The following is a 47,873-nucleotide window of genomic DNA, read 5'->3' as shown; positions in this document are numbered from 1 at the left end:
ATCATCTAAAAAGGAGGACATATCATCGAAGTGTTGAATTAGAGACATAAAAAAATCCGATACTATTTCTAATATCGGATTGTGAAGCTATGAAAAGATCAGTCAAGTGATCATAAAAATATGCTTAACTGATCTGCATTACGCCCCTACTGGCGGGCTTTTTACGTTTTAAACGTTATTCTTGCTAGTTACTAATTTATAAATTTGAGAGCGTAAAGAAAGTTAGAGCAATTAGCTTATACCATTGCGCTTAATTAAATGAGTTATTCTGAGGCAACAAGCCTCGATGATAACAAGGCAAAAGTTTCGTTATTTAGGTGTTCTCGGCAATTGCTCCTGCATTGCTCTACCTCCTACATCCATGCAGTCGTAGATCACAAATTTTAACGAAGGTAGCAACGGTTTAACCCATCAAAATGATTAAGTATGAGTGCGAACAAGTATTAAATAGAATAGAAAAGAGAAGTTGCAGGCCTTAAAGGACCTGCATAAATGATTTATTTAAACTGCATAGACCGCAAGGGGATGAGTGGTGTTGATTGACACATGAACTTCATCATCTGGGCGGACAATCACTTCGTGGCTTACGCGACTCGTCACAACCGTATCACATGCAAGTTTCACTGCACACAAACGGCTGCCACCTTCATAGCGCACCCATGTCACCTTGCCATTGGTTGAACTGGCATTTTGAATAAGATGAACATCATCAGGGCGCAAAAGTACATCAACATCGGCTGAGTCATGATCTATTTTAATAATAGGTGCATTCCCTAGGTCAGTTGTTGCGATATCACCTAACGACTTTCCAGAAATAAAACTTGCCTCACCAAGGAAACGAGCAACAAAACGATTACTAGGTAAACTAAAACAACGTTCTGGTGTGTCGAGTTGTTGAATAACCCCTTCTTTCAATACACCAACTCTATCACCAATAGATAATGCTTCTTCTTGATCATGCGTAACCCAAATAGCCGGAACACCCGCTTTTTTCAATGCATTGCGAATATCCCATCGCAACGTATCTTTTAATGCCGCGTCAAGGTTTGATAAGGGTTCATCCAATAAAACAAAATCAGGTTCATGCGCAAGTGTACGTGCCAGTGCAACACGTTGCTTTTGACCACCTGATAACGTGGCCGGTTTCTTGTTGCGAAACTTTTCAAGACCCAATAATGCAATCCAATGATCTCCTTTAGCTGAATCTGTCAGTCTAAAACAAATATTTTCTTGCACTGTTAAATGCGGAAATAATGCAAAGTCTTGAAAAACCATACCCACTTTGCGCTTTTCAGGCGGAACTTTTTGTTTTGGCGTTGCACGCCACGAACCTAAGTTAATTTCACCCTCGCTGATAGGAATAAGCCCTGCGAGTGCTTGTAATATTGTACTTTTACCACAGCCAGTTGGTCCAACTAGCATGAGGATCTCACTTTCGCCTAGTGACAAGTTAAGATCACTTACCACTCGATTGCTACCATAATCGATAGACAGCTTACTAACTGATAGCATTAAACTGATCCTTAATGTTCTAATTGACTGCGTTTTTCACCGGACAGCATTATAGCTAAACCACACGCTGATATCACGACAAGAAGCAAACCTGGAATCGCTGCGCGACCAAAATAGCCCGCTTCATAAACACGCCATAAATACGTAGATAAGGTTTCAAACCCTGTTGGGCCAAGTAACAACGTCGCCTCAAGCTCACGCATCGATTCTAAGAAAACAAGCGCAGCCCCGGCAATAATACCACGTAAGGTTAAAGGCAACGTAATGCGTAAAAATGCTTCACGAGGACTTGCTCCTAACACCCTGGCAGACTTAACCAAGCTTGAATCTAAGTGCTCAGTACTGGTGCGGACAGAACCAACTGCAAGCGGTAAAAAACGTAATACATACGCAATGACTAATAAAGCAAGAGTTTGATACAACATTGGTAATTGCAATCCACCATACACCAGCGCAGTTCCCATTACGATACCCGGTATACCAAAACCAAAATAAGTCACGCGCTCCATAATACGTCCCGCTTTACCGGTCAGAGCGGCATGCGCTACGGGCACAGCAACTATTACAGCAACAATGGCAGCTAGGCCCGAGGCGTACGCTGAGTTCCATGCAATACTGAAGTCAAAATTAGCAAAGCCATCACGCGCTAACCACACGCAAAAAATACCGAGCGGTAAGCAAATCGCCAAAATCAAAATGGGTGCAAAAGTTAATAGCATCATGCACTTTTGACCATTCGTTGGAAATAACATTAATGGCCGACCATGACGCTCTGAGGCCGTTTTTATTTGCGACTCCATAAACAATAAAAAGCCGACAATTACCATTAGTTGCAGTGATAACATTGCCGCGCGACTTAAACCAAACGCGTTATATTCGACATAAATCACACGGGTAAACGTATCAAGTCGCATCATAGCTGGCGTGCCAAAGTCCGACAACGTATACAGAGCCACCAGTAAAGAGCCGGCAGCAATCCCATTAACTACTCGCGGTAATATGACTCTAAACACACTCATTGTCATCGACATACCCAAGGTGCGTGCAGCGTTAACCATGCTTGCATCAAGACTGAGCAATGATGAACGTGTAGTCAGCATTACAAATGGAAAGGTATACAGCGTCATCACAATCGCTGCACCTGTTAATCCATACATAGGTGGGGTTTCAAACCCTAATAGCTGGTTTATCTCACCACCTGGACCAAACGCTGCGTAGAGCGTAAATGCACCGATGTAGCTTGGTATTGCAAGCGGCGCTGCAAACAACACCAGCCAAAACTTCTTAAAAGGAAGCTGCACATAGGCACTAATAAATGCCAGAGGAACCCCAATTAAAATTGAGCCTATTACGGTTAACACCATGAGGGATAAGGTATTACCAAGAATTTTTAAATTATGACTATCAAAAATAGCTGTTGCATCACTGGCTAAGGTGATCAGAATATAAACAGGCGCTAACGCCAAAAGCGCTGCAAGCAGCGCCATAGGATATGAAGCAGGTATGCGCATTATAGAACACCGCTACTTCGCATAAGGTCAAGTGTTGGCCTTAAATCTGCCAATTGTGTTAAATCAACTTTCGGTGGTGATATTGCTGATAAAGCAGGTAAGCCAGAAGGCTGTTCAATCCCTTGAATAAGCGGAATTTCATAGGCCTCGCGAGCAAGGTAGCTTTGTACTTCTGCACTTAATAAATAGCGCATAAAGTTCATTGCATTCGGGTTATCGGTTAATGAAAGTACACCCGAGGCATTAACTAAGCAACCCGCGTCTTGATTTGTGAAGGCAAGATCGAGATTTGCATCAGGTTTGCCCGACTTTAATCTAAGTGTGTAATAGTGATTTGCAAAACCAATATCAACCTCACCACGCTCAACAGCCATCACTACACCTAATTCACCGGCATACGTTTTAGAACGTTTCTGCACTTTTTTAAGCCACTTAGCGGTTTTATCATCGCCTTCAAGAATGCGCATTGCAGTAACAAATGACTGGAATGATGCATAGGCGGGTGCCCAGCCAATTGATAAATCGCTATCGGCTATCGCCATAATGCTATCTGGAATTTGCTCTTTGGTTAGGCGCTTCGTGTTATAGGGTAAGGTACGGATACGCCCTGTCACGGGTGCCCAACCTGGGTAGCGAAATTGCGGCTGTAATTGCGATTCTAAATCGCCTGGTAACGGTTTGGCGAGTCCCGCATCAGTAATTAAACCAATTGCACCTGAGTCCACAGCCCAAAATAAATCAGCCCGTTTCACGCCTGCTTTTGCTTCAGCAACAATCATATTTCCAAGCGCTGCTGTCGGCCCGCGACGAATCGATAGGTTAAGTTTTGGATTTTTCTTTTCGATTGATTTCAATACGTTTTCGTATAAACCACCTTCACCACGGCCTAGGTATAAAGTCAGATCGCCCTCTAGGGCTGGTAGGTCATTCACTGAAATTGGGCTTACTGGGCTTGCGGCAAAAGCACGAGAAAGAGGTAATGGCATGCTGCCCACTACCCCTAACGCAGCCAGCCCTTGAATAAAGGTTCTGCGTTTCACTAAAATACATCCTTACGTGACTTTTCAGCTTCTTCTAATAGCACTTTAGCGCGATCAAGTTTTTCTTGCATATCAATAACCACATTTCTGACTTGGTCAACGTCTTTTTTGTCTGAAATGGCTTTTGGAAGTGTGACGTTAAAATCTTTTTCAAGTACTTCCACAAGTTTTGCGTCTTTTTCAATAAGAGTACCTTCTACGCCTTCAAATAAGTGAAGGTAAGTATCATGTACAATTTGAGTCGCTTCGTCGCTTAAACGCTCAGCATATTTTGCAACAACGCGGTCTAATTTATGTTTAATTTCATCAATAGTGGCGCTTTGCGTCATGTTTTCAGAGGCCGTTGCTTTTACCGCTTTCAACAAGCCTTTTTGTTGAAAATCAGCGGCTAATTTAACAGCCCCTAGCCCCTGCCATAGAGCCGCATCTAGTGCCTGCTGGTGTTGACGTACTTCACTTGCAGGTTTTTTATCATCGATGGCCATTTTAATACCATAAATGCTTTGCCAAATAGATGCATAAACTGGAACGTAATTAGTTTCGATGGCACTGTGAAACTTCACTGATTCCCAATACTCAATTAAATCATCGCTTTTAACAGCCTTAGCGCCATTTTTTTCATACTCTGTCACTAAAGCATCCACTTTTGCTATCATCCACTCAACATCATCAGAATAATCTTTTAAGTTTGCTTTAAGGTGATTAACGTGCTCGCCAATTGGGCCATTTGCCAATACTGGTTGCGTAATAAATGCTGATGCTAATACAAGGCTAAGGCCAAAAGTCTTCATTGTGTTTAACGCTAATTTCATAGGGAGAGCATCCAAATTTCTAATTGTAAATGATATCGATTATCATATCCGTATCGATTCACTAAATCAATATGTAGCAGCACTAAGATTACAGAATTAAACATTTTTATTGAGGCTATCGTAAACTTTATTCAGCGTTGAGATAAAGTTTTCATATTCATGTTCATCTATGTCTTTTAGCATCTCTGCTTGCCAATCTAATGCCACCGGACTAATTTTTTCGACCATATCGCTTCCATCACGTGTTAATGACAGTAAGGTTGCTCTTTTATCGAGTGGATCAGATTGGGCGCTTATAATGTCTCTTTCTAATAAGCGTTTAACCGCTCTTGATACCGTTGACTTATCCATGTGTGCCAAATCACATAACGATTTTGCACTTAGCTGACCGTATTGGGCTAGATTGGCAATAATGCGCCATTGTGGCACGGTTAAGTCAAATTGGCTTTGATATAGTTCACTAAATTGTTCACTCATTTGCGTTGCAATATTGTTGAGTGTGTAGGGCAGAAAACTGTTTAAATCAAATGTCGCTTTCATCTCTTTTGTCATGGCTTTTTTACTGTCAAAAAATATTTACAGAGTTAAATTCTATCCTATTTGAATTTACTCTCACATGAGAGTATCTTACCTAAAACCTTTCAGGAGTCTAGTGATGAATAACAACGAATTACAATATATGACAGGCTTTGGTAATGAATTTGAAACCGAAGCACTGCCGGGTGCATTACCAATTGGTCAGTTCAGCCCACAAAAAGTAAACTACGATTTATACGCTGAGCAATTTAGCACAACGGCTTTTACAGCACCGCGCGCAGATAATCGCAGAACATGGTTTTATCGCATTCGTCCTTCGGTTGTTCAAGGCGACTATACAGCAATTGATAATGGTTTAATTCGCACTGCACCAATCACCGAAGTACCAACACCACCGACGATGCTACGTTGGGATCCGATTGATTTCCCAACAGAACCGACTGACTTTATCGACGGTCTAGTCACAATGGCGGCAAATGGTAGCGCAAATGCACAAACAGGTATTGGTATTCATATTTATGTCGCTAACAAGTCTATGGATAACCGTTACTTTTACAATGCAGATGGCGAGATGTTGTTTGTTCCTCAACAAGGCGAACTACTGCTTAGAACTGAGTGCGGCAAGTTAACAGTGCGTGCCGGTGAAATTGCCGTTATTCCACGAGGCATTAAGTTTGCAGTTGATTTATTAACGGAGACTGCACGGGGTTATATTTGTGAAAACTATGGCCATGCGTACATATTGCCTGAGCGTGGTCCAGTTGGTGCAAACGGTTACGCTAATGACCGTGACTTCCACTACCCTGTTGCTGCATTTGAAGATATCGAAGGTCACTTTGAATTAGTTGCGAAATTTAACGGTAACATGTTCCGTTGTGATATTGGTCATTCACCACTCGATGTGGTCGCATGGACGGGTAATAGTGCGCCCTATAAATATGATTTAGCGCGTTTCAATGTCATGAACACCGTAAGCTATGATCACCCAGATCCATCAATCTTTACTGTCCTTACGTCACCTTCAGGTACTGAGGGTGTCGCAAATATAGATTTTGCTATTTTCCCTCCACGATGGATGGTAGCAGAAAACACTTTTCGCCCACCCTATTATCATCGCAATATTATGAGTGAATTTATGGGCTTAATTGAAGGTGTTTACGATGCCAAAGAGCACGGTTTTGTACCGGGCGGCTCAAGTCTACATAATTGTATGTCACCACATGGGCCTGAAGCTGATGTATTTGAAAAAGCGTCGAATGCAGATTTACAGCCACAACGCTATGAAAATACACTCGCATTTATGTTTGAATCACGTTACGTTATTTCACCAACAAAATATGCCCTTGAAGGTAAAGAGCGCCAAGCAAACTACACAGATTGTTGGCGAACTATTAAAAAACACTTTACAGGTAAACAGGACGTATAATGAAACTTTATAGCTATTTTCGTTCATCTGCGGCGTACCGCGTTCGTATCGCCCTTAATTTAAAAAACATTGATCATGAACTTGTAACCGTAAATCTATTAAAATCGGAACAGCAAAGCGATGCCTATTTGGCAAAAAACCCACAAGGCCTTTTGCCAGCGTTAGAAACTGAGCACGGGGTTTTAGCGCAATCATTAGCTATTTTAGAATGGCTTGAAGAAACCCATACAGAAGTCCCTTTACTGACGGGTGATGCATGGCAAAAAGCACAGATCCGTAACCTTTGTTATGCCGTAGCCTGTGATATTCATCCAATTGATAACTTACGCGTTTTAAAATACTTAGCCAATGATCTTGGTGTCGATGATGAGGCTAAGAACACCTGGTATAAGCATTGGGTTGAGGTCGGATTCGACAGCATAGAAAAAATGTTAGATGAGGGTAATCGTTTTTGTGTAGGGAATGAGCCAACCCTAGCTGATGTCTGTTTAGTGCCTCAAGTATTTAATGCACTGCGTTTTAACGTTGATATGAAAAAATATCCAAAAATCGCCGCTGTGTATGAACACTGTAATACACTTGATGCATTTATTGATGCAGCCCCGCAGAATCAACCCGATTCAATATAAATTAAAAGGCCCGATTTAATCGGGCCTTTTGCTGCAAGGATTAGTTAACGGATGATTTATCTTTATTAGGTGAAAGTATCGTATAGTTTGTTGAACTGCTGGTTGTATTAAACAAGCTAGGTGCTCCACTCGACTTCATCGTCTCTGGCATCCAATAATTTTCAGGAATTGTTTCATAGATATTAATCCGTGGAGCAATCACTAAAGAAGGCGCACCTTGGCTATTGTACCAACCATTTTCATCTAACAAATAATAGTCTTTTTCTTTTACGTATAATCGTTCACCGGCAACACCGGGTTGAGATTTTAATATCTCCCATTCACGTTTACGACAAGGTTTAGACATATCATCACTGCATGAAAAATTACCAAAATAGTTAATCGTGACGTCTCTAGATTCTTGCATCCAACCTACATTTACGCCATCTAAGGTATAATCTTGCTCGGTGCCATTGACTAGATTTAAACGGCGACTATCCGTTTTTGTTAACTGAAAGCCAAACACATTAAAGCCATTATCGCTGTTACCTTCATAATAAAACTCAAGCTTGCCATCTTTCCAGTTTGCTTTTGTCCACTGATTTATCATAGTCTGCCAGAAATTGCCGGGCTCATTTGTTACATCAACGGCGGCTGCACTCGTTTCGTCAACCTTAAAGCCATACATAACTTCAGTTGCGATAACAGCGCCCTCTGCGGAGTATGCAACATTCAGTAATTGTAAATCACCATTTAACTGGTCAATAATTCGGCTTTCTTGATATCGCTGATCAGGGAAAGTAACTTTAAGCACACCTTCTTCGATTTGCCACTGAAGTGCTGTCTCTGCATCTTGTAATTTACCCGTATTATCAGCAGAAAAAACGTATGGGTCTAAAACAAATCCGACAACCCCATCATCACTATCACTTTGATAATGTTGTATTGCCCAAGTGCCTCCCATATCTTCAGCTTTAAACGCAAGGTCAGAGCCTGAATATGGCTTTCTCATTGAGACATCTGATTCATTTGAAACGTTAAATTCAGGTGTTTCAATCACATTTTCGCCCAAGTAAATAGGTGTCATTTGAGCCGTTTGTGACATTGTTAAGCGATAACTATCAATGCTCTCACCTTCGACAATCCTTTTAAGCGTCGCTGTTTGAGGTGAGTAGGTGACTTCAACTTGATAAATCCCTGCATTGAAAAGATCATCAACTTGTTGCTGAGAAAGCCCTGCAACGCCGACATCAACAGAAAGGAACCCGATAATGCCCTGACCACTAGTAAAATCAAGTGTGATCACACCTTCAGTAAGTGCCCAATTGTAATTAACAGCGCCACTACTATGAACATATTTGCCCATACCGTTTTCTTCAAATGTGTATTGCTGGCCACCACGTGAAAGGAACCCTTTTGCTGTAGGGTATGTTCTTACATAGTAAGCAGGTAGAGATGATTCATCGACAGGTGGGGTTAGTTCTGGATCTGCTATTATTTTTGCAACTTCATTTTCGATTGCGCCTGGGTTTGATTGCTCAACAGCGGCGACAAACTCGTTATAAGCGTCTGGGTTTTCAATAAGATCAATTAAATTTTCCGTTCCTTCTGGAAGGGTCACTTCATTTTCGGTCGCATATTTCACGACGGCTGCAGCTTCAATCAACACATCTGGATCAACCCCTTTTTCTACCAATGAAAAGCTTTCAAGGTCAGCCGGTGGTATCCCCTCATTTGCCGCTGTAATAAGCGCAACTAACGCCGTAGAAACAGCGCTTAAACTTACCGTATTAGCGCCTTCATCACCATGGGCAAAATTAGCCTTAATTTTGGGTGCTGCTTGTACTTGGGCATTGGCAGTTAAATCGGAAACAAATGCACTGTATTCAAGACTCGAATTAGTCGCAGATATAGCATTAATACGACTAAACAGATTCGTTTCATCATCGTCAACAGTAAACGTAAACGTAAAATCACCGTTAGCATCACTCATTTGTGTGTAATTAGTACCGAGTAAAGTTGCATTAACGGTCGCATTACTAAACTTATCACCCGTAATTGAACCCGCTAAGGTATACGTGTTATCGATACTCGCTATAGTGAAACTTTGTTCTAATTCAGTACTATCGCCTGAATCATCTGTAACTGTTACTTTGAATTTAAGCTCGGTATCTTCGGCAACACTTGGTAAAGTAAATGACACTTGTTGTTCAGTCGCACTGCTCAACGTAACTGTGGGCCCTGCTGTTTGCTTCCAGTTATAACTGCTAATACTGCCATCGTCATCAGTCGCATTTACTGAGAGTGTCGCCATCGACTTTTCTTGTGCAGAGCCAAAGTCTGCAGAGACCTTAGGGGCAACATTATTCAACAAACTCACCGTAATTGATTTTGATGTAGCTTGGCCTGCTGAGTCTGTAGCCGTAAGCGTAAACATAGCTTCTGTGTCGTTATCAAGTGCTGGCGCAATAAAGCTGATAGAGTTTGTGTCTGCTCCCGTTAGCGTAATATTCGGGCCTGAATCTTGTACCCAGTTGTAGCTAATACTCGCGTTATCATCGGTAACCGTTGCTGATAATTCTGTGCTTTCACCCTCTTTTACACTCGCAGTGCTATCAAGTTGAATGACGGGGGGAGTGTCGACGACTTCAGGTTCATTTTCATCATTGTCCGAACCACAGCCAGCTAATAATAAAGTAATTGTACTGCTTAGAAGTGCAAGTTTGAGTTTATTCGTTTTCATCACGAGTCCCTTTATTTAAATAAAATGAATTTAAATGAATGAAAACTGAATGATAGTATGGTTTAGTGAATTTGCCAGTTAACTATTAGCAAAAAACTAATAATAAACTGGCTAAATGTGGGCGGATTTAGGCTTATCTAAGCAGTTGTGGCTATTTTAAAGCCGAGTGGATCAATGTAACATGTTCTATTAAATCAAGACCTAAATCGGTTAGGTAGCCTCCATCGCTGCTATCAGTAATTCCTTTATCGTATAAGCGCTTCGCTGCATCAATCAGTGAAGAATCTGCATCAGAATGAATCTTAATACCTTGCATTTTTGAATTTCGCGGGAATTTAGCGAGGAGTGTTAATTCGTCAATCATATTTTTATCAAATTGCATATGTTCACCTTTTTATTATTTCCATCATTGTGTTTTTATAGCATATAGACTTAAGCTTAGTGAAGATATTAAAAACTGCTACTGCGGGGTGAAATTTGCTTACACGTATCTCAATCTTTTTATTATTTTTTTTAGTGTTTTCTCATATAGCAACAGCGAAAGACACTCCGTTAGTGGTGCTAGATGGTGACAGTGCATTAACCAACGCAAAGGTATGCTGGTATGAAAATAAACGCTATACCGAGGGTGCGATTATTGCTGTAGCGAACAGCATGCTTATATGCGCTACAAAAACAGACCATCTGTCTAATAGTGATCTCATGTGGTATCGATTGAATGAAAACGGCGATATTATTTACCCTAAGCAGGCGAAAACAATTCGTGTCAATTAGCATCTAGTGACGAGATAGGTTACTATTGCGCGGTAATAAGTAACCTAAGATTTAGTATGGATAATCAACCTAATAATCCTTTGCATGGCGTAAAACTTGCCGATATCGTCACTAAGCTACAAGAAAAATTTGGCTGGGAAGGCCTCGCTGCGCATGTCGATATTCGCTGCTTTCAAAATGATCCCAGTGTAAAATCAAGTTTAAAATTTTTACGTAAAACGCCTTGGGCACGTGAAAAAGTAGAGCAACTTTATGTCGATACGTTTTTCAATACCCAAGAGGACGATATGGCAACTTTCCAGTGGAAAAGCATTAAAAAATAATTATTCTTCTGCCATTATCACCGAAAGCGATTTCGGTGATATTTCTACAACGATTTCCTCAGCTGTTTTCACCTCGCCATCAATTACATAGCTTAATTCATTTTCTGCCGTAACACAGACACGCTTAGCATTTGTGTGATGGCTGTTAATTGCAAAACTTGTCTGAGTAATGCTTGAAAAAACCAACTCAGCAATACTCAAGGTACTGGCTTTCGAGTCTGCACTTGGGGTAAGCCAATTAACATCTAGTAACCCATCTTTATGATCAGGCTGCCCTGCTGATTGCGCTAGCAGGGTGGTGAACGGTGCTGCGTTGGCGATAATCAGGCTTGTGGTATGAATTGACTGCGGTTCATTGTTATCAAGTTTTACGGTGTAATCTTGAGCTTCATGCTCGCCGAGCGCGTGCCAAAAACCTTGTAAATAGGCCAATTGCCCCGATTCATTTTTTGCATCACGATGCGCTTTTTCTATCATCTTTTGCTCAAAACCTATCCCTACAAGCAATAGCATACGTTCGCCATTACACAGTGCAGTATCAATACGACTCGCCTGCCCTTCAATAATGAGCTCACAGGCTTGTTCGACAGGAATTATTTTTGACCGAATGCCCATTAAAACATGCGCTAACGCATTTGCTGTACCTAATGGAATGATCCCTAATTTACAGGGGGTATCAACCAACACACTTGCAACCTCTGTCACAGTGCCATCTCCCCCACATGCAATGATTACATCGGGCTGTGATTTAATGGCCTCTTTTGCTAAATCAATGCCACTAATTTCGGCCGTTGTCGTGTGTACTGTTAAATCGTAGTACTGTGATAATCGGGCGGTAATTTGTTTATTTTTAGATTCCCATAATTTCGTGCCCGATACAGGGTTAGCAATAAGTACAGCTTTATTTTTAATTAATAAATCACCGGCTTTATGACGTCTTATTAAATGACGTAATTGACGTTTATTAAGATTTGCAGTCTCACGTGTTTCTTTAATTTGCTCAAGTATCGTGTGCACATCTGCATCTTTGTTTTGACTCAATAAATAAGCAGCCATAACAAATACGGAACGACCGCGTCCTAATGCACAATGCACTACAACACGTCTGTCTTCTTTAATCTGATGATGTATCCAATTAATGGCTTGATTTAATTGTGCGCGGGTTGGCACGCTGTGATCAAGTACTGGAATATTTAGATAACGGATATTTTCTTGAGTAGACGACCATTCTAAGCCATCAAACTCACAGGTTACATCTAAAACGGCTGTGATCCCCATTTCTTTCATACTGTCTATGTCAGATGGAAATAATCGACAAGCCAAAAACAAATGCTCGTTTATTTGTTGAAGTGGCGGCACTTTATCGTGTTTTCTAGACCACGCGTTATAAAGTTGTGCGCCAAGTAAAAATGGAATAAACGCCCACCGTATATACATGGGAATAATGCCATTTTCACGTTTACGGAATATTCGCGCGATATCAAAAAAATAAGCCGCGCTCACTAATAATAATGAAAGCGCTGTCCAATAAAAAAATAGCGCAAAGTACACCGTATCTACACGCAACGCAGCAATAATAAACGCTACGGCTAAAACTAAATAGGTTGATGCTGCCCACATAATCACTCCTTGTTATTGTAATTATTTATACATAGCAAGTTTCACTCCAGAGTTTAAAGTACACCACGCCTTTTGATATACCTTAAATCAATAACTTAGCAGATTTACTATTTATATATAAATAAGTTTAGGACATTTTTTCAATAACATATGAATAACTTACACATTATGAATAACTTGAAACCTATAAATTTGCCAATAAGCACATCCCTGCTAACCTAATTAATAGAAAAGAGGTGGGTTAACATTGATTTCACATCCTTTTTTCTAAAAATAATGTTTCGTGCATCTAAACCGGTGAGTAAACCGTTACTTCTATACAACAAGAAAAACAGGAACTTTATGGACAACGATCAACTATTAGCGTTACTGAGTGCAACAGCGAAAGGTGACAAAAATGCCTTCGCAAGTTTGTACAAATCAACTAGCGCTAAGTTATTTGCCATTAGCTTAAAAATGCTGGGTAATCGGGCTCAGGCTGAAGAAGTATTGCAAGATGCCTTTGTAAAAATTTGGCACAATGCCAGTGACTATCAAGTATCAAAAGGGGCAGTTATGTCATGGATGATAAGCATAGTCAGATACCGTTGCCTCGATTTATTACGCCACCACAAAGTGCGTAAAGAACAGAGCTTAACTGATGAGCAAGAACAAGAAGATTTAACGTCTATTCAAGTTGCTTACGAAGATGATTCAAAGTTGGTCGACTGTATCGAACAACTTGATCCACAGCAAAGACAAGTAATTCACTTGGCTTATTATAAAGGGTTGACTCATCACGAGCTTGTTGATCACATTGCATCCCCTCTTGGCACAGTTAAAAGCTGGATCAGACGTGGGTTACAACAACTACAAAGGTGCCTAACGTTATGAATTATGAAAACCAAACACTTATTGATATGTTAGCAGCCGAGTATGTTCTTGGGACATTAAGAGGCCCCGCTCGCGACCGTTTTGCTCGTTTAATGTTAACCTCTACCCGTGCAAGAGAAGCAACATGGATGTGGGAGCAACATCTCAATAACTTAGCAAGTTCAATTGAGTCTGTGCCACCCGATGAAGCCGTATGGGAAAAAATTGCCAGTCGTATCGACCCCAACGTTGTGCCTTTGCAATTAAAAACCAAAAAGCCACGCTCAACGATACTACAAGCATGGTCGCTTATTGCCACCGCTGCGAGTATTGTCCTTGCGCTTATTATTTGGCAGCCTCATGAGTCGGTTACATCGCAAGCGCAACAAATTGCACTTTTTAAGAATCAAGCCGAATCTGCACTTTGGTTTATTGATGTCCAAGACGACAGCCTTGCAATTAAAGCATCGACAGCACTTATACCACGCACAGACAAAGATTATGAGTTATGGATGATTTTAAAAGGGCAAGAAGCGCCCATATCCTTAGGTCTACTGCCCAAGTCAGGCCGAATTGAGCTACCTAAAAATGCCCAATTTAATGCGAATGACATTGCACTCCTGGCTGTTAGCTTAGAACCCTTGGGAGGATCGCCTAATGGCTCCCCAACCGAGGTCTTATACACCACCGAATTGGTTATTCTTTAAATCTAAAAGCCGTGCATTGCACGGCTTTTTGCATTTTTGTTAAAAAATTTTCAAATTATTGCATCCAATTAAATTCTTCGCCCGTATTTCACTATGACTTAATTTAAAAACTAAGGAAAAAGTCATGAAGAACGTAACTCCATCTCTAATTGCTATTGTAGTATGTAGTACCCTGTTCAGCTTGCCTACAGAGGCATCTAGTCACCGAGAAGCACCGAACATTACACGCTTCCCAACATTAGACTCAACAGACTTTTACGCGTTTAATAGTTACGAAGAAGGCCGTGGCGATTATGTCACGTTCATCGCAAACTATATTCCACTTCAAGATGCTTACGGCGGTCCAAATTATTTTGCAATGGACCCAGATGCAACCTACAGCATTCATATTGATAATGACGGCGATGCTGTAGAAGATATGACCTTTGCTTTTAATTTCAAAAGCATGTTACCTAATGACAACATGGGTGTTGCTTTAACAGTCGGCCCAGAAGGCAATCAACGCACGGTTGCAGTGCCATTAAAGAATGTCGGCGGTGTAGCGGCCGGTAATAATGCAGCGGTTAACTTTAGCGAGTCATATACAGTGAGCATTGTAAAAGGCCCACAACGTACTGGCTCTAAAACAATGCTAACCAATTCAATGAATAGCAGTAATGAATTTTACAAACCGCTTGATTACATTGGTAACAAAACATTCTCTTCAATGAGTGCTTACAAAGAATACGCTGACCAGTACATTTACAGCGTGGCAATCCCAGGCTGCGACGGTATGGGTAAAGTGTTTGTAGGTCAACGTAAAGACCCATTTGTTGTTAACCTAGGTAAAACTTTTGACCTTGTAAATTATGTCCCTGTCGAAGGTGATAGTGCTCCGGGTGCTGGTGATGGCGGTGGTTTTCCTGGTGGCATCACACAATCAGCTGATAATGACGACCTAGCAATGAAAAATGTGACAGTCATTGCTGTTGAAGTACCTAAAGCCTGTGTGACAGGTGAAGGTAATGGCACGATTGGTAGCTGGACAACAGCAAGTCTTCCGCAAGCGCGTATTTTAAATCCAAATGCGTCATTTGCTAAAACAGCGGTTAACGGTGGCGCATTAACTCAAGTATCACGTTTGGGTAGCCCACTGGTTAATGAACTTGTTATTGGCTTAAAAGACAAAGACACCTTCTCTACCTCTGCACCTGCTGACGATGGTCAATTTGCTGATTATGTAACGCATCCATCACTGCCTGAGCTGCTTAACATCTTATTTAAAGATGCCGTGAACAGTACCTTAGGCACAAATATTGAAACACTCGCGCCGACTAATTTCCCTCGTAATGATTTAGTCACTGCATTTTCAACTGGCTTCCCAGGTGTAAACCAACTAGCCACAGTCACACCGTCTGAAATGCTGCGTCTAAATACAGCGATTGCGGCAACACCGCAAACTGAACAATCAGCATTTGGTGTTGCGGGCGATGACCTTGCAGGTTTCCCTAATGGTCGCCGTCCAGGTGATGACGTGGTTGATATTGCACTGCGTGTCGTAATGGGCCGCTTGTGTTACCCAATCCCAGTAAATGGCACTGACACCGACTTAGGCTTATGTACATCAGACGATGCGAGTGTAGGTAATGTACCGTTCACAGATGGTGCCCCTTTAGATGCAACCATGATGGATGCGAGCTTCCCATACCTTGCGACTCCAATTGCTGGTTCTAAATAAGGAGAGCTACGATGCGTAATTTAAAACGCTCTACAATCACACTGATGATTATGGCTGGTGTTCTTGCAGGCTGTAATGACAGTGATAATGATGACAAAGATGATATGAAGCCTGTTCCTGTTAACAAGGCACCCAGTGCAACTGATGCAATGGTAACAACGCAAACAGAGGTTGTTATTGAAGACATGCTAGAGGGCTCTGACCCTGAAGGTGATGCTCTTACTTACAGTCTTGTATCAGAGCCCACATTAGGCAGTGTGGTTGTGCAAAGTGATGGCAGCTATACCTATACCCCTAATGCCGAGACCACCGGCGCTGATAGCTTCGAATTTGCTGTCAGTGACGGTGTAAACAGCCAAGTAACTGCCACTGTCAGTATTACCATTGAAGCATTACAGGTTGATTTTGCTGCTATTGGCCGTGCTGCATTTAATCAAGCTGCTTCTGACGAACCATTACGCCTCAATGGTCGTGTGTTCTTAAACACCGGTGCTGAAGCAAACTTTGATGATTTAGTTACTGGAAACTAAGGTTTAGAAATTTGGCCATGGATGGCTTTTATAAGGAGCAACAATGAAACATTTAATCTGGTCGTTTATTTTTGTAAACACATTCGCTCACGCAGAACCTTACATTCCAAACGATAACGACTTTATTGCCACATCAAGTACCCCTCTTGCTGCTACCCTGACACTTCAAGAGCTTGCAACGTTATTTGAACAAACACAATACGCGGGCCAAACAGAAAGTAAGCAAGGGCTCCTAAAACGTTACTTAGAACAGCAAGTCAATACAAGCCACGATCCCGAAATTCTTTATTATTACGCGCGTGTACTGCAACGCGAGCATCAATTTGACGAGGCTTTAGCCTTTTTAGCCAGAGTAAAAGAGCTAAGTCCTCATCATGTGAATGCCGCATTATTAACAGCAAACATATTAATGGTGCAAGGTAAGTTCGACGACGCAAAGTCTGAGTGCTTAAACTTAATTGGTCATGCAAGTATTGAAACTGTGACCACATGTAGTTTAGATGCACAAAGTCAAATGGGTAAGCTTGAAGAACGTTTTCAGGCATTAAAAAAGATCGCTCGCAAAGAGACGATGAGTCTAAATACCCGCCATGTACTTGCCGAGATGGCTTTTAGATTAAATAAGCCTGAGCAAACAATTGATTATCTTGCGACTGTGAATTTAAAAAACTCACCAGTGAGTTTGGTGGTGTTATGGGCTGATGCACACTTGGCAATGAATAATCTAGATACCGTATTATCGACTCTGAGTGGATTATTAGACGATAGCGCCAACCTTGAAGATGCCATTTTGCTGCGTCTTGCGCAGGCAGAAAAATATAAGGTCGATAATCAATCGAATAAATGGCGACTAAAATTAAAAGAGCGCATTATTTTAAGAGAATTACGCCAAGATCTATTTCATGCCAGCGATCTTACTTGGTACTATTTAACAATTGAAGAAAATCAGTCTAAAGCACGCTATTGGGCAAATATTAACTGGAAACACGCGAAAATGGACAGCGATAAGCAGTTACTCAAATTAGCAAACGATATCGATTAGGAACATAACCACGATGAAAAACATAATTTTAATTGCATTCTTAATCGTTGTTACTAGTTTTAATGTGTCTGCTCACCAACTAAGTACAGCGTACATTAACTTACAAAACGACAGCAACGACACCGTGTCTTTATCAGGCTCGTGGCAAGTTGCAGTTGCAGACATAGAGCAAGCTATTCCCTTTGATTTAAACCAAGATAACGTGATTATTTGGCAGGAAATTAGCGCAAAACAGGCTGCAATAGCGTCGTACTTATTTAATCATATTTCAGCTCAGCAAGCAGGTGCCACCTGTACGGTAAGCGCTGAGGGGTCACTTAAACTTGATAACCACTTTAACCAAGCGTATATCGATGTTCCGTTACAAATTAACTGTCCTGAACAATCAGCACTGACGCTCAGCTACAATGCAATAATGCAGATTGATGCTAATCACAAAGCCATCGCAGCAATCAATAACACAAGTCGAGTGTTTAGTCGGAATAATCAGCAACAAACGCTTAATTTCTCTCAAACAAGTTATGGTCAAACATTTGTTGAATATGTGTATCAAGGTATTTTGCATATTTGGATGGGTGTTGATCATATTTTATTTTTAGTGGCGTTGCTTTTAACCTGCGTACTTGTGAGAGACAAAAATACGTGGCAAGGGATCCAATCAAAGAAAAAAATTGCCGTCGGCACAGCTTGGATAGTCACCGCATTTACGCTTGCTCATTCCATTACTTTGACAGCCACGGCCCTTGAATTAGTGTCACCCAATAGTCGTTGGGTTGAATTAGGTATTGCGCTCTCTGTTCTCTTTGCAGCGTTAAACAATATATGGCCATTAATCGTTCGATTAGGCTGGGTGACTTTTGCATTTGGTTTATTACATGGAATGGGCTTTGCCAGTGTTCTAGGGGAACTGGGTTTATCAAGTGATTATCAGTTAATGAGCATACTGGCGTTCAATTTAGGCGTTGAATTAGGTCAGCTTGTGATACTTGCTATCTGTTTACCGGTATTAATCAGTCTAAGGAATCGTGATTGGTATCGTAAATGGCTGATGCCCGCGGGCTCACTAACCATTGCTGTTATTGCCTTACAGTGGTCAATTGAGCGTTTTTAAAAACCAGAATAAAGGCTAAATGCCTTTATTCGAAAGGCAATAATAAGGTCTGCATGGTAGGCCTTAATGCTTTTATTAACTGCTCGGTATCTAATGAAGGGTTAAGCATTTTGCGTAATAACAACCCGCCCATCACTGAAAACATGACTTCGATGCGTGCGTTTATTTCATCCAGTGCAGCGCCTTGTAAAGGACCTCGTTCACCAATTAATAATTCGCGCATTGAATCACGCGCATGAGCATCAGATTCTCTTAAAAGGTTGGCAATTTTCTCGTTGCGTGCAGCTTCAGCGAGCATTTCTAAATCAAGGGCGCCTTGATTTAAATCAGTGTGTCGCTCTACTCCTCTATTAAGGCCATCCAATAACACCGAAACACGGTCTCCAGGCTTGTCTGCAAACTCTCTAAAGATTGAGAACATTTCTTCCATGTCACGTTCGACAATAGACTCAATGATGGCTTCTTTACTGGCAAAATAGTTATAAATATGGCCTGCACTCATACCGGCTGTTTTCGATATTTCAGCCATACCAGCGCCATGATAACCTTTGCGACGAAAACAATCTGCCGCAGCACAAAGAACTTGATTACGTCTAGCTTCTGCGAGCGCAGGATCGCTGTGTCTTTTGGTTTTTTGCGTCATGTTTTCTCCACACTATTCGCCCGTATAGTTAACTATAATTTAAACAAGGTTTACATGATCTTAATCATAGCGCTAAAGCAAAACAACTAAGATCGTGTAAATCCTTGAATAAACAATGCAATTGCTGGCTTATCGAACAGCACCTTGTGCATTCCAACCACCGCCAAGGGCCTTATACAAATTAATTTGGCTTGCAAGATACGCTTGCTTACCCATAATTAACTGCTGGCCCGCACTGTACCAATTGCGCTGCGCATCGAGTACCTGCAAATAGCTATCAGCCCCTTTTTGAAAGCGTGCATCCGATAAGGTAAAAGACAGCTCATTGCTTTGGTAAAGGTCATTTAGCGCTGCTAATTGTTGCTTATAACCTTGACGGTCTGCTAATGCGTCAGACACTTCTTTAAATGCCTGTTGAATTGTTTGCTCATAACGCGTTAAGGCCACTTTTTGCTGCGTTTCAGCCACCTCTAAATTTGCTTGGTTACGACCCATATTAAAGATAGGCAAATTAATAGAAGGCACAAAGCTCCACGTGCCCGAGCCTGCATCAAATAAATTGTTTAAATCTGCTGATGCCGTCCCCGCATTGGCTGTTAAGCTAATACTTGGGTAAAAAGCCGCTTTAGCAACACCAATATTTGCATTTGCAGCACGTAAATTATGTTCAGCAGCTTTAATGTCAGGACGTTGTGTTAACAACTCCGACGGTAAACCAACCGGCACCTCGGGCACACTAAGTACGGTATCAATACTTTGATTAGGCAATAAATCGACATTGACTGATTGGCCGACCAAAAAATCTAACGCATTTTTATCACGCTTAAGTAAACGCTGGTAATTCGCTATATCTACTTTCGCTCTCGCAACCGTACTTTCTAGCTGCGATAACGTAAGTTGTGATGCTGCACCAAGCGCAAATGTTTTACGCGTAAGCGCAAGTGACTCTTGCTGCGACTTTAATGTGTCATTAGCAAGCTCTAACAGTGCTTTATCCGTTGCGTAATTTAGCCATGCATTAACCAGCTCAGAAATTAAGCTGATACGAACACTGGATAAACTATACTCAGCAGAATAAAGATTTTGCAAAGCTTGTTCAGATTGATTACGAACCTTTCCCCAAAGATCGAGCTCATACGCGGTTAACCCCACGGTAGCAGAATAGTTTTCACTGATAGCTGCCTCACCGGTGCCCGTTAGGCTCCCGGGTAAACGTTGACGTGTACCCGATGCATTCAAATCGATACTTGGATACAGATTTGAATCCTCAATTTGATACATCGCTCTCACCTGCTGCACATTAAGTGCAGCCGTTTTTATGTCTTTGTTATGTTCGAGCGTTAATTCAATTAACTGTTGTAATTGCGCATTACTAAAGAATGCTTGCCAATGCAGGTCATTAATATTTCCCGCATTGGTTTCATCTGCATAGTGTGGTGCAACAGGTAATTCACGCTGTTCAAGGTCAGGAGCCATATTACAGGCCGAAAGCACTAAGGTCGCGACTGAAATAGAGACCAGTTTAAGTTTCATTATGCTTGCTCCTCACTATTCACTTTTTGTTTGCCGGGAAATACGCGACGAACTAACACAAAGAATAACGGAACGAATAACACCACGATTGTTGATGAAGCAAGCGTGCCCCCAATCACTGCAATACCGAGTGCATTTTGAGCTCCCGAGCCTGCACTTGATGCTATCGCAAGCGGTAAAACACCGCATACGAACGCCATTGACGTCATAAAGATTGGGCGTAAACGTAAGCGAATAGCAGCAATTGCAGCATCAACAAGCTTCATACCTTCGTCCATTTTATGAATCGCAAATTCAACAATTAAAATTGCATTCTTAGAGGCTAAACCTATGGTTGTTAATAAGCCAACTTGCAAGTAAATGTCGTTTGATAAATTAAACACAAATGACGCTACACCCGCACCAAAGACACCCAGTGGAACAATCAGCATCACCGCAGCCGGCACAGACCAACTTTCATACAATGCCGCAAGACATAAAAATACAACCAGCAACGACAATGCATAAAGTAACGGTGCCTGACCCCCACTTAAACGCTCTTCATACGATATACCGGTCCACTCAAATGCCACACCTGGAGGAAGCTGTTTTACTATTTTTTCAACCTCAACCATTGCTTGCCCTGTACTGTAACCTGGCGCAGCGGCACCTTGAATTTCCATCGCCGAGAAGCCGTTATAGCGCTCTAAGCGTGGTGAGCCATAAGTCCAATATGAATGGGCAAATGCAGTGAATGGCACCATATCGCCGTTTGCATTGCGCACATACCATTTATCGAGGTCTTCGGGCACCATGCGTGATTCTGGAGTCCCTTGCAAATACACTTTTTTCACACGACCACGGTCAATAAAGTCATTTACATAGCGACTACCCCACGCCGTTGATAACGTGTTGTTAATGTCAGTTTGTGTTAAGCCAAGCGCTTCTGCTTTAGCTAAATCAATATCCAGTTCAAGTTCTGGTTTATCTTCTTGGCCATTAGGGCGAACACCTGAAAGCACCGGGTTTTTAGCCGCCATGCCTAAAAACATATTGCGTGCTTCAAGTAACTTATCATGACCAAGCCCTACGCGGTCTTGTAAAAATAAGGTAAAGCCGTTTGCTGTACCAAGTTCTACAACTGCAGGAGGTGGAAATGCGAACACAAACGCTTCTTTAATTGTTGAGAAGTATCCCATCGCTTTACCCGCAACAGCGCCCACTGATAAATCAGGACGTTGACGTTCATCCCAGTGTTTTAAACCAACAAAGCCAATCGCTGCATTTTGACCAGATCCCGCAAAGCTAAAACCTGTGACTGTAAAGATAGATTTCACTGCTTCAGATTGATCTTCCAAGAAGTGATGCTCCATTTTTTCAACCACTTTTAACGTTTGTTCCGTGGTTGAGCCTGCTGGCAAGCTTACTTGGTTAAACAATATACCTTGGTCTTCATCTGGTAAGAAAGCAGACGGTAATTGCGAGAAAATATACACCATGCCGCCGACAATCAAACCATAGCAAAGTAAGTAACGTTTACTGTGCTTAATCATGCGTGCAACAAACCCTTGCGCACCCGCATTGGTTTTATCGAAACCTCGGTTGAAGCCTAAAAAGAAACGACCAAATAGTGATTTATCATTGTGTACATGGCTTGGCTTTAGCATTGTCGCACACAGTGCTGGTGTAAGAATAAGTGCCACTAATACCGACAAGCTCATTGCTGTTACAAGCGTAATTGAGAATTGACGATAAATAACGCCCGTCGATCCTGCAAAGAAAGCCATAGGAACGAATACCGCAGAAAGCACCATGGCAATCCCCACCAAGGCCCCTTTAATTTCATCCATTGATTTACGTGTTGCTTCAAGCGGTGACAGGTTTTCTTCTGTCATTACACGTTCCACGTTTTCAACGACAACGATAGCATCATCAACAAGTAAGCCTATCGCTAACACCATCGCGAACATGGTTAAGGTATTAATTGAATAACCAAATACTTGTAATATCGCAAAGGTACCCAGTAATACAACCGGAACAGCGATTGTAGGAATAAGTGTCGCTCTAAAGTTCTGTAAGAATAAATACATAACTAAGAACACCAAAACCACGGCTTCAATTAGCGTACTAACCACTTTTTCGATTGATAAAGAGACAAAAGGCGTTGTGTCATACGGTACAACAGTCGTTAACCCCTCAGGAAAGAAAGGTTCAAGCTCAGCAAGTGCCGCTTTAACACCATCAGCAGTATCAAGTGCGTTTGCACCACTGGCTAGCTTTACCCCTAAACCCGATGCTGGTTTACCGTTAAAACGCGCAACCACACCATAGTTTTCACCGCCTAATTCAACCTTTGCTACATCGCTTAGGCGCACAACTGAACCATCAGGATTCGTTTTAACGAATATATCTCTAAATTGCTCTGGCGTTTGAAGGCGGCTTTGTGCCGTTACGGTCGCATTTAATTGCTGGCCATCTACTGCAGGTAATGCCCCAAGCTGACCCGCAGATACTTGTGCATTTTGAGCACTAATTGCTGCACTGATATCTGCCGGTGTTAATGCATATTTTTGTAGTTTTGATGGGTCAAGCCAAATGCGCATTGCATATTGAGAACCAAATAACTGAACCTCACCTACGCCATTAACACGCGAGATAATATCGAGCACATTTGATGAAACATAATCACCAATGTCGATATTATTCATACTGCCGTCTTCAGAAACAAAACCGACAACCATTAAGAAGTTACGTGCCGATTTCGCAACAGACACACCTTGGCGCTGAACTTCTTCAGGTAACAGTGGCGTTGCAAGTGACAGTTTGTTTTGTACTTGTACTTGGGCGATATCAGGGTCTGTATCAGCGCTAAAAGTCAATGTAAGTGTTGCTGAACCATTAGACTCCGATGTTGATGACATATACAACAAGCCATCAAGCCCTTTCATCTTTTGTTCTATAACCTGGGTAACCGTATCTTCTAATGTACGGGCAGACGCACCTGGGTAATTGGCTTGAATGCTAATGGCAGGTGGCGCTATTGATGGATACTGCGCAACCGGCAAACTTTTTATTGCAAGAATACCTGCCAGCATCACAACGATGGCAAGTACCCATGCAAAAATAGGCCGATCAATAAAAAATCGTGACATGTAGATTCTCCGTTACTGGCTGTTTGCTGTTGTTTCAGCAGGCATTGGATTGACTGGTGCACCTGGGCGAATTTTTTGTAAGCCTTCCACAATGAGCTTATCGCCGTTATTTAGTCCCTCAGTCACTAACCAGTTTGAACCGACCGTGCGGTCTGTTTTAAGCACGCGAGCTTCTACAGTGTTATCTTTACTCACCACCATCGCTGTCGGCTCACCTTTTGTATTGCGGCTAACACCTCGTTGCGGTGCTAAGATTGCATCACTTTTAACGCCTTCAACAACAACTGCGCGAACATACATACCTGGGAGTAAAAGCTTTTCTGGGTTAGGAAATTCTGCACGCAAGGTCACTGACCCCGTGCTTGGGTCAACGGTTACTTCTGAAAATTTAAGCACCCCTTTGTGTTGATAGGTACTTCCGTCTTCCATTTTTAGCTCAACGTTAGAGTGCAGTGCGGCATCTTTATCAAGCTCACCTGCAGCAATCGCTTTTTTAAGACGAGTAAGTTCACTGCTTGATTGTGTTAAATCAACAAAAATCGGATCAAGTTGCGTAATCGTCGCTAAAGCAGTTGCTTGGTTTGCACTGACAAGCGCACCTGCGGTGACATTTGATTTACCAATTTGACCACTGATAGGCGCTAAAACTTTGCTGTAATTTAAATTAATTTGAGCCGTTTTTAATTGTGCTTGTGCTGTTAGTAAGTCGGCTTTTGCTCCTTTGTAAGCAGCATCGGCTTCATCAAAGTCTTGTTGACTAACGGCTTTAATACTGAGTAGCTCTTTATAACGTTCAGACTTCGCTTTTGCGTTTGAAATACTCGCCTCAGCTTTAGTAATAGCCGCTTTACTGGTTGCAACTTGGGCTTCAAATGTAGAGGGGTCAATTTGATAAAGTGCCTGACCTTTTTCAACCTCCGCCCCTTCAACAAATAAGCGTGATTGAATAATACCATTCACCTGTGGACGGATTTCTGCGATACGTGATGCAGACACGCGACCCGGTAACTCTTTTGTTAGCGTAAGCGGTTTACTTTGCATCTCAATAACACCCACAGGAACAGCCTGAGCTGCCTGCATCTGCCCTTGAGCTGGTTCTGATTGGCCACAGCCTGATAAAAGCACAGCGGCAGCCAGTGCTGACACTGCAAAAAATGGAATGCGAGAGCGGTGCATGTTTATACCCTTAGTTTAGAATGAACGATCATTCTAAACTAAAATTGACACAGATCAACCCTCTTTAAATTAATTTACATTAAATAAAACCCTTGCTTTGTAGGATGAATTTTGAACAAAGCTAAAACAACAATTTTAGAATCAGCATTTAGTGAAATAAGTCACGGCTTATGAACACGCCATTTTCCTAGGTATCACCTAAGCATATGCCCATACTTCTGGCTGTTTTAATAAGTACATGCTCAAGCGGAATAGCCCGATACTGTGATGTTGCTTCTTTTAAACTGATTGGTTTAATTTCACCATTTTTATGAACCGGTATTAAACCAAATTTACCTTGTTTAACAAGCTCAAAAGCCAATACTCCATATTCTGCACCAAGCACCCTATCAAATGAATTAGGGGTACCACCTCGTTGAATATGACCCAAAACAGTCACACGAACATCTAACGGGAGTTGCGCTTTAATACGCATTGCCAATTGCTCTGCAATGCCTCCTAATACAGGGTTTTCGTAGCCAAATTCAGTAGACTGGTGACTCACAACTTCACCTTCAATTGGTTTTGCACCCTCAGAAATTACGATATTAGCGAAGCCATGCCCGTTATCGAAACGAGTCTGTAGCTTGTTAATAATCGTCTCTATGCAATAAGGAATTTCGGGAAGAAGCGCAACTTCTGCGCCTGCTGCGATTGCCGAATGTAAGCAAATCCAGCCTGCATCTCGCCCCATGACTTCTGTAATAATAACGCGATTATGACTTTGAGCTGTCGGGATTAACCGATCGATAGCTTCGGTTGCGGTGTCTACCGCAGTTTGAAAACCTATGGTGTAATCAGTGCCAAACAAATCATTATCAATGGTTTTTGGTACACCAATTATGTTTAACCCGCGTTCATATAAATGCTGAGACACTCTGTGGGACCCATCACCGCCAATATTAATAACCGCATCAAAGCCTAGTTCGCTAATTACGTTGATTAATTCATTGGATCGGTCGACCAACACACGCTTACCCTTTATGTCTGTCGGGAATGCAATAGGGTTGCCTTTATTAACCGTCTCTAAAATAGTACCACCACGAACATGTATCCCAGCAACAACGTCATCAGAAAGATGAATAATATCGTGCGGTGTCTCTAACACTCCACAGTAAGCGCGTCGACTGCCATAGACTTGCCAGTTTCCATCATGTGCAGCCGCTTTTACAATGGCACGGATCACCCCATTGAGTCCTGGACAATCTCCCCCGCTCGTTAATAACAGTAATTTTTTCATCGCATTATCAACCACTCAGCTCTTTTCATTACAGGTTAGCTTAAATTTAATCATTACGCGTATGACTTACATCAATGAGAATGTCTTTAGTGTGTTTAAAACGATGTGTAGAAGAATTAAATAAACGTGCTAGATAGCTGTGCGACTTAGTTAAACGTAAGAAAAAATAACATACTGATTATGTTGAATTTTGTAATTATAAAGTAAGACCTTAGCCCATTTTCTAAACATGAAAATAGGCTAAGCTTCTGTGCATTTTAGTGATTAATTAAACGTTTTAACTTTAAATGAAAGGTTTTCGACGCCGCAACCAGAGCGACTTTTGTTAATTCGATAGTAATGAGTTTGCTCTGTAGCATCTAAGTTAAGTAAAAACTCATCTTGTTGAGCAACCGCCTGTTGTTCTTGTGTTAAACACATGGCTTGCAGTAATGAACGGAGTTTGGCTTCACTAAAAATACCGCCAAATCGTTGCAGTGGTAACGGAGGAATTGTCATACTTGGTAAGGCATTATCAACACTGCGTTTAGCAAAACTAAAGCCCTTGTCAGTGACATCAATAACTGCGCCTGCCGGCCAATAACTGAGTTTGCCGCTCAGCTTCCCCGCTGACTCAATATGAACAACGCCATTTTTACCTATGACGGTCATTAAGGCTGTGTCTGCTGCGCGAATCGACACTAAGGCCGTTGTTTCGTCAATCCCAAAGCCATATTTTTGTCCTGTGTCGGCAAGTAATCTAGCCAAGCGCATTGTTCTGTTACGTTCACTAAAATGGCTATCAACGGTGCCATAGTCAAATGTCGCAAGGCCACTTTTAGTTGAATAAACTAAAACGTCACTCGCTTCTTTCATTTCACAACCAATGCAGTCATAGTTCGTACCACCTTGCCTAAGAGCAGACAGACTGTCACCTTGCAAAACCATCACCGATTTTTTCCCTTGTGCAGAAACTCCACCGTTTTGTGAGATACTGCCACTGCCCACCCCCATGATAACAGGGCGTGATTGAAGTTTTGTAAACCACGGATAAGCCTCGCCAGAACGAGTAAATAATACCTGCTGAGCAAGTGCTTGATCGCCATCGTTAAATATCACCGCGGTGGCCGTGTTTAACTGCTTATGTAATGCATTAATACCTTGCTGGCAAAAGGCCAGTTCGGTGTCGGTTCTATCTCTATACACCTTTTCTCGATTAAATAAGTGCATTTCGGTTTGGCGCAATGTATTGAGTTCATTACACTTATTATTAACAAGGGCATACGCTGACGCGGGCGTTAAAGGTAACCACTCTGCTTGAATACCTTTATGATTAAGTAATGACTCATAATAATCAGCACTCGCATAAGGATCGCGGCTAGATGCGGTGATCACCAAAACCTTCGGGGTTTGGCTGTTTACTTTTATACTCGCAGCAACAAAGTCAAGGATATCAGTGCTTGATGACTCCACATTATAAGCAGGAAACACACGTTCTTTTACTCTATTTTGCTGCTGATCGACGACGGCAATCTCTAGCATATCTAACACATAGTTGAATTCGCTGACATGTAAAACACTTAATAGCTCATTATTGATATCACGCCATGCCCACAGTAACTGCGTTTTACGCATTGATTTAGAATGAGTGTCTACAAGTGTATTTAATAAGGTATTAACCGCTTTTTTATTCGCTTTATTATTAGTCGGCCATGATTGATTAACGGTTTTGATTGCTTCACGGGTAATTTTGAACAACCTTGATTGCTTACCTGAAATTGCCTCTTCACTTGTACAGTGTTGACTATTTGCACTTGAACACATAGCCAGCTCGCCCCCGACCATAACAAGAGTTTGGTTAGTAGGTTTTACTGCAAAACTAAAAAAAGATAATAGTAAGAAAAAAACAAGCAGTGCAGCACGAAAGGCACCATAAACATTTTTAATAAGGCACATAAAAAGTCTTAAATTATAATAAACTCCCTCAGTATACAGACAATTAATGCCACTTTAAATGAAAGGAAAAGGCGCTTATGCGCCTTCACTGGATGATAATCGAGAAACAAGTAACTGCTCTACTTTCACCCCTTCAACATCCACAACTTCAAATTTATAGCCGCCATAATGAATAAACTCAGCGCGCTTAGGCAAACGTTTCATTGTGTAAATTAAAAAACCCGCAACAGTTTCAAAATGAGATTGATCAGGAAAATCTTCAAGCTCAAGTACTTTTGCCAGCTCAACCACTGGCGTAAGTCCGTCCACCAGCCACGAATTTGCATCACGCTTGATGATAAGCTCCTCACCTTGGTGAGATATTAAGTCTCCCATAAAGCCTTTCATAAGATCTTTTACCGTGACGATGCCAACCATTAATGCGTATTCATTAACAACAACAGCAAACGGCTCAGCGGCGGTTTTAAAAGTATTTAACGCTTCTGACAAACTGAGGGTTTCAGGTAAATAAAAGATATCCTTATTGATCAGTTCCTCATCTATGTCAGCATTTTGGCCTTTGAGTACCTTACGCAAAATATCTTTTGATTCGACCGAACCAATTAATTTATCTAAACTGCCATCGCACACTAAAAAGTGATTGTGTGGGTGTTCAATAATTTTTGTAGCGACATCATCCGCAGCGGCTTTCACATCGAAAAACACAATTTGATCTCGCGGTGTCATCACACTCGATAAAAAGCGAGCTTCTAAGTCAAATACATTACCAATAATCTCATACTCTTGCTGCTGTAAACTTCCGTATTCAGCACCTGCATCCATCATGGCAACAATGTCTTCTGTGGTTACAATGTCTTCTCGTTCTGCCGGCACTTTAAAAGCACGCAGAATAAAATTAGTGGTGCCATTAAAAAACATCACAAACGGTGTTAGCGCAAAAGTTACCCAGCGCATGATTGAAACAACATTCACTGCGACCACTTCCGGCATGATCATCGCCAAACGTTTTGGTAGCAAGTCTGCAAATAAGATAAAGAGCGACGTAATACAAAAAAACGAGATTAAAAAGCTTATCTGACTAAGCAACGGCCCTTGGTAGACCATGACCAAAATTTGTTCAATGTAAGGTGATAAGGCTTGCTCACCCACTATCCCGCCTAAAATCGCTATAGCGTTCAGCGCAATTTGAATCATCGCAAAAAAAGCACCTGGTTGCTCTTGCAGTGTTAAAACCGCCTGCGCTTTTTTACTACCTTCATCAACCATAACGCGCAATTTGATCTTGCGTGATGCAGCGATGGCTATCTCACTCATCGCAAATAACGCACTAATCAAAATTAATAACATAATAATGAGTAAATCACTCATTGCAGCTCCTAAATATAGAATCGCATTCAATCTTTTGAATACACAGTACTTTTTAGACGTTACACTTTTGCAAGAATGGTCAAAAAGCAGCTGATTATAGCGACTTTAATGCAATCAACAAGTGCTATTTTTTATCGTCAAATGCAAAGGCGTTGGTTAATTTTTCCAAGGTTGAATTGTTGATATTTTTATTGCAAGCAAAATACAATTCTTGGCTTCCCACTGGGATTTCATAAACAGGTTTTAATGACGAGAGTGAGGGGTCTTGCTGGAGCGCGAAGTTAAATTGTTCATCGCTGAGCACCACTAAATCGATACTATTACGACGGCTTTTTAATATATCGTATATGTTGTCAAAACTATTTAATAAGATGAGTTGGTTTTTTTCATTAAAACCATGTTCTGCTAAATAAATATGACTGTAATTGTCTTTTAAAACGGCAATACGGTATCGCTTCGCATCACCCAGATTTGCAATATTTATATGCTCAGGCTTGAAGCTATAAAACGAGACGGTAAAGTTAGACAGCTTGGAAATCCATTTAAAATGCGCTTCTCTGACTGGAAGCCTCGCCATAGAAAAGATACAGGTGTTACTGTCACGCAGTGCTGCATTATATGAAACAGACCAAGGATTAACCGATAGTGTGTAGTTAACGCCGCTGCGCGTTAATGCTGCCTTTACTTTATCAACGACAGTACCAACAAGTTCGCCTTTTTCATTTTGATAGTGAAAATTTGGTAAGTTTTCAGTCACTACTGTAATTGCTGCAAAACAAGGAAATATTAAAAGCAACAAAGACAAAATTAGTAAATTGCGCATACAGCAACAACACCACAATATGATTATTAACTATCAATATAGCCTGATGTAGCCATTATTGAAATAGAATTAACAATTGTGACCAGAACAAGGGCCTAATACACAGGCCCTTGCATTATTAACGTATTATTTATTCATTGCACCGATTAAAAATGCTGAGATTTTTGCACCCTCTCTCAACGTTGTTTCTGAACTTGTTTGACCAATCAACGAACTGTCCGTAAAGGGGGCAATTTCCATCATGTCAGCCCCTGTGATCGGAAACTCATCGGCTAACGCCACCAAAATATCCAGTGCATGCTGAGGAGTTAATCCCCCCGCTTCTGGCGTACCGGTAGCCGAAGCGAAACTTTCATCAAGCGCGTCTATATCGAAGCTCACGTATAGCTCATCAATATTGTCTGCTTTAAGTTGTGCAATAACCTCATCTGCAACCGCTTTTGCGCCGCGTTCGATTATTTCATGCGCCCAATGCTGTTTCACACCGAATGTTGATTCCCAATGCGCTTTTGGTTTGCCACTTGAACGAATACCAAATTGGATCAAATTACGCGGAGCGGGTAAATACTCAAGAATATGTGTGCACCACGAGCCAAAACACAAATCAATCCCTAATCGTTCAACTAATAGGTCGGTGTGCGCATCAAAATGAATAATAGCAGTGCGTTTACCTGCATCGCGTTTTGCTTTTAAATACGCTTTGGTTAACGGGTAACTAATTGAATGGTCGCCCCCTATTCCAAAAATCCCTTTTTCTGGGTAGTGTGCATAAAAGCCATCACATACATCTTCTGTAATAGAAAGTGGTGAAACATGATATTCACTATTTTCGTCAGCATACAACGCTTTTTGACAGTTACTAATCGTTGCATCGTTCAAATATTTATCATGCAATAAATGTGGAATAACACGCACATCACCTAAATCAAAAGCACGTGCTTGAGGCTGTTGATCAATTAATGTCGAACGTAAAAATAGCGGTCCCCAATTGGCCCCACGTAAAATACCACCGCCACAATCTGAACTAATCCCTAAAATAACGGCTTTATGCTCAGAGTCTGCTAATGTCTCGAGTGATTCTTTCCACAGCACATCAACATTTTCTGTTTGACCATAAAGCTTGGTACGAAGTGCATCTTTACGCTCTTTAGCTGTATTAACCGTAAAAACACCGTCTCCTGGTGGACAGAGGCAGTGACTTAATTTTTCGTGGAATGCTTTTTGTGTGTTACTCATATCTACTCCGCTGATAATTATCTGCATAATCATGCGCTAACAAAAATTTATGCATTTAGCACAAAGTTCAAAACTAGATAAGCCTAGTATTAAACAGCGTATGAAAATTAGAAAAAACAACTCATTGAATTTAATAGATTTATTTTCTCAAACAGAAAAGTTGAATTTGCTTATGAATTAAATAAACAATCTAATGAGGCAGGTATAACATGCGTTAAGTTAAAGTCAAATAGTGCAGCAATCGGTGAGATTACTGCACTAGATTTATATTCATGCAGAGTGAATACTCATTATTCGTAACCTCGCGGTTTCTTAGTCTTGATCACCGCAATATACGCATGCCAGCTTGCATAGCTAAGTAAAGGCATAATGACAATAAAACCAGCCGTGCCAGTGATGAACCCGACAAATACCAAACACAGTATTAGCCCTGCCCACACAATCATTGCTGCCGCGTTTGTTTTAACGGCGTTAATAGACGAGATGACCGCTGTCATTAAGTCCACACGACGCTCCATCATAATTTGCGGCGTAAAGGCCGAAATGGCAAACACAGTAACAAGTAAAATACCACCGACAATCGTGCCTAAGGTTAAAAATGCCGATAATTGCTCAAAGCTAGGGTTTACAACGTTTGGATATAAGGCATGGATAAGTGCAGCTAATCGCATCCACACAATCATTATCACCATAAGTAAAAAAGCAAATCCCCATTCACCGGCAGGATTTCTAAACATTGATTTTAAGCTATGAAATAAAGTTGGTTTATGCCCTTTTTCAAGCTCCCAAGCAACATCATATAGGCCAGCTGCAAATGCAGGACCAATTAATGCAAAGGCAACAACAGCCGGTAAAATCACTAGATGGGTATCAAATTGATACACAAAGTACATAATCGTAGCGGGTATTAGGGTGAACACTAAACCATAAACTAAACTTAATATGGGTGCATTAGCGATATCTTTAAACGCCAAAGACAACCAGTGAAAAGGCGCCGAGGCTGATACGTGTGAACTTTCTAAGCAGCGGGCAAATTGTTGATGTTTACTCATAGAAGATGACGCAGGCATAATATATCCTCTTTTATCATTACATCTTTAGGTTTAGGTTATCTGTTCGATTCTTGCAACCTTCACCTTAAATAGGACATCTGTCCTGTACTTTACAAGCAGATGATTTAAGTATTACGCTTTAGATAAAAATAAGGTTCAAAAATGGAAAAGGTATTTCACTTAGGACTCTCACGTGACGACTTAAAAGGTGCCACTTTGGCAATCGTTCCTGGCGATCCTGACCGCTCAGCGCGTATTTCAACCTTTCTTGATAACCCTGAATGCTTAGCAAAAACCCGTGAATTTCATGTTTATCGTGGTGAACTAAATGGCCACAGCGTTGTGGTATGTTCGACTGGCATTGGTGGACCTTCGACATCAATCGCTGTAGAAGAATTAGCACAACTGGGTGTTGATACTTTTTTACGCATTGGGACAACCGGAGCCATTCAACCACATATTAACGAAGGTGACATTTTAATTAGCCAAGCGTCTGTGCGTTTAGATGGAGCAAGCCAACACTTTGCCCCGTTAAGTTACCCTGCGGTTTCTGATTTTTTTGCCACACAAGCAATGGTTAATGCCTGCGATAACTTAGCCATCAATTATCATATTGGTATTACGGCATCGAGTGATACATTTTATCCTGGACAAGAACGCTACGATACTTATTCAGGTTATGTACCACGTGCTTTGCAAGGTAGTTGTGAAGAGTGGCAAAAACTTGGTGTCATGAATTATGAAATGGAATCGGCAACACTCTTTACTATGTGTGCTGCTTTAGGCCTCAGAGCAGCCTGTGTAGCTGGCGTATTAGTAAATAGAACTAAGCAAGAAATCCCTAATGTAGACCACGGCGAGATCGAGAAAAAGTCGGTCGCCGTCGTCATAGAAGCGGCCAAACTGTTACTTAATTAAAGCCGCTGTAATGTATTCAAATGCTGGTGGGTTTTCAAAGCTTGCCAGCACTGCTTTCGCCACCTCTAATTGATTTTTCGCGTCTTCTGTCTCAAGTAAAGTGATTGACTTAACCGTCTGATCGTCAAAACTTAATCCGCTAAGGTAAAACTGGCTCAACGCACTTTGTAAAGGTGACAAACTGGGGCTATATGCCGCATTTTCTGCGTAACTGCCATAAAAATCACCATCGTGATACGTACTAATTTTAACGGCGCTAAAATTCCCCGTATAAGGCACGTAGGCATTTAATGCTGTTTTAATGAGTGTTGCATCACACGCGTTACTAATACCTGAAAATTGATGCGTAGTCGCTGACTGCGACATAAGACTTATTTCATTACCTAAGTCTTTAGGACCAAACGCATTAGGCAGTAAGTCATGCAAACTAAAGTGCTTTTCTGGTAGGAGTATCTCAAGCGAATCGGCTGTATCTAGCTCATTCATGAACTGGCGGCAATAACCACACGGCGCATCACTAATTGCAATTTTAATGACTGATTTTGCCCCATTTAGCCAGGCATTATTTATCGCTGACTGCTCTGCATGAACAACTAAACTTAATGCTTGATGGGTAAACTCAACATTCGCACCAAAATAGAACTGAGTTTCGCCTTGCTGATTAATACCCAGTGCAATTGCACCGACATAAAATTGCGATATAGGCGCAACAGAAAATAAACTCGCAACGGGTACACACGCTTTAAGTAACTGTGTTTCTGTGAGTTTATGCTCATTACACAGAGCAATAATATCGCGCTGAAATAGAATACCGCGCTGCTGCTTTAACTGAGTAAAAAGCGCTGTTTTTTGCTCTAAAGAAAAACTAAATGACGCTAAATTTAGCGCTTCTTGGCTCAGTTCTTTACTACTTGCTGTCATAACAAATTATAATTATTAATTGGCTATACAGTGTAAAAGGTTATGCCCGTAATTACTAGACTCTAAGGCGTGCAAAGCTCAATTATGTCCCGATTTAATAGGCTAATTAGTCGCAGCTTTAAATTAAAACCGGGTGTGTATGTCACATTTTGAGATTACTGTTCTATAAGCCAATTTTTTGCTGTTTGAAAACATTCGAAATTTTCTGCATGCACGTTATAACGCTTGGCCTTTTGCACAAACAGGTCATGCATAAACCCATCAAAACTGACCACAATTGCGATTACAGCTCGCTTTAAAGTGTTTGCAACAACGGGCATAATGGTAAATAAGTCTGCAGGCTCAAAGTTATGGGTTAACTCGGATACATCGACCAAAATTTTATCTGATCCATACAATAAAGAGTATTGATGGGCTATTTGGTAAAAATTTATCACATCCTGTGCACTTGCCATCCCTCTTAACGTCATCATTACAAGCGACGTCGATGCATCATATGTGATGCAAGTAGACACATTGGTCATAAAGTTACTCTAAAAGTCTGTGGGTAATTTTTAAATGGGCTTAATCTAGGCTGAATGAGAAAGCCGCGCTATTTTATTGATATCTACAACTGAGTCAACACCTAGCAATAAAATAGGTCAGACCAGACAAGTAAATAATAATTTAGTGCTAGATAATAATTAAATATCTGTAGCGATACTTCACGTTGTGTTTACTTGTTAGATACCTGTAATTTTTCCTAACCAACAATACGTTTTTTCTGATAATTCACATTACTAATAAAATATACAGTTTGTACCTGAACGAAATCGAACGTATGAACTATTCTGGTATTAATACTTTATTTTTTATCTATTGAGTTCATGCATGGCCAGAGTACTCATTACATTTTTGTTTAGTCTGCTGGTGTTTAGCTTCCCCGTTGCGGGTCAAGCTAACGTTAAAACAGCAGATGAGTTTGAACAAATACGCAATACAATCAGGGAAAGCTACGCACACTCCCCAACCGAAGGGCTCAATTTAGTCAACTCTTTACTCGAAACAGATGACTTTTCACTCGAACAAAGAGTTATGATTACCAACTACAAAACCTGGTTTTTATTTGAAAACAATCAGTTCGAAGATGCGATGCAGTCAGTGGTAGAATACAAAAGCATGGTCTCTCGACTGAGTGAAAAGAGTTTAATGTATGGGTATTACAACCTTTCTGGTGGAATCTATTCACGACTTGGCCTTTACGAAGAAGCCCTCAACTACTATAACGATGCAATTCCCTTTGCGAGACAACGAAATCAACTTCTTGTTTATCAAGTCGAAAACAATATAGCGCTTATCTACTTAGAATTAGAACGCTTTAAAGAAGCATTAACCACATTCGAAAATTACAAACTCTACGCACAAACAAATAATCAAACACTCAACGAATCGTTTGCATCAATGAATATTGCGACCGCACTGGTTGGGCTTAAAAAATACGATGAAGCGATGGCAGTTTTAGATGGGCTACTCATTTTGCAAGAAAAGCATGACTACATCACACACCAGAGTATAAGTTTAGTCCTGAAAGGCAAAATTCTTCGACTGCTAGGTGACTTAGAAGCCTCTGAAAACGTGTTATTAAACGCCGTTGATTTAATAAAAGAGCATGATGTAAGCAGTGAATACATGAGTGCTATTTTAGCGCTTACAGCGACATATGAAGCACAAGGTAAAATTGAACACGCAATTAGTTTGATCACATCAATCGATCTCGATTCTGATAAATATACGCATTTTGAAACACAGCTAGAAGTCGCAAAATTCACGGCAAGTCTCTATGAAAAACAAGGCAATTATCAAAATGCACTGATAGCTTATAAACAGTACAACGACATACAAACGGTCGCTTTGAAACGTCAGGCAAGTGTTAATTTAACCAAAGCCTTAGCCGAAGCTGATTTAGCTGCAAAAGAAGTGAGAATTTCTGAACTAACCAAAACAGAGCAAATAAAAGCAACCAAAGCAAAAGCATTCCAAGATTTAACAATTGCCATCTCGATGTGTCTATTCTTGATTATTATCGGCTCATTTATAGCCATACGAAGTATTAACAGACAAAAACATAAACTCGCAGCCACGCTCAAACGCCTCCACGATACACAAAGCCATCTTATAGAAATCGAAAAAATAGCGTCGCTTACGTCATTAGTCTCAGGCATGGCGCATCAATTAAATACCCCGATAGGCACCATTGTGACAGCCAGCTCGCTAATAGATAAATACTTAACGGGCTTATCTGATAAGTTTGAAAACCGGAATTTAACCAGCAAGCATTTCCACGAGTTTATAAATGATACCAGCAGTGCAAAAGAGTTGGTGATCAGTAGTGTTAATCGACTCGCCAGCATTGTTGAAGAATTTAAATCGCTCAATGTCTCTATTAATCTTGATAAACCGATGTCAAATATTGTGCTTCTTGAGTATATGCACGACCGATTAGAACCGCTGAGTATCTATCTAGGAAAACATATTTATTACGAAGTGAGTGGTGATGATGTCACGATTATGTCTTACCCCTCTATTTTAGGTGATGTTTTAAAAACACTGGTGATTAACTCCTGCGAACATGGGTTTATTGACCGTGATGAAGGCAAAGTAGACATTGTAATTAAGCAGAATGCGCAGTGTGTTGATATTATCTATCAAGATAACGGTGTAGGAATTGAAGACGGAATTCTTAAAGAAATTTTCACCCCCTTTTACACATCCAATATGGGTAGCCAGCATTTGGGGCTGGGTTTAAATGTTGTTTTTAACGCAGTGCAGTATAACTTAAAAGGCAAAATATGCGCCGAGTCATCTGATCACGGCGCACGGTTTATAATTACCTTACCAATCGACGTACGATTAGTAGATGAAGAGTGATTAACCGGTATTACGCATACCCGCAGCAATCCCTGTCATGGTGATCATGAGTGCATTATCAATATCACCCGCTGAACTAGCATCTGCTTCACGCGAGCGACGTAGTAATTCAACTTGTAACAAGTTGAGTGGATCGGTGTACGGGTTACGCAAAGCAATAGACTCTTTGATCCACGGTTGATCAGCAAGTAAACTTTTTTGTGGACTCAATGATTGAACCAATTCAATTGCTTCATTAAGTTCTTGGCGTAACTTCACACCGAGCGGTTTATATTGATCTGTCACTAACGCATCATCATAGTGTGCGCTTAACCAGCTATCCGCCTTACTAAATACCATTTCTAGCATTTCTAAACGCGCACGGAAAAATGGCCATTGCAAACTCATTTCATGCAAGGTTTCAATACCGTACTTATCTAGTGCAGCTTGTAAACCTCTTAATGCGCCAAGCCAAGCCGGTAACATTAGGCGGTTTTGGCTCCATGCAAAAATCCATGGGATTGCACGCAAACTTTCTACCCCGCCATGTGGGTTTCGTTTCGCAGGGCGTGAACCCAATGGCAATTTTGAAAGCTCTTGCTCTGGCGTCGCCATTCTAAAATAGGGAACAAAGTTTTCATCATGACGAACCACATCGCGGTAATGCTCACATGACTCGGCGCTAATAAGCTGCATCACATCACGCCATTCACTCTTAGGCTCAGGAGGCGGTAACAAATTACTTTCAAGCACTGCACCAGCATAAATATTAAGACTTTGTAGCGCAACGGCAGGCAGACCAAACTTAAAGCGGATCATCTCGCCTTGTTCAGTAACACGCAATCCCCCTTTTAATGAACCCGGCGGTTGAGAACGCAGTGCTTGCGCCGCAGGAGCGCCTCCGCGTCCCACGGTGCCACCTCGTCCATGGAACAATACCAACTCAATGCCACGTTGCTCAGCAAGTTGAACAAGTTTATCCATGGCTTCGTACTGCGCCCAGCCAGCAGCCATCATGCCCGCATCTTTCGCAGAATCTGAATAGCCAATCATGACATTTTGTTGGTTTTGTATATGACCACGATACCAAGTGTTATCAAGTAGGCACTCGATAACATCTTTACCCGCATTTAAGTCATCCAACGTTTCAAATAAAGGAGCCACGGGTAATTTAAACTTACAACCACTTTCTTTTAGAAGCAATTGCACAGCTAATACATCAGACGCAGTGCGTGCCATAGAAATGATATATAAACCGAATGTGTGTGCATCTTGTGCAGCAATAACATCAAAGGTATCTAGTACTTCTTGTACATCGGGACTCGGTTTCCAATGCTTAGGAATAAGCGGTCTGCGCGAATTTAACTCAGCAAGTAAGAAAGCTTGCTTATCGTCCTCTTGCCATTGGTGATAATCGCCCAAGCCCAAATAGCGTGTTAACTCAGAAAACACATCACTGTGGCGCGACGAATCTTGACGTACATCTAGCTTAGCTAGGCGTAAACCAAAGCTATTTATGCGTCGTAACACATCAAGTAATAAACCGTCTGCAACCACTCGCATGTTGGTTTTAATTAACGAGCGATAACACACTTCAATGGGATGTTTTATTTGTGCTATGTCGGTAATTAAATCCTCAGAATCTGTACGTTTACGCTTAATTTTTGCACCAAGGTGCGTAACTGTTTCAGCAATCTGATTTTTTAAGTTTTTCAGCACCGCACGGTATGGTTCGAATTCTTGACCTGCCAGCGCAATGAGCTCATCACTTGCATCTGACATTGATAGTTCGTTACTCAGGGTTTCAATATCACGAGAATATAAATCGAGAGCCATCCAACGACCGTGGTCAAGCACTTGTTGCGTCACTTCAGCGGTGACAAATGGATTTCCGTCACGGTCGCCGCCCATCCACGATGTAAACTCTATCGGGCTGTAATCAATTGGTAAGCTTAAATCGAGTTCAGATTTAACCTCATCAGTAAATTCACGCAGAAAACGTGGCACAGCATGCCATAGACTGTTTTCGATCACGGCAAAGCCCCATTTTGCTTCATCAATAGGGGTCGGGCGTGAACGTCGAATATCATCCGTATGCCATGCTTGGCTTATTAGCTGCTCTATACGGTTAAGAAGTTCTGCACGCTCTGTAGGTAGATTGTCTTTGCGCTCTAATGACGCTAAGCAATCACTTAACTCAACGTGTTTGTTAATCATAGTACGACGCGTCACCTCTGTAGGGTGCGCGGTGAGCACTAAATTAATGTGGAGTTTTGAGAGAGTTTCGGCTAAATGATTAATATCAATGTGGCCTTGATTTGCCGCAGTTGCTAACGCTTTTAATGTTTGAGTGAGAGGATTAAGTTGGCAAAAGCCAACATCATTAAAGCGTGACACAGTGTGAAATTGTTCGGCAACATTAGCAAGGTTCAAAAAATGATTAAATGAGCGTGCAACCGGTAATAGTTCTTCGTCTGTGAGAGCGTGTAGTACATCAATAAGGGCCTGTCTGTCGGCTTCATTACCACTACGTGACGATTTAGATAAAGCGCGAATTTCTTCTACTTTATCTAAAATGGCTTGTCCTTGTGCATCTTTAATCGTTTGACCCAACATTTGTCCAAGCATGCTAACATTACCGCGAAGTGCAGCGTATTGTTCACTCATTCTCATACTCCTTTCTTTTACTAAGTTGAAAGTACTTACTGCACAGTATTTTGCTAAGCAAAACGCCTACAAAATACTGATCCTTTCTATTAATATCATTGTCAGCGTCAATTTAATAGATCGAATTTTCTAACATGTTCGTAAAAAAGAATAACCAATATATAAACATAAAAGCGTAATAATTATGCAGCTTAGCCTTAACAAACCATATTTTATCCATTCAATTGGTAAAATGGACTTACCAATATTTTAGGCAAAATCCGTGTAAATAAAGGCGTGTTCAAAAAACAGTTGGTAAAGCTTTTAGATGTTGAATTATTTCTTTCGTTTTTAGTTTAAGAATAAAAAACGGCCCATTCTTAAGCGATTTTTTTATGTTGAACGAGAAAAAATATTTTTTAAAAAATTTAGAATCGAGCTAAAAATGCAACTAATTATTTTATCTGGCGCAAGCAGTGATATCGCAAAAGCCTACTTTAATGAGCTACACAATGAATTAACCGATGCCATCATTGTGACTCTGAGCAGAAGTGATTTTGACAATAGTTTTAATAGCACAACTCAACATAATGTGCGCCATCAGCACTTTATCACTGATTACAGTGATGCCAGTTTAGCCGCTGTGGCAACTGAGCTTGCACGCTACGACACCCCGTTGTCGCAACTAATGATATTCAATGGCATGCTGCATAATTCGGATCATGCTCCAGAGCGTAAATTATCAGACATATCGCAGGCACACTTCATCGACAGTATGAAAACGAATGCTTTATTACCGATTGCTTGCGTTAATGCTTTTGTACCTTTGCTTAACCGTAAAACACCGAGTGTTATCTGTGCACTGAGTGCCCGTGTCGGCAGCATTTCTGATAATAAAATGGGTGGCTGGTACAGTTATCGTGCCTCAAAGGCTGCACTTAACATGCTATTTAAATCGGCTGCGATTGAGATCAAACGTCGTTTTCAACATAACCACTGTGTGCTGTTTCATCCTGGCACAACAGACACACCTTTATCTAAACCTTTTCAAGCCAATGTCCCAGCAGATAAGCTTTTTACACCAGAATTTGTTGCTAAGCAGCTTTATAAGTTTGTTGCAGATACTCATTTTTTATCTCAGTTAGATAATCCTGCTTACATTGATTGGCAGGGAAAAACCATTGATTGGTAACAAGGAAAATTATGTACTTTTCAAAAAACACCATTGAAAATTTAGACAGTCGATACCGAGCCCATTTCATTAATAGTTTATCGGGGTTCAAAAGTGCTAATTTAATTGGCACACAAGATAATCAAGGGCATACAAATTTAGCCATTGTCAGCTCAGTGTTTCATTTAGGCGCACACCCGCCGTTGGTAGGCATGATAATCCGTCCACATTCTGTGCCTAGACATACATTAGAAAACATTTTAGAGACGGGGTTTTATACGATTAACCACGTTAATAAAACAATTTATCAACAGGCACACCAAACATCTGCACGCTATGATAAAGCGGAATCTGAGTTTATTGCGACGGGTTTAGAAGCAGAATATCTCGCTGACTTCAAAGCCCCTTACGTGAAAGACAGCCGGCTTAAATATGGCGTTGAGTTAAAAGAGCACCACCACCTTGAAATCAATGGCACCGAACTCATTATTGGTGAAATTACTGCTATTCACCTTGATAAACACAGTATAGACAACGATGGGTTTGTCGATATCGAATCGTTAGAGACCGTCGCAGTAAGCGGGCTCGACAGTTATCACACGACTGAACGACTTGCCCGCTTAGCGTACGCTAAAAAATAGTGGCTTAGATAATAAATGGCTTAGGTGCGTGCGTTAATACTTCGTATCCTGTGTCAGTAACGACGATATCGTCTTCTAAACGCACCCCACCATAACCTGGTATATAGATGCCAGGTTCTATGGTTATCACATTACCAACCTCAAGGGTGTAATCAGTCAAGGTATTAATAAAAGGCACTTCATGTAAGAAAAGCCCTAGCCCATGCCCGAGTCCTTTACCTGCATACTCTCCATATCCTGCATCATCTAATACTTGCTGTGATGCCGCATTTAACGCCAAACAGTTGATACCGGGCTTAACAAGCGCAAGTGATGCTTGTTGCGCCTCTTCGACAGCTTTGTAAATCGATATTTGTTTATCTGATGCCTCACCTAGTATATAGCTTCGTGTCATATCGGAGCGGTATCCGTTCACCACAGCCCCAAAATCAAGGGTGATAAAGTCGCCGTGTTTTAACACCTGTGAAGACGGATTACCATGCGGCAGCGCTGTTCGTTCAGCAAATAGCATAATAGTGGCAAAAGACATGCCTTCGGATCCTAGCTTCTGCATTCGGTATTCAAGTTCTAAGGCTAAATCACGCTCAGTAACCCCTTCTTTGAAGTAAGGTAAAGTCTCTGCCAAAGCCTGATCCGCGATTGCTGCAGCCGCTTTAATCTGCTCAACTTCCCAAGCATCTTTAACACGTCTTTGCTGTTCTATAAGACCAGTAACCGGGGCTAACGTGTGATTACTTAGCGCTTTTTCTACATCTTGCCATACTGCAACTGTGATATAACTTGCATCAAAAGCAACATGACTTTTAGCAGCTAAATGACGGTTGATGCAGTCACCAAGACTTTCAGTATCACGGTCACGGCACACCACATCAAACCCCGAAGTCTCTGCAATAGCACGCTGATGGTAGCGATAATCGGTTATCAGTATACAGTCGTTCTTTGTGATCAATGCGTAGGCGGCATTGCCACTAAAACCACTTAAGTAACGAATATTTTCATGACCAAGAACTAACATGGCGCTATAGCCTTGCTGTTCGAGTCGGGCTTTAAATTCAGCTTGTCTTTGTAGGTAGTTTGCTTGCATCATCACTCCTTATTTTTTGCGCATGCTAGCAGCATTCGATTTAAAAACGAATTAGATGCGATTAGTCGCAGTGAATTTGCATCCAGTTACGCACTCAGGTCACAATGTGAAAAAACCAAGGAGTAAACAATGACAACATATGGCATCGGTATTCAGTCACCAGAGCAAGCTCTGGCTTCTTTATCAGATATGACAACAGATTTAACCCCGATACAAAGTAATGAATTTTTAGCCCGTATCAGCGCAGCGCAAGCCTATATGCAAGCCAATAATATAGACGCAATTTATCTGAATGCAGGAACCAACCTTGCTTATTTTACTGGAATGCGTTGGTATGCAAGTGAACGTTTAGTTGGCGCTATTTTACCTGCGAAAGGCAATGTTGAATACATCGCCCCTTATTTTGAAATTGGTAGTTTAAATGATTTTATGGTGATTGACGGTCCAATACGCGGCTGGCAAGAACATGAAAACCCGTATCAATTGTGTGTTGATGTACTGTGTGAAATGGGTATCGATAAAAATGCTACGATTGGTATAGATGAAAGCGCGCAATTCTTTATTTATGATGGGATAAATAAAGCCAACAGCCATTACAACATCATAAATGCCCAATGTGTTACAGCGCATTGCCGTATGCATAAATCAGCGAATGAGCTTGCTCTTATGCAACGTGCTATGGATATGACTCTTGAAGTTCATAAAGCCACTGCAAGTATGCTCTACGAAGGGATAACAACCACCGAAGTCGAAGCCTTTATTAAAAAAGCACACCAAAAAGTAGGCGCACCAGGAAACTATTTCTGCATTGTATTATTTGGTGTAGCGTCGTCTTTCCCGCATGGTGTAAAGAACCCACAAACCCTTAAAAAAGGGGATGTGGTGTTGATTGATACAGGTTGTAAAGTACATGATTACTTATCTGATATTACACGTACTTATGTCTTTGGAGATGCAACTGTACGCCAACGTGAGTTCTGGCAACATGAAAAAAATGCACAATTAGCTGCATTCAACGCCGCTAAAATTGGTGCTAGTTGCGGCTCGGTTGATGATGCTGCACGGCAATATCTCGCAGCTAATGGTATGGGCCCAGACTATCAAACACCAGGATGTCCTCACAGAACAGGTCATGGCATTGGTTTAGATATTCATGAATGGCCTTATTTAGTTGGGGGTAATACAACTAAACTTGCTAAGGGTATGTGCTTTAGTAACGAGCCAATGATTGTTGTTCCTGACGAATTTGGTATTCGATTAGAAGATCACTTTTACATGACAGAATCGGGCCCATGTTGGTTTACAGAACCGGCACACAGCATTGATGACCCGTTTGGCTTAGGTAAATAAGTTTTATTCAGGCCACTGTATTGTGGCCTGCCTCTTTCCCTGTCTTTATGCGCTTCACATATTACATTAGTTCACAATACGCTTACTTTTCGGTCACCTTTTTTGTCTAAGCCATGGTATTATTTCAAGAATTTTACCTATAAAAATATTATGGAGAATAAATGGGTTTGCATTTTAAAGTTCCCCACACGCTAATTTTACTACTCAGTATGATGGTCATTGCTTTAATCGCAACATGGCTCGTACCACAGGGTTTCTTCAGCACAACACTCAGTGACTCAGGCCGAGAAATGGTCGTGGCGGGTACTTATCAAACAGTATCAGAACGTCACTATTTAACTCCTTGGGATTTATTACAAGCAATTCCTCGCGCTTTTGCAGCGGCACAAGATGTAATTTTCTTTGTATTAATCGTCGGGGGTGTATTAGCCATAGCGCGCGCAACAGGTACTGTTGATGCACTAATCGGTCGCTTACTTGAGCGCCACGGTGAAAAACCACAGCGTTTAATATTTATGGTGGTATTTTGCTTTGCACTTGCATCGAGCAGTATTGGTACTGCAGGTGAGTACATCCCGTTTGTTATTATTTTAGTTGCGCTTTGTAAAGCAATGCGCCTCGATGCGATGACCGCAGTCGGTATGATAGTCGCAGGCTATGGTATTGGGTATGGTGTATCGGCATTTAACCCCTTCACCGTATTAATAGCACAACAAATTGCAGGTATTCCTGTTTACTCTGGCCTATGGTTACGTTTAGCCATCTTCATTCCATTTGTTCTTATCGGTTTTCATCATGTTTGGAAATACACCAAAATGGTGGCCAATGATCCGTCTAAGTCGATGATGATAGGTGTACCTTGCCCGCTTGAAAATCAAACGGCTGCAAGTTATCCAACACTTGCTCTTCGCCATAAACTTATTTTAGGTAGCTTTATTATTACCCTTGCAATTGCAGTATGGGGTATCGCATCAAAAGGATGGTATTTATATGAGCTAGGTGGTGTTTTTATCGCATGGGGTGTCGTTGTAGCCATTTTAGGCAAGTTATCTGCTGATGAAGCGGCCAATAAATTTATTGAGGGGGTGTCAGACCTAGTAACAACCGCAATTTTGATTGGTGTTGCAAGGGGTATTGCGCTGATTTTAGAGGATGGTCAGATTCTGCATAGTTTAGTGCATGGCATGTCGTTACCGTTGTCTTATGTATCTGCCGAAATATCAGCGATTGGCATGTTAGTGATTCAAACTGTATTAAATACATTTATTCCATCAGGTTCTGGTCAAGCTTATGTCACGATGCCACTAATGGCACCACTAGGAGATTTAGTCGGTGTGCCACGTCAAGTTGCAGTACTTGCTTACCAATTTGGTGATGGGTTCTCAAATATGATCATTCCTACCAATGCCGTACTTATGGGTATTTTAGGTATGGCTGGCGTACCCTACGGCCATTGGTTTAGATTCTGTTTACCACTGCTTATCAAACTAATGGCTGCCGCATCAATAGTACTGGTAATCGCAGTTATGTTTGGTTATGGGCTAGATGTGCAACCCACACTAAATTAAGCTAGTTGATATTAAAAAAGCGCCCTAGGCGCTTTTTTTACATGTTTTGAGTTCTTTGTAACAACACATTTTTGGATAAAATGGAGTTGGAGTCAAAGGACAAGCCTGTGCCAAAACCTGACCATAAGCCGCAACTCGCTTCAGCCCCATTATGGGTTAACGTAATTGCTCTAAGGGCGGCTCTGAGCGAAAAGCGGAAGCTAACGCTTTCTATTTATTAAAGCCACATTTCCCAATAGCAGACGTTAACTACCACTAAATTAAGTCATAACTTCAGGTCTATTTAATGAGCAAGAACTAATAGCTGAAAATTGCTTCATTAGAGTAGCTTACTCAATGGGCTTACCACTCCATTAGCACCTTGTTGTAAAACATGGGTATATATTTGTGTTGTTTTAACGTCTGAGTGACCGAGTTGGCTTTGCACAGTACGAATATCTGCTCCACTTTGTAGTAAATGCGCTGCGAACGAGTGTCTTAGCGTATGAGGTGTAATTGGTTTAGTCAGTTGTGCTTTTAACGCAGCTTTTTTAATCGCTTTGCGCACCCCTGTGAGATAAAAATGATGTCGTCTAATTTCACCTGTTTGTGGATCTGCACTTAATTTATAAGAGGGAAACAAATATTGCCATGCCAGAGATTTATTTGCGGATGGATATTTACGAGCAAGGGCATTAGGCATCCAAACTCCCGCGAATTGCTCGTTCTTTATATCAAGCAGCAGATAATCATTGGCCTGCATAATCTGACTTCTTAATAAAGGAATTAACTCAGTGGCTAAAGTCACTATGCGATGTTTATTACCTTTACCATTCCATATCCGAATGCTTTTATAATCAAAATCAATATCTTGAACACGTAATTGGACAGCCTCCATCACGCGTAAACCGCTACCATACATTAACCCAGCGATTAAGTAATAGCGTTTATCTAAAAATGATATCAACAATTTTACTTCATCAGGTGTCATAACAATCGGAAGTTTTTGCTGTTTTTTACTACGCACAAAGACAAGGTCGGGCGATAACTCTTGTTTTATGATGTGTTTATATAAAAATGCCAGCGCATTTAAAGCCGTCGCTTGGGTTTTAGGTGATACATTTTTCTTCAAAACCAAATAGTCTAAATATTTTTCGACCTCATTATCCCCCATAGATGAGGGGTGCCGCTTGTCGTGATAATTAATAAAGCCAGCAATCCATTTCAGGTAAGTGTCAACCGACCGTAAAGAATATTGTTTGGCTAACATGTAATCTATGATTGAGTTTAAAAATAGCGAGCGTGTTCTCATAACTATTCCAATAAAAATTAATACTGTACGTATATACAGTTTGGCTACTTTGCCCCCATAGTCAAGAAAACAAGCAAATGAGTCGTTTTCTACTTTTTGTCAAAAGATGATTTTTCTAAATGTTATTATTTGGAAATGGCTTAAGATGTATGATAAAACTGGTTCAATCAGATAAACGACCCAACCATTGGTAGAGAAACGACCCATTGGGTCGATATTAAATTGTTGAACTAAGCCGCTACGCGGAGATCCTATTCTTATAATTTGAGCCACACTTACCTTGGGGTTATCCCATAACTTGGAGGTAAGTCATGAATACACTCATTGAACAAGTCAAAACTGAAATAGCCTATCGT

General features: G+C 41.1%; 39 protein-coding genes. 16 read left to right on the top strand and 23 right to left on the bottom strand.

Features of this window, described 5'->3' with window-relative positions:
- Positions 1-501: 501 nt before the first annotated feature.
- From JIG41_RS09845 to JIG41_RS09825, 5 genes are all read right to left on the bottom strand, one after another.
- Entirely contained in the window at positions 502-1,512 is a 1,011-nt protein-coding gene (locus JIG41_RS09845) for an ABC transporter ATP-binding protein (protein WP_075593341.1), read from the bottom strand.
- Between the two features lie 11 nt (positions 1,513-1,523).
- Complete coding sequence (locus tag JIG41_RS09840; RefSeq protein ID WP_036972726.1) at positions 1,524-3,023, bottom strand: iron ABC transporter permease; 1,500 nt, start codon at positions 3,021-3,023, stop codon at positions 1,524-1,526.
- Positions 3,023-4,063 carry an extracellular solute-binding protein gene (locus JIG41_RS09835; protein WP_118844956.1) on the bottom strand — a complete coding sequence of 347 codons (1,041 nt, stop codon included), beginning with the start codon at positions 4,061-4,063 and terminating at the stop codon, positions 3,023-3,025. Before JIG41_RS09835 ends, JIG41_RS09840 begins: the two co-directional genes overlap by 1 nt.
- Complete coding sequence (locus JIG41_RS09830; RefSeq protein ID WP_036972731.1) at positions 4,063-4,875, bottom strand: hypothetical protein; 813 nt, start codon at positions 4,873-4,875, stop codon at positions 4,063-4,065. The genes JIG41_RS09835 and JIG41_RS09830 overlap by 1 nt, the downstream gene beginning before the upstream one ends.
- Positions 4,876-4,971: 96 nt before the next feature.
- The gene (locus tag JIG41_RS09825; protein WP_230236330.1) at positions 4,972-5,427 is read right to left on the bottom strand and encodes a MarR family winged helix-turn-helix transcriptional regulator; all 456 of its coding nucleotides are present in this window, start codon (positions 5,425-5,427) and stop codon (positions 4,972-4,974) included.
- Positions 5,428-5,530: 103 nt separating this feature from the next.
- On the opposite strand from JIG41_RS09825, the gene hmgA reads away from it, so the two are divergent.
- Together hmgA and maiA are read left to right on the top strand one after the other, a co-directional pair.
- A complete protein-coding gene (gene hmgA, locus JIG41_RS09820) occupies positions 5,531-6,838 on the top strand; it encodes a homogentisate 1,2-dioxygenase (RefSeq protein WP_036972736.1) in 1,308 nt (435 codons plus the stop codon).
- Positions 6,838-7,467 carry a maleylacetoacetate isomerase gene (gene maiA, locus JIG41_RS09815; protein WP_180311845.1) on the top strand — a complete coding sequence of 210 codons (630 nt, stop codon included), beginning with the start codon at positions 6,838-6,840 and terminating at the stop codon, positions 7,465-7,467. The genes hmgA and maiA overlap by 1 nt, the downstream gene beginning before the upstream one ends.
- Positions 7,468-7,507: 40 nt before the next feature.
- Here the strand turns inward: maiA and JIG41_RS09810 are convergent, their stop codons facing one another.
- The gene (locus JIG41_RS09810; RefSeq protein WP_199524642.1) at positions 7,508-10,189 is read right to left on the bottom strand and encodes a PKD domain-containing protein; all 2,682 of its coding nucleotides are present in this window, start codon (positions 10,187-10,189) and stop codon (positions 7,508-7,510) included.
- Between the two features lie 151 nt (positions 10,190-10,340).
- A complete protein-coding gene (locus JIG41_RS09805; RefSeq protein WP_036972742.1) occupies positions 10,341-10,571 on the bottom strand; it encodes a TIGR02647 family protein in 231 nt (76 codons plus the stop codon).
- A 95-nt stretch (positions 10,572-10,666) separates the two neighbouring features.
- On the opposite strand from JIG41_RS09805, the gene JIG41_RS09800 reads away from it, so the two are divergent.
- Both JIG41_RS09800 and JIG41_RS09795 read left to right on the top strand, forming a co-directional pair.
- Positions 10,667-10,963, top strand: coding sequence for a DUF1496 domain-containing protein (locus tag JIG41_RS09800; RefSeq protein ID WP_051501899.1), 297 nt, complete (start codon positions 10,667-10,669; stop codon positions 10,961-10,963).
- 56 nt (positions 10,964-11,019) lie between these two features.
- Positions 11,020-11,286, top strand: a complete 267-nt coding sequence (locus tag JIG41_RS09795; RefSeq protein WP_199524641.1) for a VF530 family DNA-binding protein — start codon at positions 11,020-11,022, stop codon at positions 11,284-11,286.
- Here JIG41_RS09795 and JIG41_RS09790 read toward each other — a convergent pair whose 3' ends face one another.
- Entirely contained in the window at positions 11,287-12,906 is a 1,620-nt protein-coding gene (locus tag JIG41_RS09790) for a diacylglycerol kinase family protein (RefSeq protein ID WP_036972747.1), read from the bottom strand.
- Positions 12,907-13,248: 342 nt separating this feature from the next.
- On the opposite strand from JIG41_RS09790, the gene JIG41_RS09785 reads away from it, so the two are divergent.
- The 6 genes from JIG41_RS09785 to JIG41_RS09760 all read left to right on the top strand — a co-directional run bounded on the left by JIG41_RS09785 (position 13,249) and on the right by JIG41_RS09760 (position 18,865).
- The gene (locus JIG41_RS09785; protein ID WP_036972749.1) at positions 13,249-13,779 is read left to right on the top strand and encodes a sigma-70 family RNA polymerase sigma factor; all 531 of its coding nucleotides are present in this window, start codon (positions 13,249-13,251) and stop codon (positions 13,777-13,779) included.
- Complete coding sequence (locus JIG41_RS09780) at positions 13,776-14,465, top strand: anti-sigma factor domain-containing protein (protein ID WP_036972750.1); 690 nt, start codon at positions 13,776-13,778, stop codon at positions 14,463-14,465. The genes JIG41_RS09785 and JIG41_RS09780 overlap by 4 nt, the downstream gene beginning before the upstream one ends.
- A gap of 124 nt (positions 14,466-14,589) precedes the next feature.
- Positions 14,590-16,182: a DUF4331 domain-containing protein gene (locus JIG41_RS09775; protein WP_199524640.1), complete on the top strand. Its 1,593-nt coding sequence runs from the start codon at positions 14,590-14,592 to the stop codon at positions 16,180-16,182.
- An 11-nt stretch (positions 16,183-16,193) separates the two neighbouring features.
- On the top strand, positions 16,194-16,712 hold the full coding sequence (locus JIG41_RS09770) for an Ig-like domain-containing protein (protein WP_065979148.1): 519 nt from the start codon (positions 16,194-16,196) through the stop codon (positions 16,710-16,712).
- 43 nt (positions 16,713-16,755) lie between these two features.
- Positions 16,756-17,754, top strand: coding sequence for a lipopolysaccharide assembly protein LapB (locus tag JIG41_RS09765; RefSeq protein ID WP_199524639.1), 999 nt, complete (start codon positions 16,756-16,758; stop codon positions 17,752-17,754).
- 13 nt (positions 17,755-17,767) lie between these two features.
- The gene (locus JIG41_RS09760) at positions 17,768-18,865 is read left to right on the top strand and encodes a HupE/UreJ family protein (protein ID WP_199524638.1); all 1,098 of its coding nucleotides are present in this window, start codon (positions 17,768-17,770) and stop codon (positions 18,863-18,865) included.
- A 25-nt stretch (positions 18,866-18,890) separates the two neighbouring features.
- Here the strand turns inward: JIG41_RS09760 and JIG41_RS09755 are convergent, their stop codons facing one another.
- The 10 genes from JIG41_RS09755 to JIG41_RS09710 all read right to left on the bottom strand — a co-directional run bounded on the left by JIG41_RS09755 (position 18,891) and on the right by JIG41_RS09710 (position 33,059).
- The gene (locus JIG41_RS09755; protein WP_036972763.1) at positions 18,891-19,508 is read right to left on the bottom strand and encodes a TetR/AcrR family transcriptional regulator; all 618 of its coding nucleotides are present in this window, start codon (positions 19,506-19,508) and stop codon (positions 18,891-18,893) included.
- A gap of 129 nt (positions 19,509-19,637) precedes the next feature.
- A complete protein-coding gene (locus tag JIG41_RS09750; protein ID WP_199524637.1) occupies positions 19,638-21,041 on the bottom strand; it encodes an efflux transporter outer membrane subunit in 1,404 nt (467 codons plus the stop codon).
- Positions 21,041-24,172, bottom strand: coding sequence for an efflux RND transporter permease subunit (locus JIG41_RS09745; RefSeq protein ID WP_036972767.1), 3,132 nt, complete (start codon positions 24,170-24,172; stop codon positions 21,041-21,043). The genes JIG41_RS09750 and JIG41_RS09745 overlap by 1 nt, the downstream gene beginning before the upstream one ends.
- Positions 24,173-24,184: 12 nt before the next feature.
- Positions 24,185-25,348 carry an efflux RND transporter periplasmic adaptor subunit gene (locus tag JIG41_RS09740; RefSeq protein WP_036972769.1) on the bottom strand — a complete coding sequence of 388 codons (1,164 nt, stop codon included), beginning with the start codon at positions 25,346-25,348 and terminating at the stop codon, positions 24,185-24,187.
- Positions 25,349-25,535: 187 nt separating this feature from the next.
- Positions 25,536-26,627, bottom strand: a complete 1,092-nt coding sequence (locus JIG41_RS09735) for a 6-phosphofructokinase (protein ID WP_199524636.1) — start codon at positions 26,625-26,627, stop codon at positions 25,536-25,538.
- Between the two features lie 264 nt (positions 26,628-26,891).
- The gene (locus JIG41_RS09730) at positions 26,892-28,562 is read right to left on the bottom strand and encodes a cyanophycinase (RefSeq protein WP_199524635.1); all 1,671 of its coding nucleotides are present in this window, start codon (positions 28,560-28,562) and stop codon (positions 26,892-26,894) included.
- A gap of 75 nt (positions 28,563-28,637) precedes the next feature.
- A complete protein-coding gene (locus JIG41_RS09725; RefSeq protein ID WP_036972771.1) occupies positions 28,638-29,930 on the bottom strand; it encodes a hemolysin family protein in 1,293 nt (430 codons plus the stop codon).
- A 124-nt stretch (positions 29,931-30,054) separates the two neighbouring features.
- Positions 30,055-30,753, bottom strand: coding sequence for an ABC transporter substrate-binding protein (locus JIG41_RS09720; protein ID WP_199524634.1), 699 nt, complete (start codon positions 30,751-30,753; stop codon positions 30,055-30,057).
- 126 nt (positions 30,754-30,879) lie between these two features.
- Complete coding sequence (locus JIG41_RS09715; RefSeq protein ID WP_036972773.1) at positions 30,880-31,989, bottom strand: arginase family protein; 1,110 nt, start codon at positions 31,987-31,989, stop codon at positions 30,880-30,882.
- A gap of 290 nt (positions 31,990-32,279) precedes the next feature.
- Positions 32,280-33,059 carry a DUF2189 domain-containing protein gene (locus JIG41_RS09710; protein WP_036972774.1) on the bottom strand — a complete coding sequence of 260 codons (780 nt, stop codon included), beginning with the start codon at positions 33,057-33,059 and terminating at the stop codon, positions 32,280-32,282.
- Between the two features lie 144 nt (positions 33,060-33,203).
- Between JIG41_RS09710 and udp the strand changes: the two genes are divergently transcribed.
- Complete coding sequence (gene udp / locus JIG41_RS09705; RefSeq protein ID WP_074989139.1) at positions 33,204-33,959, top strand: uridine phosphorylase; 756 nt, start codon at positions 33,204-33,206, stop codon at positions 33,957-33,959.
- On the opposite strand, the gene cdd is transcribed toward udp, so the two are convergent.
- Both cdd and JIG41_RS09695 read right to left on the bottom strand, forming a co-directional pair.
- On the bottom strand, positions 33,948-34,880 hold the full coding sequence (gene cdd, locus JIG41_RS09700) for a cytidine deaminase (protein ID WP_199524633.1): 933 nt from the start codon (positions 34,878-34,880) through the stop codon (positions 33,948-33,950). The genes udp and cdd overlap by 12 nt on opposite strands.
- 155 nt (positions 34,881-35,035) lie before the next feature.
- Positions 35,036-35,353: a hypothetical protein gene (locus JIG41_RS09695; RefSeq protein WP_227006865.1), complete on the bottom strand. Its 318-nt coding sequence runs from the start codon at positions 35,351-35,353 to the stop codon at positions 35,036-35,038.
- A gap of 397 nt (positions 35,354-35,750) precedes the next feature.
- On the opposite strand from JIG41_RS09695, the gene JIG41_RS09690 reads away from it, so the two are divergent.
- Entirely contained in the window at positions 35,751-37,787 is a 2,037-nt protein-coding gene (locus JIG41_RS09690) for an ATP-binding protein (RefSeq protein WP_199524632.1), read from the top strand.
- On the opposite strand, the gene ppc is transcribed toward JIG41_RS09690, so the two are convergent.
- On the bottom strand, positions 37,788-40,433 hold the full coding sequence (ppc, locus tag JIG41_RS09685) for a phosphoenolpyruvate carboxylase (RefSeq protein ID WP_036972780.1): 2,646 nt from the start codon (positions 40,431-40,433) through the stop codon (positions 37,788-37,790).
- Between the two features lie 424 nt (positions 40,434-40,857).
- On the opposite strand from ppc, the gene JIG41_RS09680 reads away from it, so the two are divergent.
- Together JIG41_RS09680 and JIG41_RS09675 are read left to right on the top strand one after the other, a co-directional pair.
- Complete coding sequence (locus JIG41_RS09680) at positions 40,858-41,604, top strand: SDR family NAD(P)-dependent oxidoreductase (RefSeq protein WP_075593329.1); 747 nt, start codon at positions 40,858-40,860, stop codon at positions 41,602-41,604.
- Between the two features lie 11 nt (positions 41,605-41,615).
- Positions 41,616-42,224, top strand: a complete 609-nt coding sequence (locus JIG41_RS09675; RefSeq protein ID WP_074989134.1) for a flavin reductase family protein — start codon at positions 41,616-41,618, stop codon at positions 42,222-42,224.
- 4 nt (positions 42,225-42,228) lie between these two features.
- Here the strand turns inward: JIG41_RS09675 and JIG41_RS09670 are convergent, their stop codons facing one another.
- Positions 42,229-43,308 carry a Xaa-Pro peptidase family protein gene (locus JIG41_RS09670; RefSeq protein ID WP_065979135.1) on the bottom strand — a complete coding sequence of 360 codons (1,080 nt, stop codon included), beginning with the start codon at positions 43,306-43,308 and terminating at the stop codon, positions 42,229-42,231.
- Positions 43,309-43,437: 129 nt separating this feature from the next.
- Here JIG41_RS09670 and JIG41_RS09665 point away from each other — a divergent pair, with 129 nt between their 5' ends.
- Together JIG41_RS09665 and JIG41_RS09660 are read left to right on the top strand one after the other, a co-directional pair.
- The gene (locus JIG41_RS09665) at positions 43,438-44,658 is read left to right on the top strand and encodes a Xaa-Pro peptidase family protein (RefSeq protein WP_075593328.1); all 1,221 of its coding nucleotides are present in this window, start codon (positions 43,438-43,440) and stop codon (positions 44,656-44,658) included.
- Positions 44,659-44,819: 161 nt separating this feature from the next.
- A complete protein-coding gene (locus tag JIG41_RS09660; RefSeq protein WP_036972786.1) occupies positions 44,820-46,226 on the top strand; it encodes a YfcC family protein in 1,407 nt (468 codons plus the stop codon).
- Between the two features lie 319 nt (positions 46,227-46,545).
- Here the strand turns inward: JIG41_RS09660 and JIG41_RS09655 are convergent, their stop codons facing one another.
- On the bottom strand, positions 46,546-47,517 hold the full coding sequence (locus JIG41_RS09655) for an integron integrase (protein ID WP_199524631.1): 972 nt from the start codon (positions 47,515-47,517) through the stop codon (positions 46,546-46,548).
- Positions 47,518-47,873 lie beyond the last annotated feature (356 nt).

The sequence above is a fragment of the Pseudoalteromonas sp. bablab_jr011 genome (genome assembly GCF_016464045.1).
GTDB lineage: Bacteria > Pseudomonadota > Gammaproteobacteria > Enterobacterales > Alteromonadaceae > Pseudoalteromonas > Pseudoalteromonas lipolytica.
This window is presented reverse-complemented; position numbering and strand designations above follow the sequence as displayed.

Bases quoted from the DNA above. Each gene is read 5' to 3' on its own strand.
- JIG41_RS09845 (WP_075593341.1), bottom strand. From the start codon at position 1,512: ATGCTATCAGTTAGTAAGCTGTCTATCGATTATGGTAGCAATCGAGTG.
- JIG41_RS09840 (WP_036972726.1), bottom strand. From the start codon at position 3,023: ATGCGCATACCTGCTTCATATCCTATGGCGCTGCTTGCAGCGCTTTTG.
- JIG41_RS09830 (WP_036972731.1), bottom strand. From the start codon at position 4,875: ATGAAATTAGCGTTAAACACAATGAAGACTTTTGGCCTTAGCCTTGTA.
- JIG41_RS09825 (WP_230236330.1), bottom strand. From the start codon at position 5,427: ATGACAAAAGAGATGAAAGCGACATTTGATTTAAACAGTTTTCTGCCC.
- hmgA (WP_036972736.1), top strand. From the start codon at position 5,531: ATGAATAACAACGAATTACAATATATGACAGGCTTTGGTAATGAATTT.
- maiA (WP_180311845.1), top strand. From the start codon at position 6,838: ATGAAACTTTATAGCTATTTTCGTTCATCTGCGGCGTACCGCGTTCGT.
- JIG41_RS09810 (WP_199524642.1), bottom strand. From the start codon at position 10,189: ATGAAAACGAATAAACTCAAACTTGCACTTCTAAGCAGTACAATTACT.
- JIG41_RS09805 (WP_036972742.1), bottom strand. From the start codon at position 10,571: ATGCAATTTGATAAAAATATGATTGACGAATTAACACTCCTCGCTAAA.
- JIG41_RS09795 (WP_199524641.1), top strand. From the start codon at position 11,020: ATGGATAATCAACCTAATAATCCTTTGCATGGCGTAAAACTTGCCGAT.
- JIG41_RS09790 (WP_036972747.1), bottom strand. From the start codon at position 12,906: ATGTGGGCAGCATCAACCTATTTAGTTTTAGCCGTAGCGTTTATTATT.
- JIG41_RS09785 (WP_036972749.1), top strand. From the start codon at position 13,249: ATGGACAACGATCAACTATTAGCGTTACTGAGTGCAACAGCGAAAGGT.
- JIG41_RS09780 (WP_036972750.1), top strand. From the start codon at position 13,776: ATGAATTATGAAAACCAAACACTTATTGATATGTTAGCAGCCGAGTAT.
- JIG41_RS09775 (WP_199524640.1), top strand. From the start codon at position 14,590: ATGAAGAACGTAACTCCATCTCTAATTGCTATTGTAGTATGTAGTACC.
- JIG41_RS09770 (WP_065979148.1), top strand. From the start codon at position 16,194: ATGCGTAATTTAAAACGCTCTACAATCACACTGATGATTATGGCTGGT.
- JIG41_RS09765 (WP_199524639.1), top strand. From the start codon at position 16,756: ATGAAACATTTAATCTGGTCGTTTATTTTTGTAAACACATTCGCTCAC.
- JIG41_RS09760 (WP_199524638.1), top strand. From the start codon at position 17,768: ATGAAAAACATAATTTTAATTGCATTCTTAATCGTTGTTACTAGTTTT.
- JIG41_RS09755 (WP_036972763.1), bottom strand. From the start codon at position 19,508: ATGACGCAAAAAACCAAAAGACACAGCGATCCTGCGCTCGCAGAAGCT.
- JIG41_RS09750 (WP_199524637.1), bottom strand. From the start codon at position 21,041: ATGAAACTTAAACTGGTCTCTATTTCAGTCGCGACCTTAGTGCTTTCG.
- JIG41_RS09745 (WP_036972767.1), bottom strand. From the start codon at position 24,172: ATGTCACGATTTTTTATTGATCGGCCTATTTTTGCATGGGTACTTGCC.
- JIG41_RS09740 (WP_036972769.1), bottom strand. From the start codon at position 25,348: ATGCACCGCTCTCGCATTCCATTTTTTGCAGTGTCAGCACTGGCTGCC.
- JIG41_RS09735 (WP_199524636.1), bottom strand. From the start codon at position 26,627: ATGAAAAAATTACTGTTATTAACGAGCGGGGGAGATTGTCCAGGACTC.
- JIG41_RS09730 (WP_199524635.1), bottom strand. From the start codon at position 28,562: ATGTGCCTTATTAAAAATGTTTATGGTGCCTTTCGTGCTGCACTGCTT.
- JIG41_RS09725 (WP_036972771.1), bottom strand. From the start codon at position 29,930: ATGAGTGATTTACTCATTATTATGTTATTAATTTTGATTAGTGCGTTA.
- JIG41_RS09720 (WP_199524634.1), bottom strand. From the start codon at position 30,753: ATGCGCAATTTACTAATTTTGTCTTTGTTGCTTTTAATATTTCCTTGT.
- JIG41_RS09715 (WP_036972773.1), bottom strand. From the start codon at position 31,989: ATGAGTAACACACAAAAAGCATTCCACGAAAAATTAAGTCACTGCCTC.
- JIG41_RS09710 (WP_036972774.1), bottom strand. From the start codon at position 33,059: ATGCCTGCGTCATCTTCTATGAGTAAACATCAACAATTTGCCCGCTGC.
- udp (WP_074989139.1), top strand. From the start codon at position 33,204: ATGGAAAAGGTATTTCACTTAGGACTCTCACGTGACGACTTAAAAGGT.
- cdd (WP_199524633.1), bottom strand. From the start codon at position 34,880: ATGACAGCAAGTAGTAAAGAACTGAGCCAAGAAGCGCTAAATTTAGCG.
- JIG41_RS09695 (WP_227006865.1), bottom strand. From the start codon at position 35,353: ATGATGACGTTAAGAGGGATGGCAAGTGCACAGGATGTGATAAATTTT.
- JIG41_RS09690 (WP_199524632.1), top strand. From the start codon at position 35,751: ATGGCCAGAGTACTCATTACATTTTTGTTTAGTCTGCTGGTGTTTAGC.
- ppc (WP_036972780.1), bottom strand. From the start codon at position 40,433: ATGAGTGAACAATACGCTGCACTTCGCGGTAATGTTAGCATGCTTGGA.
- JIG41_RS09680 (WP_075593329.1), top strand. From the start codon at position 40,858: ATGCAACTAATTATTTTATCTGGCGCAAGCAGTGATATCGCAAAAGCC.
- JIG41_RS09675 (WP_074989134.1), top strand. From the start codon at position 41,616: ATGTACTTTTCAAAAAACACCATTGAAAATTTAGACAGTCGATACCGA.
- JIG41_RS09670 (WP_065979135.1), bottom strand. From the start codon at position 43,308: ATGCAAGCAAACTACCTACAAAGACAAGCTGAATTTAAAGCCCGACTC.
- JIG41_RS09665 (WP_075593328.1), top strand. From the start codon at position 43,438: ATGACAACATATGGCATCGGTATTCAGTCACCAGAGCAAGCTCTGGCT.
- JIG41_RS09660 (WP_036972786.1), top strand. From the start codon at position 44,820: ATGGGTTTGCATTTTAAAGTTCCCCACACGCTAATTTTACTACTCAGT.
- JIG41_RS09655 (WP_199524631.1), bottom strand. From the start codon at position 47,517: ATGAGAACACGCTCGCTATTTTTAAACTCAATCATAGATTACATGTTA.